This window comes from Kineococcus sp. NBC_00420 (assembly GCF_036021035.1).
Classification (GTDB): Bacteria; Actinomycetota; Actinomycetes; order Actinomycetales; family Kineococcaceae; genus Kineococcus.
The window spans coordinates 3,325,332-3,383,002 of record NZ_CP107930.1 but is presented as its reverse complement, the minus strand read 5'-3'; the positions used below and the strand labels follow the sequence as shown (position 1 = coordinate 3,383,002).

Genomic DNA, 57,671 nt, shown 5'->3' with positions numbered 1-57,671 from the left:
ACCCGGGTGCCCGACGCGGCGGACTCGACCGCCGCCTCGACCATGGCCAGGCTCAGGACGTTGTCGTGCACCTCACCGGAGAACGGCGTCCCGTCCTGCAGGAAGGCGGTGAACGCCGCGAGCGACCCGGCGATCTCCTTCCCGGGGTCGGTGAACGCCGCGGGCGAGCCGGGCGCGTCGAGGACGGGCACGTCGTCGCCGTTCCACGACGCCGTGCCGTTCGCGCCGGAGAGCCGCCAGGCCCCGTTCCACGAGGTCTCCTGGCCGGGCGCGCACCACGAGCCGGTGAACGTGTAGCGGGAGCCGTTCGACATCTCGAAGACGGCCGCGGCCGAGGCGTCCCCGGAGTACCAGGACCACGACGGGTTCCAGGACTCGCAGTAGACGGAGACGGGTTCGGCCCCCAACAGGTACCGCGCGAGGTCGAACTGGTGGATCGCCATGTCGACGAGCAGCGGCTGGGCCATCTCCTCGCGGAAGCCGCCGAAGTGCGGCGCCTTGAAGAACTCCGTCGACAGCGATCCCAGGTCGCCGAGCACGGCGGCCTGCGCGCGGAACTCCTCGACGTGGACGTTGTAGCGTCGCGACTGCGACACCAGGAACGGCACCCCGGAGACCTCCGAGGCCGCCGCGAGCGACAACCCCTGGGCGACGGTCGAGGCGACGGGCTTCTCCCCCAGCACCGGGAACCCCGCGAACAGCGCGGCCGTGGTGACGGGGTGGTGCGCCTGCGGCACCGTCACGTTGACGATCGCCTGCGCGCCGGTCCGCTGCGCCACCTCGACGGCGTCACGTCCCGTCGCGACGTCCGGGACCCCGGCCGCGGCGAGGGCGGCGGCCGCGGCGTCGAGGTCGAGGTCGACGACCCCGGCCAGTTCGACGGCCGGGTCGGCGAGGATCGTCGCCAGCCACGCCTTGCCCATGCCGCCGGCCCCGACGAGGACGACGCGGAGCGGGGCGGTCACTGCTGCTTCTCCGGGTCGAGGGCGCCCTGGTAGCCCTGGCCGTTGTAGAAGTCCTCGGTGTCGTAGCGCAGCAGCACCGGATCGGTCCGCTCGGGGCGAACCGTGACGGCCCACTCGACCGCGTTGGAGATCACCTTGCGGACCCCCTCGTGGAAGTACGTCGGGAAGTCCTGGTCACCGGGACGGAAGTAGAAGATCTTCCCGAACCCGCGCTTGAACGTGATGCCCGAGCGGAACACCTCGCCGCCGGTGAAGGAGGAGATGAAGACGATCTCGTCGGGGGCGGGGATGTCGAAGAACTCCCCGTACATCTCGTCCTCCTCGATGATCAACGGGTGCGGCACGCCCTGCGCGATCGGGTGCGTGGGGTCGATCGTCCACAGCAGTTCCCGGTCGTGCTCGGAACGCCACCGCAACGTGCACGAGGTCCCCATGAGCTTCTGGAAGATCTTCGACCAGTGCCCGGAGTGCAGGACGATGAGCCCCATCCCGGCCAGCACGTGCCGGTGGACCCGCTCCACGACCTCGTCGGAGACGTCGCCGTGCGCGGCGTGCCCCCACCAGGTGAGGACGTCGGTGTTCTGCAGGACCTCCTCGGTCAACCCGTGCTCGGGCTGGTCCAGGGTCGCCGTCCGGACGGTCACGCCGGAACCGAGGTTGGCCTCGATGCCCTCGGCGACGGCACCGTGCATCCCGGTCGGGTAGCGCTGCGCCACCGCGGGTTCCAGCTGTTCGTGGCGGTTCTCGCCCCACACGGTCACTCTGATGGTCATTCGGAACTCCTAGGACTTGACAGCCCCACCCGTGACCCCGGCGGCGACGTAGCGCTGGGCCAGGACGAGCAGGGCGATGGCGGGCAGGGAGGACAGGACCGCGGTCGCCATGATCGGCGACCAGTCGGACACGAAGCTCCCGACGTAGGTGTACAGGCCGAGGGTGATCGGGCGCACGTCGGCGGTCGTGGTGAGGGTCAGGGCGAAGAGGAAGTCGCCCCAGGCGAAGAGGAACGTGAACAACCCGGCCGTGATGAGCGCGTTGCGGCTCATGGGCAGCACGATGGAGAAGAACGCCCGGACCGGACCGGCGCCGTCCACGTAGGCGGCCTCGATGACCGAGGCCGGGATGGACCCCATGAACGCCCGCATGAGGATGATGGAGAACGGGATCCCGGCGGCGGAGTCGGCGAGGATCAGCCCGCCCGTCGTGTTGAGCAGGCCGAGGTCGGTGTAGGCGCTGTAGAGCGCGTTGGCGACGACGATGCCGGGCACCATCTGGGTGACGAGGATCCCGAAGAGGATGACCGTCGCCCAGCGGCCGAACTTGAAGTGGGCCATGGCGTAGGCCGCGGGAGTCGCGATGAGGAGGCTGAACACGACCGAGCCGAGGCTGATGACCAGGGAGGTGACGAGGTTGTGGCCCTGTTCGGAGATCGCCGTGGTGTAGCCCCGCAGCGAGAAGTCGAACGGCAGCCACGGGGTCGCGACGGCGTTCCCGGCCGGCTGCAGCGACACGTTCACCATCCAGTACAGCGGGAACAGCATGAACGCCAGGATGAGGATGCCGACGACCGTGTAGACCGGGCGACGGGGGGCCTTGCCCTCGGCCCGGACCTCCGTCGTACCGGCCCGGGTGGAGATGACCGCGCTCACTCGTCCACCGCCTTCCGGTTGAGCCGCAGGTAGACCACGGCGAAGATCAGGGAGATGACGATGAGGATGTTGCCCAGCGCCGCGCCCGCCCCGAAGTCGAACTGACGGAACGACATGTCGTAGGAGAGCGTGGAGATCGTCTGGGTGGAGTTCGCCGGGCCGCCGTTGGTGAGCCCGAGGATGACGTCGAGGACCTTCAGCGTGTAGACGACCCCCAGCACGAGGACGACGGTGACGACCGGGCGCAGCAACGGCCACGTGATGTGGCGGAACGCCCGCCACCCGGTGGCGCCGTCGAGGGCACCGGCCTCGTAGAGCTCCTCGGGGATCTCCTGCAGACCGCCGTAGAGGATGGTCATGTTGAAGGGGATGCCGAGCCAGATGTTCACCCCGATCACCGCGATCAGGGCGAGGGAGGTGGAGGTCAGCCAGTTCGGTGAGGCGTCCACGCCGGGCAGGGCGGAGAGGATCCGGTTGAGGGCGCCGTTGTCGGCGTCGAGGATCCAGCGCCACACCGCGGTGCCGGCGATCATCGGGATGAGCCACGGCAGCAGGATCAGCGAGCGCAGGATCCCCGACAGCGCGAACCGCTTGTGGAAGAACAACGCGATCGCGAGACCGAGGACGAACTGTCCGGCGATGGACCCGGCGGTGAAGAGCAGGGTGTTCACGACGGAGCGGGAGAAGATCGCGTCGCCGATGACGTTGCGGTAGTTCTCCAGCCCGACCCAGGGGGCCTCACCGGTGAAGAACGTCTTGGTCGTGTAGGCCTGGAAACCCATGACGACGTTCTTGACGACGGGGAAGCCGAAGAACAGGACGAGGTAGACGACCGCGGGGACGATGAACGCGATCTGGACGAGACGCGTCGTCAGCTTCTGCGACGGGCCCTTCCTCGGGGCCGCACCCGCCGACGGGGCGGTGGCCCCGCCGGCGGAACGACCTGGGGCCGAGACCTCAGCCATTCTGGGCCTGCGCCAGCGCGGCCTCGGGGGTCATGCCCCCGACGAGCGCGTTCTGCACCGCGGTGTAGATCTTCGTCGCGGCCTTCGGCCAGTCCGGGCCGAGCTCACCGGTGCGGGCGCGCAGGTCCGGGACCTGCGACGCGAACGCCTCGAGCTTGGCGTTCTTCGCGACGGCCTGGCTCGAGAGGCTCGGCTTGGTCGGGACGGTTCCGGTGCCGGACGAGATCGTGACCTCGTTCTCGTCGCTGTTGAGGCACTGGATGAGTTCTCCGGCCTTCTTCTGCTTGTCCTTGTCCCCGGTCTCCGGAGCCGCCCAGGCCTCGCCGCCGAACGGCGACACGACGGTCCCGCCGGCGGTGGGGGCCGGGATGGGCACGATGCCGTAGTCGAGGCCCGAGACCTTGTCCAGCGTCCCGAAGTTCCACGGGCCGTTGATCATCATGGCGGCGTTGCCGGCCGAGAACTGGTCGGCGACGTCGGCCTGGGTCCAGGTGACGGTGGACTGCGAGAGCGAGCCCTGGTCGAGGAGGTCCTTGACCAGCTGCAGGGCGGCCGCGGTCTGGGGGGTGTTGATGTCCTTCTCGTCGCCGCCGTTGGACCACATGAAGGGCAGGAACTGCCAGGTGCCCTCGTAGGTGTTGACGTTGGACATCGCGAACCCGTACTGGCTGCCGGCGGTCAGCGCCTTCGCGTCGGTCTTGAGCTCGTCCCAGGTGGTGGGGGGCGTGATGCCCGCGGCCTCGAGGATCTTCTTGTTGTAGAAGAGCGCGATGGTGTTCGTGACGGGCTGCAGGGCGTAGAGCTTGCCCTGGTAGGTCGAGGCCTTGATGACGCCGTCGGCGACCCCGGAGGAGTCGACCCCCAGGTCGTCCAGCGGGGCCAGCGCACCCGAGGCGGCGATCTGCTGCACGTCGGGGTTGTCGAGCATGAGCACGTCCGGCAGCGTCTTGGAGGAACTCTGCTGCAGCACCTTCTGGATGAGGGTCTCGCCGGGGACGGATTCCCGCTGGATCTTCATGCCGATCTTGGTGCCGCAGTCGGTGAGCGCCGTGCCCCACAACGTCTTGTTGGGGTCGGAGTTGTAGTAGTCCAGGACGCGCAGCGTGCCGGAGTCCGACTTCGTCGCACTCCCACCGCCGCCGCCGCAGGCCGCGAGCAGCAGCGGGAGGGCCGCCAGCGCAGCGATCGCGCGGGTGCGTCCCATGGATCCTCGTCGAGCCATGTCGTTCCTCTCCTCGTGCCCACGACAGCGTGGGCAGTAGTTCGTCGATGCGTATCGACGATGGGGGTGGATCGGCCGGGTGGTCGATCCACGGGGGAAGTCAGTTCGGGGGGCGCACGGACTGTCGTCGGGTCAGGTGGGCCGGGACCAGGCGGACCTCGCCGGGTGCCGCGGGATCGTCGAGCAACTGGAACAGCCACTCGACGGCGTGCCGGGAGACGTCCCGGGGTTGTTGGGAGACGGCGGTCACGGGCACGGCCTGCGCCTCCGCCTCCGCGTCGGTGCACAACGCCACGACGTCGACGTCCCGCCCCGGCCGCAGACCGCGGTCGAGCAGGGCACCGAGGGTTTCGGGGACACCGTCCGCGAGCAGCAACCCGGGGACGGACCCCGAGCCCAGCAGGTCGTCGAGCGCCGCGCGGATGGCGACCGAGTCGCGCGGGACCTCGACCCAGCGCAGCGGAACTCCCGCCGCGGCAGCGGTGGCCTCGGCCCGACGGCGGAACCGCGGGACGTAGTTCACCCCACGGGCCACGACCTCCGGACCCCAGCCGAGCACGACGATCTCGTGCACTCCAGCGCCGATGAGTTCACCGACCAGGAGTTCCGCACCGCCGGCGAAGTCGAAGTCGATGCAGTGCAACGTGCTGTGCTCGTCCAGGGCCTCGTCCGGGTAGCCGATGAACAGGCTCGGCTGGGCGATCCCGCGCGCGACCTCGGCCCGCTCGTCCTCGGCCTTGACCTCCATCACGACCATGGCGTCGGCCAGGGCGCGCCCGGCGACCCGACGCAGGCTCTCCTTGCCCTCGTCGGCCGTGACCAGCAGGACGTCGTAGTCGCGTCGCCGGGCCTGGGCGGCGATCTCGTCGATGAACGCCATGATCCCGCCGACCCCGAGGTTGGAGAGGACCGGGTGGACGATGGCGATGATGTTCGTGCGCTGGCTCGCCAGGGCGCGGGCACCGGCGTGCGGTTGGTACAGCAACTGCTCCATGGCGTCCTCGACCAGACGCCGGGTCTTCTCGGAGATCGGACGCTTTCCGCTCATCACGTAGGAGACGGTGCTCTGGGAGACGCCGGCGACCTTCGCCACGTCCTTGCTCGTCGGAACTCGGGCCACGCCACCCTCCCACCCCGTGAGACGAACGTCGACGTCCTCGTCGATGCGCTTCGTCGATGCGTATCGGAAGTTAGTCGACGCACCGCCGTTCCGGCAAGCACTTCCCCCTCACCGCAACCCGACGGTGACCAGGAAGCGGTGGCCGGAACACGCCCGGCCGGGCCGTACGGCCATCCGGGTCGAGGCGGACCCACCCGTCTCAAGCGACCGTGTGAGACCGTCGATGCACGGGGAGTCTCGCCCCGACCCAGGGAGTCCCCGTTGCCCCAGTTCCTCCGCACCGCCACCGTCGCCTCCGCGCTGCTCGCGCTGACCCTGGTGCCGGGCTCCGCCGCGCACGCCGTGGAGATCACGCCGGCCGACGGTCCCGGGGTCCAGGTCGACGCGCTGCGCTGGGTCGACGGGCGACCCCAGCTGGAGACCCGGACCGCCACCGACCGCGCCGCCGCCCAGCGACTGGCGGCGACGATGGAGGCCGACCCCGCGGTGTCCGCGGCCCAGGTGCGCACCACCTACGCGCTGGCGCCCACCGGCGCCACGCCCCTGACGGGCCGCACCCTGAAGGCGACCGACCCGTACCTGTCCTACGCCTACCACCTGGGCTCGATCCACGCCTACGACGCGTGGCCCACCACCCGGGGCACCGGGCTCACCGTCGCCGTGCTCGACTCCGGTGTCGACGCGACCCAGCCCGACATCGCCGGCCGGGTGATCGACGGCGGGAACTTCGCGGCCGGCACCGACATCGGCGAGCACGGCACCGAGGTCTCGACCGTCATCGCCGGCGCCTACCAGAACGCCTACGGCGCAGCGGGGGTCGCGCCCGACGTGAAGATCCTCGCGATCCGGGTCTGCGAACCCCAGGGCTGTGCGAGCGACGCCGTCGTCGAGGGCATCACCGCGGCCGTCGACCAGGGCGCCGACGTCCTCAACCTGTCGCTGGGCGGGGAGGACTACAACAGCACCACCGCGGCGGCCGTGGCCTACGCGATCGGCAAGGGTGTCGTCGTGGTCGCCTCCGCCGGGAACTCCGGCGACACCGGGAACCCGCTGGAGTACCCCGCCTCCTACCCCGGCGTCATCTCCGTCTCGGCGTCCACCAGCACCGGGGCCCCCGCCCCCTGGGCCCAGCACAACACCCTCGTCGACCTCAGCGCCCCCGGCGACAAGATCCCCGTCGGGAAACCCCTCAGTTCCGGCCGGTACGTGTACGCCTCCGCCTCCGGGACGTCCTTCTCGGCCCCGCAGGTCTCCGCCGCCGCGGCCCTGGTCCGCTCCGTCGCGCCCCGGGCCAGCGTCGCGCAGGTCGAGGACGTCCTGCGGACGACCGCCACCCCCGAGTCCTGGGACGCCGGCTACGGCACCGGGATGCTGGACGTCGGCGCGGCGGTCGCCGCGGCGAAGGCGAGCGTGACGGCCTCGGCGCCGACCGCGACCGTCACGATCCCGCGGCGCACCCGCACCCTGCGCTGACCACCAGGGCTGATCAGGAGGGGTGGGACAAGGGCGTCCCGTCCAGGCCCTCCAGCAGGTCCCGCAACGAGTCGAACACCGCGACCGCACCGGCAGTCGTCAGTTCCTCGGAGGAGAAACCCCCCGTCCGGACGGCGACCGCGGTCATCCCGGCGTTCCCCGCCGCCTCGAAGTCCCACGTCGAGTCCCCGAGCACGACCCCCGAGGAACCCCCGACCCGCTGCAGCGCAGCGTGGAAGAGGTCGGGGGCGGGTTTGGTGCTCTCGGCGTCCTGCGAGGTGGTCCAGCCGTCGACGAGGTCCCGGGCCCCCATCAGGTCGAGGTAGCCCTCCACCTGGTCCTGCTGCCCGGAGGAGGCGAGGACGACCTTCCAGCCCCGCCGCCGCAGCTCCACCAGGAGGTCGCGAGCGCCGTCGAAGGGCTGGACCTCGCCGGACATCGGCTCGTACTCCTCGGTCCAGGCGTCCCGCGCGGCGTCCCCGTGGGCGTCCTCGAACTCCTCGCCGGCCACGGCGGGGACGAGCTGGTCCCCGCCCATCCCGACGGCGCGGTGGATCCGCCAGACCGGCAACGTGAGGTCGAAGCGTCGGAACGCGCGGAACCACGCGAGGGCGTGCTGGTAGTTGGTGTCGACGAGCGTGCCGTCGACGTCGAGCAGGGCGGTGTCGGACAAGGGGTTCTCCTCAGGCGGCGAGCGGAACACTGAACAAGGGGCGGGGATCCTGCAGCAGGGCAGGGGGTTCGACGTCGCGGCGGGCGGCCCGGCCACCCCAGCGGACCTTCCGGCGGTGGCGCGCGAGGACGCCCTTGCGGGCGTCGAACTCGTACTCGCCGACGACCTCGCCGAGCAGCAGCGCCTGGTCGCCCTCGATGGGCAGGGCCACCTCGGTCCCGGGGTCGAGTTCGTGGACGAAGGTGTCGAGGACCCGCAGCGCCTTGCCCGGTCGTCTCCCGGGGGAGATCTCGCGGAGCAGGTCGCGCAGGGAGGCGCCCGACGCCGCCCCGCGCACGTCGACGTCGATGCCGGAGTCCACGCCGAGGCCCACGACGCCGTCGGTGAGGAACTCCCCCACGACCGCGGGCGCTCCGCGCACGATCCACACCAGCCGCCCGGCGGGGCGGACCGGCGGGGCCGGCGAGGGCGGGTCCGGCCACACGCAGGGCATCTCGGGTTCGTCGCCGAAGAGGGGCCGGTAGAACCCGGGATCCTTGCGCAGCAACGCGGAACGGTGGCTGCGGTGCAGGTCCTCGTCGCCCAGCCACGACGGCATCAGGTCGGCCAGCGCGGACTGCGGGCGACCCACGACCTCGGGGGCGAACTCCGCGATCTGCGCTCCGGTGGTGTCGGCGCGGCCGGTGACGGTCCACGCGTCGACGACCGCGAGGCCGTAGGCGACCAGGGCCGGGGTGCACCCCCGCCACATCCGCACCGCCGGGTGGTTCACCCAGCCGTGGTCGGGCAGTTCGAGGGCGCGCAGGACCTGCAGCGTCTCCACGCGCTGCTCGCCCAGCCGCGGACCGTCGAGGACGGCCGCGGACCGGGCGAAGTCGGGGTAGGGGAGGAACGTCTGCACGGGACCACCGTGACGCGCGGGGTGGCACCCCGCACGTCGGAGGATCAGTACCCGCGTTCGGGGTCGACCAGACCCAGCAGTTCCTCACCGGCGGCGAAACGACGGACGTTCTCGGTGACCCGTTCGGCCAGCGCGCCGACCCGCAGCACGCTCGGGTTGGTCGAGTGCGGGGTGACGATGCAGCGGGGTTCGGTCCACAGCGGGTGGCCGTCGGGCAGCGGTTCCGGGTCGGTCACGTCGAGGGCGGCCCCGGCGATGGTGCCGGCGGCGAGCGCCGCGACGAGGGCGTCGGTGTCGACGAGGGAACCACGGGCGATGTTCACCAGCCACCCCTGCGGGCCGAGCGCCGCGAGCTCCTCGGCCCCGACGAGGGCCTTCGTCTCGGAGGTCGCCGGAGCGGCGAGCACGACGTGGTCGGCGGCGGCGAAGACCTCGCCGACGCGGTCGGCGGGCAGCGTCTGCGCTGCGCCGTCCACGGGGAGACCGCGGCGGGTCACGGCGATGACCTCCGCACCGAGCCCGGCGAAGGCCGGGATCATCGCGGTGCCGATGCCGCCGGCGCCGATGATCGCGATGGTCGAGCCGCGCAGGCTGGACTGGACGCCGTCCAGGGTCTCCGGGTCCCACGTCGAGAGCCGGGCCGCGCGCCCGATCCCGCGGACCCCGGCGAGCAGCAGCGCGACGGCCCCCTCGGCGACGGAGTGCGAGTACGCCCCGGCGGCGGAGGTCCAGGTGCGCGAGGGGTCGATGACGCCCGCGGCGACCCAGCTCTCGATCCCGGCGGAGGGCAGCTGCACCCACGTCACGGAGTCGGGCAGTTCGGGCAGGTCCCCGTGCCCGCCGCTGACGACGACGGCCTCGGCGTCCGCCAGCGCGACGACCGTGCCCCCGCCACGCTCCACGGCCTCGACCAGCAGCGGGTTCTCCTGCGGTCCGACGAAGACGGCGGGGGTGGTGGGCATGGGGGCTACTCCTCGAACAGGGCCTCGGCGGTGGTCGCGTCAACCCTAGGCCCCCAGCCCTGCGCCGCTTCGGCGCTCCGGGTGCAGTCGCGTCCGGCGGCCTTCGCCGCGTACACGGCGGCGTCGGCCGCGACGAGGGCCTGCTGGGCGCCGGTGTCCGCGTCCAGCGTCGCGCAGCCGGCCGAGAACGTCGCGGCCCCGCCGAGTTCCCGCCAGGAGCCGCGCAGTCGTTCGACGACGTCGATCGCGACGTCGGTCCCGCTGCCGTGCAGCAGGAGGACGAACTCCTCGCCACCGAAGCGGGCGGCGTAGTCACCGCGCCGGAGCCCCGCGGTCAGCATCGCGCCGAACTCCCGCAGCACCTGGTCGCCGAACGTGTGACCCCGGGTGTCGTTGAGCTGCTTGAAGTGGTCGAGGTCGCAGACGACGACGCTGTCCCCGGGGACGAGCAGCGCCATCCGGTCCTCGAGGTCGCGCCGGTTGCCGATGGTGGTGAGGGGATCGGTGCGCGCGTCGCGTTCCAGCCGGTCCGAGGCCGCCCGCTGGCGGCGGCTCATCGAGGCGAGCAGTTCGGCCACGAGGACCCACACGCACGCCATGACCACCGTCCGCACGGCGACCTGGGCGCTGAGCTGCTCCGAGGTGAGCAGGTAGAGCGGGAGCGCGGCGGGCAGCAGCCAGTAGGCGCTCCGCGGCGGCAGGAAGAGGCCGGCGAAGACGAAGTCGAGGACGAAGAGCGGGACGTAGGCGCCGTCGACGCGTTCGGTGCTCACGCCGATCACGGCCAGACCCAGCATCTGCACCAGGGGGAAGAGGACGGGCCCGGAGCGGCCGAGCCGCCCCCACGGCACCGCGAGGCTGGCCACCAGCAGGGCCGCGTCGGCGGCCGCGACGGCCAGCACGACCGTCCAGTCCGCGGCCGTCGGCACGAGCAGCGGGGCGGTCAGCAGGACGAGCAGCCCGGTGACGGCGAGCACCGCGCGACCGGCGACGACGGCCGGGGCGCCGACCAGCCAGCGTCCGGGCAGGCGCTCGACGAGGCGACGCCACCACGGACGCGTGATCACCGTCCCGGACGGATCCCGCGCCACGACCCCACCTCCTGGAACGTTCGAGGCCCCAGCCTCCCACCACCTGCGGCCCCGGTGTCCGGGGGTGCCGGTGGGCGGGAACTCACTTCCGCAGGGTGCGACCCGTCCGGGTGCGGGCCTGCGGCAGGGCCTGGACGACGGCGTCGGGGTCGAGGAGGTCCGCCGCCTCGCGTTCGGTGACGGCGAGACGTTCCCGGGCCGCGGCGTCCGCGGACGCCGTCACCCGGCTGGGGTCGAGGAACACCTGGGTGATCGTGGGGACCCGCCGGCGCATCTCCTCCTCGGCGCGGGTGCAGAGCTCCTCGATGGCGCGCGAGGTGAGTTCCTCGCCGAACTGGACGCGGGCGGCGACCAGGACGCCGCTCGGCCCGAGCTGCATCGTGAGGACCTCCTGGATCCGCACGATCCCCGCTTCGGCGCCGAGGACCCGGACCACCGCGACGCGCACCGCCGGGTCGGCGGCCTCACCGATGAGGAGTTCCTTGGTGTCGCGTCCCAGCAGGAACGCCACGACCCCGAGCAGCGCACCGATGACGATCGAACTGATCGCGTCGTAGACGTTCGAGCCGGTGACCTGGTGCAGGATCGTCCCCGCGAGCGCCACCAGCACGCCGAGGACGGCGATGCTGTCCTCGCTGGCGACGGTCTTCACCGTCGGGTCCGGTGAGCGGACGACGTAGGTCAGGACCCGCCGCTGCGCGGTCGAGGCCTCGCGCGAGACCTGCCGCAGCGCCTTCAGCAGCGAACCCCCCTCGAGCACGATCGAGATGCCGAGGATCACGTAGATCACGATGAAGTGCTGCGTCGACATCGGTTCGGCTTCACCGGTGAGCGAGGAGATCCCCTCGTAGACCGAGAACACCGCTCCGGACAGGAAGATCCCGACGGCGGCGATGAGGGACCAGAAGAACCGTTCCTTGCCGTAGCCGAAGGGGTGGGTCCGGTCGGCGGGCCGGTCGGCCCGGCTGAGCGAGAGCAGCAGGAACGCCTCGTTCATCGTGTCCGCGATCGAGTGGGCGGCCTCGGCGAGCAGCGCGCTGGAGCCGGTGACCGCCCCACCGATGCCCTTCGCGATGCCGACGCCGACGTTTGCGAGCAGGGCGACCAGCACGGTCCCCTTGGTTTCTTCCGCCACGGCCGAAGCTTCCCCCGGGCAACGGCCGTCCGCGCGGTGGCGGGACGGCATCCCTCACGGAGTGTCACTAGCGCCCCACGGTGAGACAGCACTACGGTGCCGCAGGAGCAGCGACGAGGGAGGCACGTGCGCAGGCGAGGAGAACCGCGGACCCTGTCCCCGGAGGCGCGGCGGGTCGTGGCCGACCTGGAGCGCGACGGCGTCGCCAGCACCAGCGTCGAGGCCCTCCTCGGCAGCGCCGCCCTGCTCGAGGACGTCCTCTCACGCACCGACGACCTCATCGCGGACCAGTCCGCCGACATCGTGCGCCGCCGCCGCCTCGTCGCCGGTGGCGAACCCACCGGCTGGGCCGGGCCGCTGCACGACCCGCACGCCGTCGAACTCCTCGGCGCCCACCCGCCCGTGGACCCCGAGGACCCCTACACGCGCTTCCTGCGCCACGCCCAGGTCGCCGGGGTCGCCGGCGCCTACTGCCGCCGCGACGTGCGCGTCCTGGACATGAACGGCCTGCTCACCCTGGCCGCGGCACCGGTCCGGCCCACCGACTGGGCACGGACCGCCGCCGGCCCCTCGCTCGAGGTCGCCCTGCACCTGACGGGCGTGGACGAGGGCACCGGCCCGCTGCACTACGTGCGGGCCTCGCACCGCCGGCGCGGCGCCCGGCGGGTCCGTCACCTCGAACGCAGCGGGCACCGCCTCGAGGACCCCGACCTGCTGCGGGAGTTCGGCGGCGCCGCCCACGTCGTGCTGCACGGGGGCGCGGGCACGGTGGTCTTCTTCGACCCCCGCGGCCTGCACCGCACCGGGCGCCCCACCACCCGCGACCGCCTCGTCCTCCACGGACGGTTCGCCACCCGCAGCGCCGACCGCACCGTGCTGCTCCCCGCGGACGCGGGGCCGCGCAGCGCGCTCGCCGACTCCGCGCTGGCCTAGCGTCCGAGCAGCTTGTCGATCAGGCGGGCGAAGAAGCCCTTCGTGACCGGCTCGACGACGGGCGCGGCGACCGGTGCCGCGATCGGCGCGGGGGGGGCCTCGACGCGCACCGGGGGGACGACGCCCGCGCTGCGGGGGGCCTCCACGACCGGGGCGGGCTCCGCGACGACGGGCTTCGCGACGACGGGCTCGGGGGCCTCGACGACCTCCTCCTCGTGCACGCGGGCGGGGCTGCTCAGCGTGCCCTTGAGCTCCTGGTCGGGGGTGTAGCTCGCCTCACCGAGGATCGACGCGGCGAAGAGCAACGCGGAGGCCTGGACGGGCGCGACGGTCTGCGCGCCGCGGACGGCGGTGTCCGGGGTTTCGTCGATCGTGGACATGCAGGCGTCTCCCCTGGTGCGGCCGGTCACCCCGACGGTGACCGCTGATCCCCTCATCGACCCTCGCGCCGCGGCGCTGGAGCGGCGGGACCGGCTACCACCCGGATAGCCGCACTGGGATCCTCCCCCCATGGACACCTCGGCCCTCAGCCACTCCTTCACCATCGCCCTCCCCGCCTGGGTCGACGACGAACTCGCCGACGTCCCCGACGCCCTGGCGACCCGCGAGGACCGGATGGCCCTCGTCCACCGCCTCGCCGCCCGCAACTTCCGCGAGGGCAACGGCGGCCCCTTCGCCGCCGTGGTGGCCGACTCCACCACCGGGGAGATCGTCTCCGTGGGCGTCAACGTCGTCCTCTCCACCGGGATCTCCTCCGGGCACGCCGAGGTCACCGCCCTCGGCCTGGCCCAGGCCCGCACCGGGTCGTGGGACCTCGGCGCCGACGGTGCCCGTCGCGAGCTCGTCGTGAACTGGCGTCCCTGCGCCCAGTGCTACGGAGCGACCCTCTGGTCCGGGGTCCGCACCCTCGTCGTCGCCGGTTCCGGTCCGGAGCTGGAGGAGATCAGCGGTTTCGACGAGGGCCCCGTCCGCGACGACTGGGCCGAGCAGTTCGAGGCCCGCGGCATCGCCGTCGTCTCCGACGTGCTCCGCGAGGAGGCGCTGGCCGTCTACCGCGACTACGCCGCCCACGTCAGCGCCACCGGCGCGACCGTCTACAACGCCCGCAACGACTGAGGTGTGAACCAGCGCTGCACCCACCACTCGACACGCCGTCCGGAACACCCCTTCCCACGGCGTGTCGCGCGATGGGTGCAGCGCTGGTTGACGTGGGCCGGTTGTCCACAGGCGTTCCACGACCCCACGCGGTTTCGGCCAGTCTGACCGCGTGGAGGCGGAGACGGCGGTGCAGCAGTGTGGCGGCGCCGCACGGTGGGACCGCCTGCGCCACCACACCACGCATCGAGCCCTCCAGAAGGCCTGCGCTGCAGGAACTGTCCGACGATCGGCTCCTGGGCTCTACGCCCTCCCCGACGTACCCGTCGACGTCCTCGCCGCCGTGGCCGTCCGTGGCGTCCGCTCCTGCCACTCCGCGGCCGCCGCACTCGGTCTACCTCTCGTCGACCCGCCGAGCCGACCGCACGTCACCGCCGGTCGGGGCACGAAGCTCGTCTGGCGCGCAGCCCTGGTGCACCGCCGCGACGTCACCGACCTCGACGGCTGCACCGATGTCCTCACCACCGTCCTCGACTGCCTGCGCTGCCTGCCGCGTCGCACCGCCCTGGTCCCCCTCGACGCCGCCCTCGCCGCGGGCCGCGTCTCCTGGGAGGACCTGAACCTCGCCGCGAAGGGGATGAACCGCAACGACGACCGCCGGAAGCTGCTGGCCATGGCGGACGAGAAGTCCGGCTCCCCGCTGGAGTCGATCGGGCGCTACGACCTGCTGGAGGCCGGGTACTCCCTGCAGACCCAGGTGGTGCTCGACCCCGCAGGACGGGTCGACTTCCTCATCGACGACTGGCTGGTGGTCGAACTCGATGGTCGCCGCACCCACGACGACCCCGTGCAGTTCGCGGAGGACCGCCGCCGCGACGCCGAACTCACCCGCCGGGGCTTCGTCGTCCTGCGCTTCACCTGGACGGCCGTCGTCCGGCGCCGGGAGTGGTGGCTGCAGGTGGTCGCGGACGTCCACGCCCGGGGCCCGCGCTCATGAGGGCCACCCCGCGGCCGATGGAGGGGACGTGCGTGCACCCGAGTCCGAGGAGCTGCGCCCCGGAGACTTCGTGAAGGTGCGGGGCACGACGAACCCCGCCCACCACGGCGGCCGGGCCGTCGTCGTCGCGGTGCACCGCGCGCCCGGCCCGCCCTGGCACGTCGTCTCGCTCGACGTCCGCTACTCCGCCCGGGGCAGCGCGCTGCGCGTCGACCTCGGGGAGCGCGGGGAGCTCGCCCGCTGGGACACCCCGTGGCAGCCGGAGCACACGGTCGAGAACGAACCGCACGACTTCCTCTCCCCCGGCGCGGCCGACGCCTCCGCCCCCGTCTCCCGGCGCAAGCTCGTCGTCGGCGCGCTCGCCGTCCTGCTGCCCCTCACCGCGCTGGGCGTCTGGGAGCACGAACGCCCCGACACCGACCCCAACCCCGTCGTCGTCCAGCGGGCCTTCCAGGAGGGGGTCCGCGGGACGGGCACCGCGACCGCTTCGACGTCGCTCGCCGCCCCGACGCCGACCGCGACGACCCGCACCGCGGCGGCCGAGGTCGTCGTCGCCTGGGCGGCCGGCCCGGTGCCCGTGGTGGCCGGCGCCGAGGGCCCGAACCCGACCCCGCTGGCGGGGGTCCTGCCCGCCGAGGGGTGCCGCGACGCCTACGTGCGCGACCTGATGTCGTACCTGCCGATGGGCCAGCGCGTCGACGTCGCGGGCGCGGGCTGGTACCGCACCGACGACGGGATCGACGTCAACGCGGAACTCGTCCGCACCGGGGTCGCCGTCCCGGACGCCACGACGGCCGGTTCCAGCGCGACCGACGTCGCGAACCTGACGACCCTGCAGGACCTGGCGGCCGACGCCCCGCACGACTGCAGCTGACCGGAACGGGTGCCGCGGCGACGAGAGCACGACCAGCGAAGAGGGTCCGCTTCGCCTCCCACGCGAGGCGGACCCTTCGCACGACGGCGTCAGAAGCGGTCGAGCCCCCCGGCACGGAACTTCGGCTTGAGCACCCGGCTCTGCTCGCGTTCGTGCTTCGCGCGGAGGGCCCGGACCTGCTGGGCGGAGACCCGGAGCCGGCCGGCGAGCTCGGGGTCGAGGGACTCGACCTCGACGGCCAGGCTCGAGAGCTTCTCGGGGTCAGCGTGCGTCGAGCTGTTCTTCGCCTTCTTGAGTTCGGTTTCGGCGTCCTTGAGCAGTCCTGCGTCGGTCATGACGGCAACCTTGCCTCACCCACCGGACGAGCGAGTACCGGAGGAGCGACGTGGCGCCGCCCGCCAGGGTCCGATGCGTCCAGACCCCGGACGTCGACGTGCGGAGGATCACCGAGCTTCACCGCTTGCGGGCGGCTCGCAGACGCCGGCCACTCACCCCCGCCAGCGGGCCACCGCACACCACCTCGACGACCTCGAGGACCTGGGTGCGGGTGGTCAGGTCAGAGCGCAGGAAGGTCAGACCGGCGATCGACAAGAGCACCATCAGGGATCCGGAGACGACGACGACGCGAAGCCCGAACCGCTGCTGGCGGATCAACGGCTCTCCCGGGATCGGCACGTCGACCTGTCTACCGCGTGGCGGCGGATCGCGCAGGTGACCACCCCGGACGGCGCACGGTCATCCCGCTGTCGTCGAGAGCACCCGAGGTCGATGAGCACCGGCCGGCCGGCCGCGTCGACGAGGACGTGGTCCGGGCCGAGCTCGCCGTGGACGAGGCCGTGGGTGGACCCCTCACGAGGCTCGACGGCCGCGGCGCGCCGGCGCAGCGAGTCCTCGACCCGCTCGGCTGCTGGGGCCGGGCGCGGTTCACGGACAGCGGCGAGCACCGCCTCCAGGGAGCGACCGGGTCACCTCCGGCGACCTCCCCGGGCCGGCCCGGTTCCTGCGGAGCGCGTGACGCTCTCGAGCGCCGCCTCCACGAGTTCCCCGACGGCGGCGGGCGAGTAGTTCCGTTCGACGTGCGCCCGCGCCCGCGGCGCGAGTTCCGCCCGGAGTTCCAGACCCCGCAGCACCGCCGCCGCGAGGTCCGCGGGTCCGGTGGAGGCGGCGATCGTGCGGGGGTCCAGCGAACCCGCGACCTCCGGGTTCGCCCCGACGGGGGTCGCCACGACGGGGACCCCGCTGGCGAAGGCCTCGACGGTGACGATGCCGAAACCCTCCATCTCCAGGGTGGGCAGCACGAAGAGGTCCGCGGCCCGGTACAGCTCGGGCAGGTCCGCGTCGGCCACGAAACCGGGGAACACCACGTGGTCGGCGATCCCGAGTTCGCGAGCCCGACGACGGAGTTCCTCGGCGAGGTACCCGGTTCCGCCGACGACGAGCTGCACCCCGGGGTGTTCGGCCCGCAACGCCGGCACGGCGGCCAGCAGGTTCTCCAGCCCCATCCGCCGGACGAGGCGCCGCACGGTCAGCAGCACCGGTGAACCCGTCAACCCGAAACGAGCCCGGGCCGCGGCCGCGGAACCCGGCGCGAACCGGGGCAGATCGACGGCGAGCGGGACGACGTCGACGCGGGCCCGGACCCCCGGGTGCACCTGCTGCAGCAACCGCCGCACGTACCAGCTCGTCGCCAGCGTCCGGGCGGAACCCTCGATCGCGACGCGTTCGGCCCGGCGGGTGAGGTCGGCGACCGCTCCGGACGCGACCCGGGCGAAGGGGTACTTCCCGCCGGCCGCGTCGAGTCGCACCTCGAGCGAGGACGGCGCGTGGAAGCGGAGCACGGTGCGCTCGCCGAGTCCCGCACGGACGGCGGCCGCGGCATGGAACGTCGAGTGGACGTAGACCGCGTCGAAACCCTCGCGGGCGTCGAGCGAACGCAACCACCCCGGAACCTGCAGCGTCGTCGTCAGCGGGTGCGCGTAGTAGCCGCGGCTCCCCCGCGCGGGAGCCGGGTGGCGCAGCAGCCGGTAGTGCCCCCGGTCCTCGACGAGGGGCTGGGCCGGGTCGTGCCGGCGGACGAGGAGCGTGACCTCGTGGCCGCGGCGGGCGAGTTCGTCGACCTCGACCAGGACCGAGGACGCCACGCCACCACGGTGCTCGGGCGGAACTCCGTCGGTGATCACGAGCAGGTGCACAGGGGCAGCCTGCCAGACCCGCGGAACCTGCCGCCGCGAGCCGGGCGCGGGAACCTCAGGGAACGGGGAAGCGCGGCAGGAGACCGGCCCGCTCGAAGCCGATCAGTGCGGCACCGACCCTCCCGGCGTCGGTCCCCCACCGGGCCCTCGCGAGCGGCGGCGGCGCGCGCCAGACGAAGAGTTCCGCCAGCGCTGCGGCCAGCGGCTCCAGCAGCAACGGCCCGGCCCCGGAGACCCCACCACCCAGCACCACCTCCGCGGGGTCGAAGAGCATCGTCAGCCCGTGCAGGGCCAGCGCCAGGGCCTCGACGGCGTCGCGCCACACTGCGTCCGCGTCGGCGTCGCGGCCCAGCAACCCCACGACGTCGGCGGTGGTCACCGCGTCCCGCCCACCGCGGGCCAGGTAGCGCCGGACGACGGCCGCCCCGGCCGCGTAGGCCTCGAGGCAGCCGCGCTGACCGCACGGGCAAAGTTCCCCGCCGGCGTGGACGACGACGTGGCCGAACTCCCCGGCCGAACCCGAGGAGCCCTCGACGACGCGACCGCCGACGACGAGCGCCGCGGCGATCCCGGTCCCGATGGGCACGAACGCGAAACTCCCGCTCGCGCCGGAGGCGAGGTGCTCCGCCCGCCCCGCCGTGCGCGCGTCGTGCCCGACGGCGACGGGCAACCCGGTGAACTCCTCCAGCGTCGCCCGCAGCGGGTAGGAGTTCCAGCCGAGGTTCGAGGCGTAGACGATCGTGCCGCTCGACTCGTCGACCGTCCCGGGGGTCACGACCCCGACGGCCACGGGTTCCGCCCCGGCGGCCCGGGCGTCCTCGGCCAGCACCCCGAGCAGCGCGCGCAGGTTGTCCTCGGGGGCCTGCCCCGGCGAGACGGTGGGGCTGTGCCGCAAGGAGACCGTCGATCCGTGGAGGTCCACGACCGAACCCTTCAGACCGGTTCCGCCCACGTCGACCGCCAGCACGGTCGGACCGATGTCCACCCCGCAACCCTAGCCCACCACCCCCCACTCGGCCGCCCACTCACCCCCGACGGCGATCGTGCAGGGACTCCCGGCGAGCTCGCGGTGCGACGTCGGCGACCGCACGAGACGACGGGGGAATCGGAGGGAGGAGCTGCCTGGTTCGCCGACCTGGAACTCTCCGGCGGCATCGTGCTCGGGCAGGTGTTCGCCGTGCGGGGCACGAACGACGGGAAGCTGTCGACGTCACGTTCGTGGTCCACCGGTCCGGAACTCGCCGGCGGCGGCGCGCTCGTCGACCACGTCGTGCACGGGGCCGACCTGCTCGACGCGTGGCTGGGCGCGGAACCCGTCTCGGTGACGGCGGTGACCAACCGCGTCGGGAACGCAGCCGGTGGCCGCCCGCTGCAGCTCCCCCACGGCGCGGACCGCGACGCCGTGCGTTCGGGCGTCCAGCCGCAACCGGACACCGGGGTCGGGATGCGGACGACCCGGATCGTGCCGGCGGCTCAGGAGTCCGCGCGGAACGGGCGCACCGTCGCCTGCTGAGCCATCCGTTCCAGGTCCGCGAGGCGGGAACCGGGCCACCCGTGGACGAGTTCGCGCCAGGCCGGGGGAACGGCCCCGGCACCCCAGCGGGCCCCGAGCAGCCCGCCGGCGATCGCGGCCACGGTGTCGGTGTCGTTCCCGCCGCGCACCGCGTCCTCGAGGGCGAGGCGGAAGTGCGACGCGGGGTCGGCCGAGGGGACGGGGGTCGTCACGATCGCCGACCACGCCGCCTGCAGCGCCTGGACCACCCAGCCGTTCTGCGGGAAGTCGCGGGGTCGGGAGACCTCGGCGACGTCGATGCGCCCCGCCCACAGGTCGCGGCGGGATCCCGGCAGGAGGTCGAGTCCACCGCGGAGGTCGAACTCCCCCGCCAGGACCGCGTGCCGCACCGCCGCGCACCACAGGACGCAGGCGTCACCGGCCTCCGGGTCGGCGTGGGTCAGGTCGCTCACGGCCCGGGCGCTCACGGCCAGCTCCTCGGGGGAACCGCCGCCGTCGAGGTAGGCGAGGACGACCGGCGCGGTCCGCATCAGCGACCCGTTCCCGGCCGTGCGCCCCGTCTCCGCGTGCAGCGCAGCGGCGGCGGCGCGGCAGTCCGAAGCCGTGAACGGGGCCTGCAGCCGAGCCAGGACGGCGCGGGTCTGGGCCCCCACGTCCTGGGCGTCACGCGCCCACCCGACCCAGGCGGCCACGATCCCGTCGAGGGTCGCGTCGTCGGTGAGGGGGCGACCGGCCGCGACGGCCTGCAGGACCGGCACCGCCATCGAGGTGTCGTCGGTCCACTCCCCGGGGGCCCAGTCGAACACCCCGCCGCCCACCATCGCCACGGGCGTCCCGTCCGCGAGGGGCGGACCGAACTCGTACCCCGCGCCCAGCGCGTCCCCGCAGGCCGTTCCCGCGACGATCCCGGCGGCTCTCGACCCGTCCACGTCCACCTCGGCGTCCACGAGGTCATCCTCCCCCGCACGGACGAACGGTGCCGGGTGGGCCGGGCGGGTGACGTCCGGGGAAGGTTTCGGGGGTCGTCCCGCAGGAGCGTGCGGTGATCCACCGCTGCGTCGTGCCGTCCCGCTCCGGGTGCTCCTGCTCGCCGCCTGCGGGAGTTTCCGGCGGCGCCGGGGACGACGCACCTGCAGGCCTTCGACCACGTGGAGCTGCCGCCCTGCTCCCCCGACCTGGCGGGCCTGTCCGGACCGGTCCTGGTGCGGCACGTGACGACTCTGCACCTGCCCACCGGATCGGTGCTCGCCGCCGACGGCTGCACGGCCGCGGCCTTCCCCGAGGGCGGGCCGAGCCCGTTGTGCGTGATCCGCTCGAGCGACGGGGTCGAGGACGGGATCGTGTTCAGCACCGGGATCGGTGACGGCGGGTACCCGACCTGCGCCGGCCGCGACGCGGAGGGGAACGTGGTGGCGTTGCTCGACGACGGGGGCATGCCCTGGGCGACGGCGGGGGTTCCGGGGACCCCGCCGCCGGACTACGTGGAACCGGACTACGCGGGACCGGCCCGAGGGGAACGAGCGTCCTCGACCAGCTCGACCGCGGCGCCGACGGTCCGCGCGGCCTCGTCGGTGTCGACCCGGGCGAGGACCATGGCGCTGACGACGAGGGCGGCGCAGACCCGCGCCAGCCGGTCCTGGTCCTCGGCCGACAGCGACGGCGCGTGGGCGGCGACCCCGCGGGCCATGGCCGCGTGCAGTTCCCGGCGGTAGCCGAGCACCACGTCGGCGATCTCGGGCTCACGTCCGATCGGGGCCGTCGCGGCGTTGAGCAGCAGGCAGCCGCTCTGCAGGGCCGGGACGCGTCCGTCGGCGAAGACCGCGCGCAGGCCCTGGAGGTAGTCGAGCAGTGCACCGGGCTGCACGTCGGGCCCGGCGAGCGGTCGCAGCCGCGGCCGGATGACCTCGTCGAGGTAGCTCTGCACGGCGGCGTCGAACAGTCCGCGCTTGCTGCCGAACGCGTGGTAGAGGCTCGAACGGCGCAGTCCGGTGGCGATCTCGATCTCCGGGACCGAGACGTCCTCGAACCCCCGGTCCCAGAACAACGCGCGCACCGCGCGCACCACCTCGTCGGTGTCGAACGTCTGGACTCTTCCCACGTGGCGCCCCCTCTCGGGAGCAGTCTATAGTGGAATGACCGTTCCAAAGACTTGAGGAGTCCTCGTGCTGATCGCCGCCCTGACCGTGACCGGCATCGCGGCTCTCGTGCACGTGTACGTCTTCGTCCTGGAATCGCTGCTCTGGACCACACCGCGGGCGCGGGCGGTCTTCGGTCTCGACGAGCAGACGGCCCGCACGACGGCTCCGATGGCGTTCAACCAGGGTTTCTACAACCTGTTCCTCGCCGTTGAGATCGTCGCGGGGATCGTCGTGCACACCACCGGCCGGCACACCGTCGGCGCCGTCCTCGTGCTCGTGGGGACGCTGTCGATGGTGGGAGCGGGGATCGTCCTGCTCGCCTCCGACCGCTCCAAGGTCCGCCCCGCACTGATCCAGATCCTCCCCGCGCTCATCGGCAGCCTGCTGTTGATCGCATCCCTCACCACCGACTGAAGGAGTCAGTTCCTGTGACGTCCAGCACCCAGGTCCAGCTCGTGAACCGCCCCCAGGGGTGGCCGACCGCAGACGACTTCCGCACGGTCACGGTCGAACTCCCCGACCTCGGCCCCGGCCAGGTGCGGGTCCGCAACGAGTTCGTCTCGGTCGACCCCTACATGCGCGGCCGGATGAACGACGTCCGCAGCTACGTCCCGCCGTACGCCCTCGGCGAGACGATGACCGGCGGCGCCATCGGCCACGTCGAGGAGTCCACCAGCGACGACCTCCCCGTCGGTTCGCTGGTCGTCCACGGGTTCGGCTGGCGCGACGTCGCCCAGGGCGACGCGTCGGGCTTCCGCAGGGTCGACCCGATCCCCGGCGCCCCGAACTCCCTGCACCTCGGTGTCTTCGGCATGATCGGCATGACGGCGTACGCGGGCCTCACCGCGGTCGCCGGCCTGCGCGAGGGGGACACCGTCTTCGTCTCCGGTGCCGCGGGTGCCGTCGGGACGGCCGTCGGCCAGATCGCCCGCCTGCTCGGCGCGAAGACCGTCATCGGTTCGGCGGGCACGGCCGAGAAGGTCACCCTGCTGCAGGAGAAGTACGGCTACGACCGGGCCGTGAACTACAAGGAGGGCGCGATCCGCGAACTCCTCGCCGACGCCGCCCCCGACGGCATCGACGTGTTCTTCGACAACGTCGGCGGCGACCACCTCGAGGCTGCGCTCGACGCGTTCAACGACCACGGCCGGGCCGCGTTGTGCGGGTCGATCTCGCGGTACAACGCCACCGGGCCCGCCGCCGGGCCGGACAACCTCTCGAACCTCGTCACCCGCAAGCTGACCCTGCGCGGGTTCATCGTGGGTGAGCACCAGGACCTCGCCGGGGAGTTCGGCACCCGCATGGCCGGCTGGTTCGCCGAGGGGAAGATCGCCTACGACGAGACCGTCGTCGACGGGATCGAGAACTCCGTCGAGGCGTTCCTGTCGATGATGCGTGGCGCCAACACCGGGAAGATGCTCGTCCGCGTCTGATCGCCGTTCAACGCAGAAGAGCGCCGGTGACCGTGAGGTCACCGGCGCTCTTCAGTTCGTCATCACATCGGGGGCATGAGCACCGAGTCGACGAGGTACACGGTCGCGTTCGAGGTCTGCACGTTGCCGCAGATCACGTTCGTGGAACCGTCGATGGTCAGCTTGTCCGGCGTACCGGCGACCTTCACCTCGCCACCCTGCACGGTCTTGACCGTTCCGGCGTCGAGCAGCTGCTGCGGGTCCATCTTCCCGGCCACCACGTGGTAGGTCAGGACACTGGTCAGCGTCTTGGCGCCCTCGGGCGTCTTCAGGGACGCGACGGTGTCGGCGGGCAGCTTCGCGAACGCGGAGTCGACCGGGGCGAACACGGTGAACTCACCGCTGTTCAGGGTGTCGACGAGGTTCACGTCCGGGTTCAGCTTGCCGGAGACGGCGGCGACGAGCTGGGTCAGCAGCGGGTTGTTCGACGCAGCGGTCGTCACGTTGGCGGCAGCCATGCCGCCGACGGAACCGGCACCGCTGGGAACCTGGGCGGCGTAGTCGGCGCAGCCGGGGCCGATCGGGTCGGTCGAACCGGCCATCGCGGCGCTCGAGGTCATCGACTCGCTCGGGGACGCCATCGAGGAAGTGGTGCTGCTGCTGGTGCTGGAACTGGTGGTCGAGCCGGCGGTGTCGTCGGAACCGCCACAGGCCGAGAGGCCAAGACCCAGCGCCCCGGCCAGAGCCAGGACCGAGAAGGTGCGCTTGCGAGTCGTGGTCATCATCAGTGGAACTCTCCTCTGTGGTTCGTGTCCCACCGCGTCGCGGTGGGTTCTCGCTTCCACCCTGCATTCGTCGCCGCGGGCCCGGGGGTTTGGTGCAGTCCGCCACAGATCCTGGCGCACCGATCCTGACGGGATGTGGACGCAGAAGAGCGCCGGTGACCGTGAGGTCACCGGCGCTCTTCAGTTCGTCATCACATCGGGGGCATGAGCACCGAGTCGACGAGGTACACGGTCGCGTTCGAGGTCTGCACGTTGCCGCAGATCACGTTCGTGGAACCGTCGATGGTCAGCTTGTCCGGCGTACCGGCGACCTTCACCTCGCCACCCTGCACGGTCTTGACCGTTCCGGCGTCGAGCAGCTGCTGCGGGTCCATCTTCCCGGCCACCACGTGGTAGGTCAGGACACTGGTCAGCGTCTTGGCGCCCTCGGGCGTCTTCAGGGTCGCCACGGTGTCGGCGGGCAGCTTCGCGAACGCGGAGTCGACCGGGGCGAACACGGTGAACTCACCGCTGTTCAGGGTGTCGACGAGGTTCACGTCCGGGTTCAGCTTGCCGGAGACGGCGGCGACGAGCTGGGTCAGCAGCGGGTTGTTCGACGCAGCGGTCGTCACGTTGGCGGCAGCCATGCCGCCGACGGAACCGGCACCGCTGGGAACCTGGGCGGCGTAGTCGGCGCAGCCGGGGCCGATCGGGTCGGTCGAACCGGCCATCGCCGCGCTCGAGGTCATCGACTCGCTCGGGGACGCCATCGAGGAAGTGGTGCTGCTGCTGGTGCTGGAACTGGTGGTCGAGCCGGCGGTGTCGTCGGAACCGCCACAGGCCGAGAGGCCAAGACCCAGCGCCCCGGCCAGAGCCAGGACCGAGAAGGTGCGCTTGCGAGTCGTGGTCATCATCAGGTCGTAGCTCCTCAATGGTGTTTCACCGTCAGGACCGGCGGTGAATCGTTCGTACAACTTCTCTTCGGCGCCGACCCGCCAGGGGATTGGTGCCTCGTCCACGGTCGACCGGTCTGCCGACGACCGCACGCCCAGATCGCCGGTAGTGACAATCCGTTACCAGATCGTTGCTACGAGTGAAAAGGATGCGACGGAGTCAGACGACGGTGAAGAACTTGCTGGGCTGTCCCGACGAACCGTCCGGGATCGGCTGCACGACGTCCTCGGTCTGCACCTGCCCCGTGCCGTCCGTCGAGCGGACCCGCACCGTGTGACTGCCCTTCTCGGCGTTGTCGTAGGCGTAGGTCCACTGGACCCAGGTGTTCGCGTTCACCGACGGGACCAACGTGGCCTCGGCCCAGTCCCCGTTGTCGAGGGACACCTCGACCTTGCTGATCCCCCGCGTCTGCGCCCAGGCGACCCCGGCGATCGGCACCGTCTGACCCGAGGCGATCATGGCGAAGGAGGCGGGGACGTCGATGCGGGTGGCCGTCTTGATGGGCGCCTTCTGCGCCCAGCCGCGGTCCGTCCAGTAGGCGGTCTTCGCGTCGAACCGGGTGACCTCGATGTCGGTGATCCACTTGCAGGCCGAGACGAAGCCGTAGAGGCCGGGGACGATCATGCGGGCCGGGAACCCGTGGACGTCGGTCAGCGGCTCACCGTTCATGGCGACGGCGATCATCGAGTCGCGGCCGTCGGTGGCGTCCGCCACCGGGGTCGAGATGGTGAAACCGTCGACGGAGGTGGAGTACAGCATGTCCGCGTCGGCCTTGATCCCGGCCCGGTCCAGCAGCGTGGTCAGGGGTACGCCGAGCCAGCGGGCGTTGCCGACGAGGTTGCCGCCCACCTCGTTCGACACGCAGGTCATGGTCATCCACCGTTCGACGAGGTCCTCCTTCAGGAGGTCGTCGAAGGTCACCGTGACCTCGCGGTCGACCATGCCGTGGATGCGCAGCGTCCACGAGGAGATGTCGACCTGCGGCACCGAGAGGGCGGTGTCGACGCGGTAGAAGTCCTTCGCGCTCGTCACGTACGGCGTGATCCCGTCGATCGAGTCCAGCCCCGGAGGCAACGTGGGCGCCGCCGAGACGGGTTTGGGCAGCACGATGTCGGCGCGCGAGGCGGCCACGGACTTCGAGCGGTTCACCAGGACGCCACCACCGGCGGTGACGGCCGCCGCGCCGGCGACGGCACCGAACAGCACCGACCGGCGCGACAGCGGTCCCCGCGCGGACGGGGCGCGGCCGGTCAGGGCGCGGATCAGCAGCACGAGGGCGGCGGCCCCGGCCAACGTCCCGACGGCGGACGGCATCCAGCTCAGCGAGGTCGCGTCCGGACGGTGCACGCTGGCGCCGACGGCCGCGAGACCCAGGAGGACGACGAGGCCGAGGCCGACCCGCAACCAGCGCAGCGCGACGAGGCCGATGACGGCGAAGAGGATCACTAGGGTGGCGTAGAGACTGCCCAGCAGGACCGCCTTGTCGGACTGCCCGAACTGCCGGATCGCCCACTCCTTCAGCCACTCCGGCGTCCGGGCGATGAACTCCTGCCCCACCCCGTAGACGGGGTCGGCCGAACGGGTGACGAGCGTCGCGAGCAGCGCACCGACCCCCAGGGTGGTGGCGCCCGACAGGAGACCGGCCAGCACCGCCAGCAACCGTCGACCGTGTCGCCCCTGTCGTCCCGGAGCCTGCGGTCCTCGTTCGCGTTGCTTCAGCACGCCGTTCTCCCTTCCGTGCCGCAGCGAGCTGCCGGGGCACCACTCCTCTGTTCGGAGCGGGGAGTCCTCTGGATCCTCGCGTCACCCTGCGGGTGCGTCCTGCGGGTGCGTGTCGCGTCGGGCAGAGGCGTCGACGTGGACGCGACCGTCGAGCGGGGTGCCGCCTCGTCGGCGGACCACGGCGATGGTCAGGACGAGCACGACCCACCCGGGCCAGGCCAGGACGGTCGCCTCGGCACCCTGCTGGGCCGGGAGCAGGAACGCCGCGAGCAGCAGCGAGGTGGACGCGTTCATCGCCCCGTGGGCCAGGGCGCCGGCCCAGACCGTCCCGGTGCTCTCCCTGACCCGCGCGAGCAGGGTTCCGATCAGCACCGTGCTGAGCACCATCAGGGGGATGCTCACCGGGCTCGTCGTGCCGTAGTTGTAGCCCAGCAGCAGCAACGGGGCGTGCCACAGACCCCACAACGCGCCGTTCAGCAGGTTCGACCGCACCGGCCCCAGTGGACGCAGGGCGTGGAACAGGAAACCCCGCCAGCCGATCTCCTCCCCCACCGCGGTGACGCCGATGACCACGGTCGTCAGGGGGATCGCCAGCAGCGAGGACGACGCGTCAGGGTTCACCCGGAGGTCGACCAGCCCCGCCGCGGCGGCCACGAGCATCGACGCCGCGGCCAGCGCGATCCCGCCGCCGGCCGCGGCGAGCGCCCGCAGCGCGGTGCGCCGCCAGGACAGCGGACCGACGAGGCCCAGCACCTGCAGCGGGTTCGCGGGGCGCAGGACGCCGAACACCGTCACGAGGGCGGCCAGGGTGGGGGTCGTCATGACGACGGCCCCGATGACGAAGAAGTGCGGGTTCTGCAGACCACCGCCGAGGTGGAGCGGGAGGCTCGCCAGCCAGGCCCCGCCGAGGGCCAGGACGGCGAACAGACCCACCGCCCGCCAGGGGACCGTGCGCTCGACGGTCACCGGCGACGCACCCGGGCCACGACGAGGGCGGTGGCGCAGCCCAACGTCACGAGACCGCAGGCGATGCCCACGGCGAGCGGCAGGACGCCGGCGGACGCCAGCACGTTCAGCAGGACCGCGACGGTGAGCACGGCCCACAACAGGGGGACGGCGGGACCGCGGTGCAGGTTCGTCGGTTCGGACACGGGGAGCTCCTCGGGTGGGGGTCGTTCGGTACCCCTCGACCCTGCTGCGGCGCACGGGGGCCGGACGATCCCCCGCGCTACCCGGGCGAGGTGCAGCAGGCTGTACTCCTCACCCGTCCCTGGCCACAACAGCGGAGACCAGCGGACACCGGCGCCGTCGACCTCGTACCGTCGCGGCGTGCCCGTGGAACCCCCCGAGAACCCCAGCGCCCTGTCCGCGCTCCGCCGGGGCACCGCCACGACCAGGGCGGCGGTCACCCGTCTCGGGGGCGGCCTCGGAACCTCCTTCCTCGCGGGTCTCCTGCTGGTCTGGGTCGTCGTCGTCGGGGTCCTGTGCGTGGTCGGGATCGGTCTCCTCCTGGTCCCCGGCGCCCTGCGGACCCTGCGCCGCCTGGGCGATCGGGAGCGTGAACGGCTGCGGCGCAACCGTTCCACGATGCTGCCGGCCGGCCCCGTCCCGTCCGGGTCGCGTGCGGCGGTGCGGGACGCGGCGGTGCGGCGGGAACTGCTGTGGCTCCCCGTGCACGCCACCTGGGGCCTCCTGCTCGGTCTCGTCGGGGTCCTGCTGCCCGTCTACGCGCTGCGCGACCTGTCGTTCCCGTTGTGGTGGAGGGTGGTTCCCGCGGACGTGGACGCCTCCCCGTGGTGGTGGACGGTGGACGGCTGGCCCTCCGCCGCTGCGGTCGCCCTGCTGGGTCTCGGGTGGGCGGCGCTCACCGTGGGGACCTCCCCGCGGTTGGCGCGGTGGCAGGCCGCACCGGGGCTGACGTTGCTGGCTCCGCCGCCCGGCACCGACCTGTCCCTGCGGGTGGCGGAGCTGAGCGCGACCCGCGCCGCCGCCCTCGACGCCCACGTCGCGGAACTGCGCCGCATCGAGCGGTCGCTGCACGACGGGGCGCAGAACCGGATCGTCGGGGTCACGGTGCTGCTCGGTGCGGCCCGCCGTTCCCTGAACCGTCCCGGTGCCGACCCCGCCACGACCGACGAACTGCTGGAACGGGCCCAGAGCGCCGCCGAACAGGCGCTGGCGGAACTGCGCAGCGTCGTCCGGGGGATCCTGCCGCCGGTCCTGGAGGACCGGGGTCTCGCGGGGGCGGTCACCGGCCTCGCCGCGGCCTGCCCGGTGCCGTGCCACGTCGAGGTCGACGTCCCGGGCCGGTGCCCGGCCTCGGTCGAGGCGACGGCCTACTTCGTGGTGGCCGAGGCGCTGACGAACGTGGCCCGGCACAGCGGCGCCCGTTCCGCCACGCTCACCGTGCGACGCCGGGGGGCGGAACTGCTGGTGCGGGTCACCGACGACGGCCGGGGCGGGGCCGACGCGGCCGCGGGGTCGGGGTTGTCGGGGATGCTGCACCGCGTCCGCGCCCACGATGGCAGGCTGGAGCTGACCAGCCCACCCGGTGGTCCGACCGAGGTGGAGGTGTGGTTGCCGTGCGCATCGTGATCGGCGAGGACGACGCGCTGCTGCGCGAGGGGCTGGCCCTGTTGCTGCGGGCCGAGGGCCTGGACGTCGTCGCGACGGCGGCCGACGCCGAGGAACTCCTCGCCGCCGTCGAGGAACACCTGCCCGACGTCGCGATCGTCGACGTCCGGATGCCCCCCACCCACACCGACGAGGGGATCCGGGCCGCCGTCGAGGCCCGTCGCCGGCACCCGGACCTCGCGGTGCTGGTGCTGTCCGCCTACGTCGAGCAGGCGTTCGCGACGGAACTCCTCGCGGGGGGCGCACGCCGGCTCGGGTACCTGCTGAAGGAACGGGTCGGGCGCGTGGAGGAGTTCCTCGACGCCCTGCACCGGGTCGCCGAGGGCGGGACCGCGGTCGATCCGGAGGTCGTCGGGCAACTGCTCACCCGGACCCGCCCCGACGCCGGGCTGGACCGGTTGTCGGCGCGCGAACGCGAGGTGCTGGAACTCATGGCCGAGGGTCTGGGGAACTCCGCCATCGCGTCGCGGTTGTTCGTCACCGACGGCGCCGTGCACAAGCACATCCGCAGCATCTTCGCGAAGCTTGACCTCTCCCCCACCGACGAGGTGGACCGCCGGGTGGCCGCGGTCCTGCGGTTCCTGCGCACCGCGGAACAGAGGTAGTGCAGGCACCACCCCGACCGGGTCGCCTGCGGGACTGACCCGCGCGCCGGGTTCCGGTGGACTGCTCGGCATGACCACCACTGCCCTGCGGGTCCGCCCGCCCGGGGTCGTCTCCCGGCACCCCCTCGTCGCGTTCTTCACCCTCGCCTTCGGCCTCAGCTGGCTGGCGTGGATCCCGTACGTGCTGTCCGGCAACGGACTCGGGGTCCTGCCCTTCTCGTTCCCGGCCCTCCTGGGAACCTCGCAACTCCTGGGCGTCCTCCCCGGCGCCTACCTCGGCCCGGTGACCGCGGCCTTCGTGGTGACGGCTCTCGTGGAGGGACGCCCGGGTCTGCGTTCCTGGCGCGGCCGGCTGTTGCGCTTCGGCGTCGGCTGGCGGTGGTACCTCGGGGTCGGCGTCGTCGTGCCGGTCTCGATCCTCGCGGCGACGTTCGTGCTCCCGCAGGCGTGGGAGGCGGTGCGCCCGGTCGGCGTCCTGCTGCTGGTGAGCTACCTGCCGATGCTCGCGCTCCAGGTCGTCACGACCGCGCTCGCGGAGGAACCCGGGTGGCGCGACTTCGCCCTGCCCCGCCTGCAGACGCGTTTCGGCGCGGTCCCCGGAACGGTTCTCCTCGGCCTGCTCTGGGGCGCGTGGCACCTGCCGCTGTTCCTCACCGAGTGGGGCGGCTGGCCCGACTTCTCCTGGACGCACCCGGTGCTGTTCACCGCGTCCTGCGTGCCGCTGAGCCTCGTGATGACCTGGGTGTTCAACCGGAGCGGGCAGAGCGTCCCGCTGGTGATGCTGCTGCACGCGGGGATCAACAGCACCTACACCCTGTTGTGGCCCGCGATCTTCCCCGCCCTCGACGGGGACCAGGACACGCTGGTGGTGCAGTTGTTCGCCACCACCGTCGCGACGCTGGTGCTGATCGTCGCCACCCGGGGCCGGCTGGGGGCACCCACCCGGCCCTGAGCGCGACGACGCCGGTCAGTCCTGCGCGACGTAGGACCCGAACCTCGTCGCCGCCGCCGCGGGCACCGAGGGTTCGCCACCGAACACGACGCCGGTGGTGAGGGGTTTCGCGGCGTCCAGCGCGGTGAGCGCGGCCGCGGCCGAGGTCGACAGGTCGGGGCCGCTGGTGAGCAGCAACGGCCCACCGAGCAGACCCATCGCCGCGGAACCCACGAGCGCGTCGGGCCAGTTGTCACCCGTCGCGACCCCCGCGGCCTTGGTCGCGGTACCCGTCGTGAACTTGCGGGCGACGAGGTTCGCGGTGTCGAACCGGTCGACCCCGACGATGGCCCGCGCGGAACTCCCACCCGAGGCGGGGAGGGTCTTCGCCGCCTGGGCCGCGACCCCGCCGACGGGGACGACCCGCGCACCCGTCGCGTCGTGCGCGGCGAGGTAGGCGGCGGTGGCGGCGGGCATGACGGGGCCGTCGGTGAGCAGGACGATCCCGCCGGTGCGGGCGGCCAGCGCCGACACCGCGAGGCCGTCGGGGAAGTTCACCCCGCTGGCGAGGTAGATCGGCGCGGTGTCGGTCCCCGGAGCCCGGGCCGTGACCTCGTCGGCGATGCGGGCGGCCGTCTCGAACCGGTCGTCACCCGAGAGCCGCACGACACTGAAGTTCGGCGACAACGCCGCGAGGGAGGCCGCGACCCCGGTGGAGACGGTTCCGCTGCCGCCGAGGACGTAGATCGTCCCGCCGGGCGCGAGGACGCGCGAGATCTCGGTCCCCACCGCCGGGGTGAGCTTGTCGGACTCGGTGAGCAGCAGCGGCGCCGACGTCGCCGAGGCCAGGCGGGCCCCGGCGAGCGCGTCCGCGTACTTGTACCCGGCCGAGACCACGACGGCACCCGCGGAACCCGTCGTCGGGAACAACGCCTTCGAGGAGTTCACGGCCGTCTCGAGGCGGTCCTTGCCGGAGAGCCGGCTGACCGGGACGTCCAGGACGGGTTTCTTCACGGTCGCGTACGGCGTCACCGCGGTGGACGCCGCCGACGCGGTCCCCGTGCCGAAGGAGTTCGTCGCGGCGACGGTGAACGTGTACTTCGACCCGTTGGTCAGTCCGGTGAGGACCTGGGTCGTGGCCTGGGTGGCGGAGAACGCGACGGGGGTCTGCGCGACGCCGTCCTTGTACGGGGTGACCTTGTACCCGCTCACCGCGGGGGTCGTCGTGGTCGTGGACGCCGCGGCGGCGGCCCAGGTGACGACCGCACGGCCGTCGCCCGCGACGGCCGTCGGCACGGCCGGGGCGGCGGGGAGGGCGCCGACGGTCAGGGTGATGACCTGGTCGTCGTGGCCCGCGCTGTTGGCCGCGCGAACCGTGAACGTGGAGGTCCCTGCGGCCGTGGGGGTTCCGGAGAGGACACCGGTCCCCGCGCCCAGGGCGAGCCAGGTCGGCGGGGTCTGGTCGACGAAGGACCACGTCGGCGTCGGTGATCCGGAGGCGGTGACGCGGAAGGTGAACGGCGTGGCGACCGCGGCGGTCGTCGGGGCGGCGGAGGTGACCTTCGGCAGGCCCACGGGCGCCTTGGAGTGCAGCTGCGCGAGGCTCGTGGCGTCGGCGGCCCACAGGTCCCCGCCGAGGTTCGTGGTGACGGCGACGGGGGTGCCGAACCCCGTCGCGAGGGGGTCGATCGCGACGGGTGACACCACGCCGGAGGCCATCTTCTCGAGACCGGCGACCGAGTCGGTCAGGAAGAACGTGCCGGCGAGGTCGACCGCGAGCGAGGTCACCGTCGCGGTACCGGTCGACCCGACGATCGAGAGGGTTCCGTTCGCGGTGGTCGGGACGACCTTCACCAGGGCGTGGTTCCCGGCGTCGGCGATGAAGACGGACCCGTTGGCGTCCACGGCGACCGCCGAGGGACCGGAGAGCGTGGAGTTCAGCGCCGGACCGGCCGTCGCCGTGCCGGGCGATCCCGTCCCGGCGAAGACGGCGATGGCCCCGACCGAGGTGACCTTTTCGACCTGGTTGTTGCCGGAGTCGGCGATGTACAGGTTTCCCGCGGCGTCGACGGCCAGGCCCTTCGGGTTCTTGAGCTTGGAGTCCTTGGCCGACGCGACGTTCGTCGGCGCCCCCTCGACACCCTCCTTCCCGGCGAACACCGGCAACGGGGCAGGTGGCGTGGTCGGCGTGGTCGGCGTGGTCGGCGTGGTCGGCAGGACCACCTTCGCGTCGACCTTGACGACGACGTCGTTGCCCTCGTCGGCGACGTAGAGGGTCTTCCCGTCGGGCGACAGCGCGAGGCCCGACGGGGTGTCGAGCTTGCCGCCGGAGGGAAGTCCAACGGCCCCGTCCACACCGGCCACGACCTCCGGCGTCATTGCGCCGGGCGTGATCCGGCGCACGACGTGGTGCCCCGCGTCGGCGACGAAGACGACGCCGTTCGCGTCGACCACCACCGACCGGGGCCCGGACAGACCCGGGGTCGGGATCCCCACGACCGCGTAGTCGAAGGCGGGTGCGGCCTGCGCGCTCGCCCCACCGGCCACGGCCGCCGCGGGCAACGACATCGCGAGCAGCCAGGTGGCGGTCCGGCGCAGTCGACGCGGGACGGGGGTGCGCGTGGAGGCAGGGGTCACACCGGTCCATCGGCAGCGGCCGGGCGGACGTGAAGCGCAGGGCCCAGGACCGCACCGGCGAAACTTCTAGATACTTCAACCCTCACAAATTCGCGCGGTCCCGGAACTCAGCATCGACGGTGCCGACGCCGAAGGTCCAACCAGAGGGCAGCAACGCGGTCGTCCAACCCTGGTCGACCGATCCGTTCGAAGGGGATTGCGGTGTCGCGAGGACTCGAGCACGAGAGCGGTACGGGGAAGCCCGGCCGGCGTTCGTGGTTCGCCGACCGGTCCGTCGGCACGAAGATCACTGCGGTGGTCGTGCTGGGCACGGTCGTCTCCGGGACGGTGCTGGGGGTCGGGCTGACGGGACTGCACAGCGTCAGCGACCGCGCGAGCGCCACCTACGAGCGGTCGACGGTTCCCAACGCCGAGCTGGCCGGTGTCCGCGCCGCGAGCCTGCAGACCCAGCGCGACCTCGCGAACCTGGCGCTCGCCTCGGACGACGTCGCCTACGCCGACCTGAAGACCCGCATCGGCGAGGACGACACGCAGCTCGACGCCCGCGTCAAGAGCTTCGAGGGACGTTCCCTCACCACCGCGCAGCGGCAGGCGCTGAAGCGCTTCGACGTCTGGTGGAGCGCGTACCGCAACACCCGCGACGACTTCCTGCTGCCCTTCGCCGAGTCCGGTGACCGGGAGAGCTTCCAGACGCTCTACCTGGGGAACCTGTCCGTGCTGGCCGCGAACGCGTCGTCGGAACTCTCGACCCTGGAGTCGCTCGGCGCGAAGACCGGTGAGGCGTCGTCGGCCGCGGCGCAGGACACGTACCGCCGGGCGCGGCTCGCGATGATCCTCACGATGGTGGTCGGGCTCGTGCTCACCGCCGTGCTCGCCCGGATCATCGTCCGCCGCATCGTCGGGCCGCTGCGCAAGGTCAGCGAGGTCCTGGAGCGGGTCGCCAACGGCGACCTCACCGCCACCGCGGAGATCGACCAGCGGGACGAGGTCGGCACCATGGCGAGCGCCCTCACCTCCGCGACGAGCAGCATGCGCCGCACCGTCGCCGCCCTCAGCGCGGAGGCCTCGGCCCTCGCGTCGTCCGCCGACCGCCTCACGGCGACCAGCCAGGGGATCGCCGACGGCGTCGGCAGCGTCTCGCAGCGGGCCGCCGAGGTCGCCGGTACCGCGGGTGCGGTCAGTGCCCACATCGCCGGTGCCGCAGCGGGTACCGAGGAGATGGGGGTCTCGATCCGGGAGATCTCCTCGAACGCCTCGAACGCCTCCGCGGTGGCCGAACGGGCCGTGGAACTCGCCGAGACCACCCGGGCGACGATGGACGCGCTGGGAACCTCCTCCGGTGAGATCGGCACGGTCGTCAAGACGATCACCGCGATCGCGGAACAGACGAACCTGCTCGCCCTGAACGCGACGATCGAGGCCGCCCGCGCCGGGGAACTCGGCAAGGGTTTCGCCGTCGTCGCCGGCGAGGTCAAGGAACTCGCCCAGCAGACCGCCCGGGCGACGGAGGACATCTCCCACCGCGTCGAGGCGATCCAGTCCGACGTCACCTCCGCGATGGGCGCGATCGGCTCGATCGGTTCGGTGATCGCGGAGATCAGCGACTACCAGGCGACCATCGCGGCCGCCGTCGAGGAACAGGCCGCGACCACCCAGGAACTCAGCCGCAGCGTCGCCGACGCCGCCCACGGCGCGGAGGACATCGCGGGGAACATCGGTTCCGTCGCCGGTGCCGCGACGACCGCCGGGAACGGGGCGCTGGAGTCCGACCGCGCCGTCCGCGAACTCGCCGAGATGGCCACCCGCATGTCCACCGCCGTCAGCCGCTTCCAGTTCTGACGCGCCCCGAGATCAGGAGAAGCCCATGGTCAAGGTTCTCGGCCGGCGCCGCACGCGCACCCTCACCGCCCTCGTCCTCCTCGCGGCCACCGGCACGCTGACGGCCTGTTCGGACGGTCCGGCGACGGCCTCGACCGCCGGCTCCGCCTCGACGGCGTCCCCTCACATCGCGTTCCTCGCGGAGAAGACCTCGCTGCGCTACGAGGCGTCCGACGTCCCGAACTTCCAGATCGACGTCGCGAAGTCGTGCCCCGGCTGCACGGTCGACGTCTACTTCGCCTCGACCCAGGACGAGCAGAACCAGCAGGCGTCGAAGGCGCTGAGCGACGGCGCGACCGTCCTCGTCGTCGCACCCAAGGACTCCGCGGGTGCGGCGACCATCGCCCAGCAGGCGACGTCCGGCGGGGCCAAGGTGATCTCCTACGACAGCCTCATCAAGGGGTCGGCGATCGACGCGTTCGTCACCTTCGACAGCGGCAAGGTCGGGGCGATCGGCGCCCAGGCCGTCCTCGACGCCAAGCCCGCCCCGGGGGCGGTCGTCGTCGAGCTCGACGGCGACGCCGGCAACAGCAACGCGGCCTGGGTGGCCTCGGGGGCGAAGTCGGTGCTCGACGGCAAGATCACCACGGGGTTCCAGGCCTGGGTCCCGGAGTGGTCCGCGGACAACGCCGAGATCGCGATGAAGCAGGCCATCCAGCAGCTGCACGGCACGCCGATCGCGGGCGTCGTCGGCGCCAACGACAGCATCGCCAAGGGAGCCGCGAAGGCCCTGCGCGAGGCCGGCTGGACGGGAACCCTGCCACCCATCAGCGGCCAGGACGCCGACGTCGCGGCCATGCAGCGCCTCCTCACCGGCGAGCAGGCCGTCACGGCCTACAAGCCGATGCCGCAGCTCGCCGCGGCCGCGGCCGACATGGCCCTGGCGTTGGGACGCGGGGAGGCCGTCACCACCACGACGACCACCGACAACGGCGCCGGCGCGGTGCCGACGACGCTGCTGCAGCCCACCGCCGTCACCGCGTCGAACCTGGCCACCACCGTCATCGCGGACAAGTTCACGACGGTCGAGGCGCTCTGCGCCGGGTCGGCGAGCCAGGCGTGCGTGACCGCGGGACTGCGGTCCTGAGACGGAACTCCGTGGACGTGCGACGTCCGGCGGCTCACCGGTCACCCGGGAGCCGCCGGACGTCGCGCGTGGGGGCCTAGGCGTCCTCGAAGGTCGCGTCGTCCTCGAGCAGCTCCACCGCGGCGTGCGCCCGGTTGAAGAAGTCGACGGACACCAGCACGGCCGCCTCAGCTCCCTGCCGGGTGATCACGACGGGCTTCTGCACGATGCCGTCGATCGCCGCGGTCAGCTCGACGTCGGAGACGTCGGCGTGCGGGTAGATCGCGGCGGCGGGGTCTTCGAGCGCGTCCCGGCGGAAGTCGTCCGCCCGCTCTCGAGCCTCTGAGTAAGCGCTTCCTTCCAGTGAACGCTTCTCCTGGTCAGCCTGGAGCTCCAGATCCATGCAGCCACGATAGTCGGGTCCCGCCCGCCGTGACCTGTCAGCTGCTCACCGGCTCCGCCGGACGGAGCACGGACCCGCCGGCGGCCACCGCCGGGTGAGGTCAAGTCGGAACCGGTGCCTTCCGATGATCGATCGGTGAGCACATCGTCCGGGACCGTGCCCGAGGTCGCGACCCCCCGGCTCATGGCGTTCACCACGGGCGCCTTCTACGTCGCCGGCGGCTCCGCGGTCGTCCTCACCACGACGAGCACCTGGCCGCACCCCGGTACCCGGGGCGGAGCCATCCTCGGCCTGGCCACGATCGCGGTGGTCGTCGGGACGATGCTCCTGACCCGTGGACTCCGGCTACCCCGTTGGGCCTTCCACGTCGTGGTGGGGCAGGCGGCCCTCATGCTCGCCTCCGGGGTGGTCCTCAGCTCCGACGACACCACCGCGCTCGGCGTCGCCGGGGTCTTCGTGTTCTGCGCGATCGACAACCTGTACTTCTTCTCCCGCAACCACGCCGTGGCCCACACGGCCCTGCTGCTCGTCGCGGTCGCCGGCAGCCTGCTCTGGCGCGGGATCGACCCGGGCGTCGTGGCGGCCATGGTGCTCGTCCAGGTGGCGGTCGTCACCGTCATCGGGCGCCTGGTCCAGCGGGCCTCGCACGGCACCCGCGACAGCCTCACCGAACTCCTCAACCGCCGGGGTCTCGACGAGCGCTTCGAAGAGGCGGTGGCGAAGGCCCACCGCAACGGCACCTCCCTGGCGCTCGCCGTCGTCGACGTCGACCACTTCAAGGAGGTCAACGACTCCGGTGGGCACGCCGCCGGCGACGCCCTGCTGGTCTCCCTCGCCGAGGTCCTCACGCAGAGCCTCGCGGACCACGGTCCCCCGGGAGCCGTGCTCGCGCGGCACGGCGGGGACGAGTTCGCGCTGGTCCTCCCCGGGTGCGACCAGGAGGCCGCGGCGGCGGTGGCCGAGTCGCTGCGACGCGCCGCGCTCCCCGCCGGGCTCTCGGTCGGCGTCGCCCAGCGACGGGCCCACGAGGACGCCGGCAGCCTGATGCGCCGTGCCGACGCGGCCCTCTACGACGCCAAGGCGGCGGGACGGGGCCGCGTGGCCGTGCCCGCCAGCGGCGACGACGGTCTCGTGGAGGACCTCCGGGCCGCCCTCCTGTCCGGTGGGTTGTCCGTCGCCCTGCAACCCGTCGTCGTCCCCGGGACGGGCGAGGTGGTCGGGGTCGAAGCCCTGGCCCGGTGGAACCACCCGACCCGCGGTCCGGTCCCACCGACGCAGTTCATCCCGCTCGCCGAGGCGAACGGGCTGGTGAAGGAGCTGGACCTGGCGGTGACGGCCCTCGCCTGTGCGGACGCCGTCCGGATGCGGGAGGCCCTCGGCCGGGACCTGCTGCTGACGGTGAACGCCTCCGGGCAGCACCTGGTGGACCCGGACTTCGTCGCGGAACTGCTGCGGATCCTCGCCGAGACGGGCTGGTCCGCGCACGACCTCGTCGTCGAGGTGACCGAGAGCACGGTCGAGGCCGCGTCCGTGGCGACCCGGGAGACCCTGGAGGAACTCCGCGCCATCGGCGTGCGGACCGCCATCGACGACTTCGGCACGGGCTACTCCGCGTTCAGCCAGCTCGACGCCCTGCCGGCGGACTTCCTCAAGCTCGACCGGGACTTCACCTCCCAGATCACCGTCAGTCCCCGACGCCGGGCCGTGCTCGGCGGGCTGATGCGCATGTCGCACGAACTGGGTCTGCTGGTCATCGCCGAGGGTGTGGAGACCGCGGAGCAGGAGGCGGAAATCGTCGCGCTGGGCTGCCCGCTGGCCCAGGGGTACCTGTTCCACCGGCCCCTCCCGGTCGGGGAACTGCTGCAGATCCTGCTCCGGGACGCGCCCCCCGTTCCCGCCCACCACGTGCTGACGCCCATCCGTGACATCTGAACACGGAGAGTATTGTTTTCCGCTCTGACGCATGAACTTCCACCGGAGAGCAATCCGTTCGGCCCAGTGCCCCGAAGGACGGGTGACCGGCGCACGAGGCCGGCCGACACGACGGTCCGGTGCTGTCACGACGAGACACCGTGACCGAGCTCGCGCGACCCACCCGATTCACCGGAGGAACCGTGTTCGGAAACAAGCTCGTCAAGACCATGATCGACCGCAGTGCCGAGACCGGCGCCGACCGACGCAACTTCCTGCGCACCGCAGGTCTGGCCGGCCTGGGCGTCGCCGGCGCGGCTGCGGTGGGCACCGGAGGCGCCTCGTCCGCCTTCGCCGACAGCAACCCGCCCAGCTCCGCCCAGCCCAACGGTCAGACGGCCAACGGTGAACTCATCTCCGACGCCACCATCCTGAACTTCGCCCTGAACCTGGAGTACCTCGAGGCGGAGTTCTACTCCTACGCCGCGTTCGGCCACGGCCTCTCGAACAGCGACATCGACGGCAACTACAACATCGGTGCCGTCACCGGTGGCTCGAAGGTTCCCTTCAAGTCGTCCTCCGTCCGCAAGATCGCGGAAGACATCGCCCACGACGAGGTCGCCCACGTCAAGTTCCTGCGTTCGGCGCTGGGTACCGTCAAGGTCGCCCGTCCCACCATCGACCTCGTCGGCTCCTTCACCGCCGCCGCCCAGGCCGCCGGGCTGATCAAGGCCGGTCAGTCCTTCAACCCGTTCGCCGACGAGGCCAGCTTCCTGCTCGGCGCGTTCCTCTTCGAGGACGTCGGGGTCACCGCCTACAAGGGTGCCGCCCCGCTCATCACGAACAAGACCTACCTGGACGCCGCCGCCGGCATCCTCGCCTTCGAGGCGTACCACGCGGCCACCATCCGCACCACGCTCGTGGCGCGCGGACAGGGCGCTGCCGCCGACGCGATCTCCAACGCCCGCGACTCCCTCGACGGGCCGACCGACCTCGACCAGGGCGTCAACGGCTCCAAGGGCTCGATCATCGTCGCCCCGGGCGACGTCAACGGTGTGGCCTACTCCCGCACCTTCGGCCAGGTGCTGAACGTGGTCTTCCTCAACCCCGGCAAGACCGACCGTGGTGGGTTCTTCCCCGACGGTGTCCACGGTGACATCCGCGCCTCCGACGCGCACTGACACCAGTTCCGCCGTTCGGCCCGGTACCCGTGGGTGCCGGGCCGTTCGACGTCCCGCTCTACTGCGGGTCGGCACGTCCGTAGATGGTGCGCAACCACACCGTCAGCAGCACCTCGACGGCGTCCCCGGGTTCCAGCGCGGGCTGCTGGGCAGTGAACGAGGAGTGCAGGACCCGCTCGTTCATCCAGTTCAGGGCGATGGCGAGGTCGCGGGCGGGTGGACCCGCCGGCGCGGCACCGCGGGCGCGTTCGGCGTCGATCTCCGCCGCGGTCTCCGCCACGAAGCGTTCCATCACACCGTTCCAGACGTCGCGGACCGCGCCGCTGGTGGCCCGGGCCTCCGCGGCGGCGAGGGTGACCGCGCGGTGGGTGCGGAACGGGTCCTGGATCGCGTGGATGATCTGGCGCCAGCGGTCGGCGGTGCCCGCCGCGGGAACGCGCAGCGCCTCGTCCCGACGGGCCCGGGCCTCGGCGACGACCCCGTCGAGCAGCGCGAGCAGCACCGCCTCCTTGGAGGGGAAGTAGAAGTAGAACGTCGGCCGGGACAACCCGGCCCCCCGCGCGAGGTCGTCGACGGAGACGGTGGCGTAGGGACGTTCGCCGAACAGCCGTTCCGCCGTGTCGAGGATCGCGGTCTCCCGGTCCTCGCTGCGCGGACGGGGGGCGCGACGTCCCCGCGCGACGGCGGTCGGTGGTGTGCTCACGCGCTCGACCCTAACCCGCGACGACCGCTCCCGGACGTCGTCGTCGACACCCTGTTGACAGAGTCGACAGGGTGTTGAAAGGTAGTCGCCGTGGACAACGGCGAACCGCTCGAACACCTCGACGTCCTCGTCGTGGGGGCCGGCCTCTCCGGGATCGGCGCGGCCTGCCGGCTGCGGCAGAAGCTGCCCCACCACACGTTCGCCGTCCTCGAGTCCCGCGGCGCGATCGGCGGGACCTGGGACCTGTTCCGCTACCCCGGCGTCCGGTCGGACTCCGACATGTACACCCTGGGGTACTCCTTCCGTCCCTGGCGCGGCGGCAAGGCCATCGCGCAGGGCGCCGACATCCGCGAGTACGTGACCGAGACCGCGCGGGAGTTCCACGTCGAGGAACGCGTCCGCTTCCACCACCGCGTGCTGGCCGCCGACTTCTCCCGCGCGACCGCGCGCTGGACCGTCGTCGTGGAGCGGCCCCGCGCCGGCGGAGGTTCCGAGACGGTGCGCCTGACGTGCAGCTTCCTGCTCAGCTGCACCGGCTACTACCGCTACGACGAGGGGTACACCCCCGAGTTCCCGGGAGCCGGTGAGTTCGGCGGACGGATCGTCCACCCGCAGCACTGGCCGACCGACCTGGACACGACGGGCCGGCGCGTCGTCGTCATCGGCAGCGGCGCCACGGCCGTCACCCTGGTCCCGAACCTCGCCCGGGACGCCGAGCACGTGACCATGCTGCAGCGTTCCCCGAGCTGGGTCCTGGCCCTGTCCTCCCGCGACCACCTCGCGGACCGGTTGCGCGGTCGGGTTCCGGAGGGTCTGGCCTACGCCCTCGTGCGGACGAAGCACATCGCCCTGGCCACCGCGACGTACCAGTTCACCCGACGGTGGCCGCGCCGGGCCCGCGAGGTGCTGCGCGAACGCGTCGCGGCCCGCCTCCCCGAGGGTTTCGACGTGGAGCGCCACTTCACCCCCGACTACGACCCGTGGGACCAGCGCGTCTGCTTCGTCCCCGACGGGGACCTGTTCCGGGCGCTGCGGTCGGGACGGGCGTCGGTGGTGACCGACGGGATCGAGACTTTCACCCCCACGGGGATCCGCCTGACCTCCGGTGCGGAACTCTCCGCCGACGTCGTCGTGACCGCCACCGGCCTCAACCTGCTGTTCCTCGGCGGGATGGCGCTGTCGGTCGACGGCGAACCCGTCGACCCGGCCGACCGCGTCACCTACAAGGGGATGATGCTGTCGGGGGTGCCGAACCTGGCCTTCGCCCTGGGCTACACGAACGCGTCGTGGACCCTGAAGATCGACCTCGTCACCGAGCACGTCTGCCGGTTGCTGGACCTGATGCAGCGGCGTTCGCACCGCGTCGTCGTCCCCCGGGAACCGGCTGCGGGGCAGCGGGAACCGCTCATCGACCTCGATTCCGGCTACGTGCGCCGGGCCGCCGGTCTCCTCCCCTCCCAGGGTGGGGCGACGCCGTGGCGGCTGCACCAGAACTACCCGCTCGACGTCGTCGGGCTGCGCCACCGCCGCGTCGACGACCCCGCCCTGGAGTTCTCGTGAGCACGTCGGGCCTCGAACCCGCGCGTCACGTCACCCTGGCCCACGGGATCCGCGCGCGCTACCGCGTGCAGGGCAGCGGTGCGCCCGTCCTGCTGCTGCACGGGATCGGGTGCAGCCTGGAGGACTTCGACGAGCAGGTGGCACTGCTCAGCCCGCGGTACCGCTGCTGGGCCGTGGACCTCGCGGGTTTCGGCGGCAGCGACCCGTTGCCCGTCCCGGGGTCGGTGCCGCGGTTGGCGGCGTTCGTCGCCGCGTTCTGCGACGCGGTCGGTCTGCGGGAACCCCTCCACGTCGTCGGGAACTCCCTCGGCGGGGCCGTCGCCCTGCAGTTCGCGGCGGACGCTCCGGAACGGGTCCGCAGCCTCGTCCTGGCCGACCCCGCGGGTTTCGGCCGCCGCGTCACCGCGGCCCTGCGGGTCATCACGGTGCCGTGGCTCGGTCCACGGCTGCTGGCGCCCCGTCCCGGCGCCTCCCGCCGCACCCTGCGCGGCGTCTTCCACGACGCGGCGCTCGTCACCGCCGACCGGGTGGAACGTGCCGACGCACTGAGCCGACGCCCGCACGGGGTGCGGGTCATGCACGAGACCGCCCGGTCCCTCGGGACGGTCCTCGGGGTGCGGTCCCGCTGGCGCCGGGACCTGCTGCGCGCGGCCGCCCGCCACCCCGTCCCGACGCTCGTCGTCTGGGGCGGCGAGGACCGGGTCCTGCCGGTGGAACAGCTCGACGCCGCCCGCACCGCACTCCCCCACGCCCGGACCCACGTGTTCCCCGGCACCGGGCACATGCCGCAGATCGAACGGGCCGAGGAGTTCGCGGCGCTGCTCGCGGAGTTCTGGCCGGAACCGAACCCCCTCGGAGGACGACGATGAACGAACTGCCCACCACCATGCGCGCCCAGCGACTGCACGTCCCGACCCGCACGATGTCGGTCGAGGACGTCCCCGTCCCCCACCCGGGTCCGGGCCAGGTGCTGATCGAGGTCGCGTTCTGTGGCATCTGCCACTCCGACCTCGCCCTGCTCGACGGCTCGTTCACCGATCCTCGCGGGCCCGAGACCATCACCCAGGGCCACGAGGCCTCGGGCACCGTCGCCGCCCTCGGCGAGGGCGTCACCGGGTGGGAGGTCGGTGACCGCGTGGTGCCGGCCGCCGGGCGGCCGTGTCGCCGGTGCGACCGCTGCCGCCGGGGAGACCTCGTGAACTGCGACCGGCTGCTGCTGATGGCGTTCGCCTACGACGGCGCCTGGGCGCAGTACACCCTCGCCGAGGCGGGCGGCCTGACCCGCGTTCCCGACGGGGTGTCCCTCGACCAGGCCGCGCTGCTCGCCGACGCGGTCTCCACGCCGTTCGGCGCCGTCGTGCACACCGCGGACGTCCGTCCCGGGGAAGCCGTCGGCGTCTGGGGCGTCGGTGGGGTGGGGACCCACCTGGTGCAGCTCGCACGACTCGTCGGTGCGGTGCCCGTCGTCGCCGTCGACCTCGACCCCGAGGTGCGCGAACGCTCCCTGACCGTCGGCGCCGACGTCGCCCTGGACCCGAACGACCCGGACCTGCGCGAGCGCATCGCCGAGGCCACCGGCGGCCACCTGCTGGACGTCGCCTTCGACGCCGTGGGCCTCGCCTCCACCTTCGAGCAGGGGCTGGCGATGCTGGCGCCGCGCGGGCGGGTCGTGGGGGTGGGGCTCAGCGGGCAGCCCCTGTCGCTGGGCACGTCGATGGAGTTCAACCTGTCCCGCAAGAAGGCCCTGGGGCACCTGGGTTACCGGAACTCCGACATCGGGACGCTCGTCCGGTTGCTGGCCGGGGGGCGCCTCGACCTCTCGCGCTCGGTCAGCGCCGTCGTCCCCCTGGAGGACGTCGCCGACGGGGTCCGTCGGCTGCACGAACGGCAGGGGAACCCGGTTCGGATCCTGGTGCAACCCTGACCCCGGACCGTGGCGTTGCGCCGTCCGCGTGACCCGACGGGTTTCGGCGACGCAGTGCGTGCGAGATGACGGGACGCTGGTTCCATGCGCCTCGGAACCAGCATCTTCCTCATCGCCCTCGGAGCGGTCCTCAGCTTCGCCGTGACGTTCTCCGTCTCGGGCCTCGACCTTTCCACGGTCGGGGTCATCCTCATGGTCGTCGGCGTCCTCGGCGTCGTCCTCGAGTTCGCCCTGTTCCGGCCCCGCACCCTGCGCTCGACCAGCGTGACCAGCACCGACCCGGCCGCGGGCGTCACGACGTACCGGACGACCCGCGACCTCTGAACCGTTGTCTCAGCGGGGTTGCGGTGCGTGGTCGCGGGGGACGACCTCGGACTCCACAGGCGGCGGGGGCGGGGTCCCGTCCCCGAACGGGCGACCGCCCAGCGCCTCACGACCGTGGGGTTCCCACCACCCCGACAGGTCGGGGCCGGCGGGCACGACGCCGGTCGGGTTGATGTCGCGGTGGACGCGGTAGTAGTGGGCCTTGATGTGGGTCACGTCGGTCGTGTCCCCGAAACCGGGCGTCTGGTACAGGTCGCGGAAGTAGGCCGAGAGCACCGGCATCTCGGACAGCTTCGAGCGGTTGCACTTGAAGTGCCCGTGGTAGACGGGATCGAAGCGCGCCAGCGTCGTGAACAACCGGACGTCGGCCTCGGTGATGGTGTCGCCGACCAGGTAGCGCTGGGTCTCCAGACGCTCGGACAGCGCGTCCAACCGTGTGAAGAGCCGGTCGTAGGCACGGTCGTAGGCGTCCTGGGTGCCCGCGAAACCCGCCCGGTACACGCCGTTGTTGACGTCGCGGAACACGTCCTTGTTCACCGCGTCGATCTCGTCGCGCAGGTGTTCCGGGTACAACTGCGGGGCGCCCTCGCGGTGGAACTCGCTCCACTCCAGCGACAGGTCGATCGTCATCTGCGGGAAGTCGTTGGTGACGACCTGCCCCGTGGTGACATCGACGATCGCGGGGACGGTGATCCCCCGGTCGTAGCTGGGGATGCGGGCGAAGAACGCCTCCTGGAGGCGCTCGATGCCCAGCACCGGGTCGCGCCCGCCGGGGTCGAGGTCGAACGTCCAGCTGCGCTCGTCGTGCGTCGGTCCCGCGATGCCCATCGACAGGGCGCCTTCGAGGCCCAGCAGGCGCCGGACGATGATCGCCCGGTTCGCCCACGGGCAGGCCCGGCTCACGATCAGGCGGTAGCGGCCCGCCTCGACCGGGTAGCCGTCACGACCGTCCGCGGTGATGCGGGTCTCGATGTAGCGCTGGTCGCGGCGGAAGTCGCCGGTGGGGTTCACGTAACCCGTGTTGCCGTCGTCGGTGCTGGTCGAGCTCACGTCGGTCCTCCGCTGGTCAGGTAGTACAAGATTCAACCAGATCCACGGCCGTCCCGCACCTCGGGCCCCCGGACACGGAGTGTCGTCCTCGCGCCGTACAGGCCGCACACTGCAGAGGGGACGCAGGGATGCGCCCGCCTGACCCGTCGACAGAGAGAAGAACGTGAAGATCGTCTACTACAGCTTCGGAGGGCGCTACTCCGACAACCCGCGAGCCCTGCACCAGCGCGCACTGACCCGGGACGAGCTCGACGTCGAGCACGTCTGGCTGGCCCACGCCCGCCACGCGGACTCGTTCCCCACCGGCACCCGCACCGTCCCCGTGGGCACCCCCGAGGCCGTGGCCGCGCTGGAGTCCGCCGACGTCGTGTTCGCCGACAACCACCTCCCGCGGTGGCGCAAGGGCCCGGGAACCACCTACGTGCAGACCTGGCACGGGACGCCGCTCAAGCGCATCCACCGCGACGCGCACTTCCAGACCGACGACACGGCCCTGATGGACCTGCTCGACGAGGACGTGACCCGCTGGGACGTCCTCGTCGGTCCGAGCGAGGCCGGCGCCGTCGCGCTGCGCGCCGCGTTCGGCCACACGGGTGCCGTGCCGGTCACCGGCTACCCGCGCAACGACGCGCTGCTCGCCCCGGACGCGGCCGCCCGCCGCGCCGCCGTGCGCGCCGAGCTGGGCCTGCCCGAGGGACGCACCGCCGTCCTCTACGCGCCCACCTGGCGCGACGACGACCGTCTCGAGGGCGCCGAGGCCTACCGCCTCCCCCTGGACCCCGACCGCTTCGCGGAGCGCCTGGGCGCCGACCAGACGCTGCTGCTGCGCCTGCACCACCTCGTGCCGGAGGCGCTGCGCGGCGGGGAGGTGCCCGGGGTGGTGGACGTCTCCACCCACCCCGACATCAACGACCTCTACCTGGCCGCCGACGTGCTGGTGACGGACTACTCCTCCGCCATGTTCGACTTCGCCCTGACCGGCAAGCCGATCCTGGTCTTCGCCTACGACCTGGAGCACTACCGCGACGTGCTGCGGGGGTTCTACTTCGACCTGACCGGGATCGCTCCCGGTCCGGTCCTGCGGTCCTCGGAGGAGGTCCTCGACGCGCTCGCGGACCTCGACGCCGTGAGCACCGCCTCGAAGGAGCGCTACGAGGCGTTCCAGGAGATGTTCAGCCACGCGGAGGACGGCCACGCCGCCGACCGCGTCCTCGATCTCGTGTACCGACGCAAGGAGGTGGGTGCGTGAGCCGCTCCCAGAACGTGCAGGCCGTCGTCCTCGCCGCGGGTCTCGGGACCCGCCTGGGCCGTCCCCTGCCGAAGTCGCAGACCGTGCTCCGCGACGGACGCACGATCATGCAGCAGCAGCTGGACAACGTCCGGACCGCGCTCGGTGACGGTGCGCGCGTCGCCGTCGTCGTCGGGTTCAAGGCCAACGTGATCATGGAGGCGCACCCGGAACTGCGCTTCGCCTACAACGAGCTCTTCGACTCCACCAACACCTCGAAGAGCCTGCTCCGCGCGCTGGAGACCTCCCACCCGGGCGGCGTCCTGTGGATGAACGGCGACGTCGTGTTCGACCCGCGCGTCCTGCGCCACGTGCAGCCGTGGCTGGACCGCGACGAGACCTTCGTCTGCGTCAACACGGAAGCCGTGGGCGAGGAGGAGGTCAAGTACACCGTCGACCCCGAGGGTTTCGTGCGGGAACTGTCCAAGACCGTCACCGGCGGGCTCGGCGAAGCGGTCGGCATCAACTACGTCAGCGCCGCCGACAAGGCCGTCCTCGTCGAGGAACTCCGCGCCTGCGCCGACACCGACTACTTCGAGCGGGGGCTGGAGACGGCCATCGCCCGCCGGGGCCTGCACGTCGTCCCCGTCGACGTGTCGCGCTACGACATCGTCGAGGTCGACTTCGAGGACGACCTGCGCCGCGCGGACCGCATCGAGGCCGAACACCTGTGGCTGGAGCCGTTCGTCGGCTGAGGCTGCGGTAGCGGGGACCGGTCGGGGTGAGCCCCCGGCCGGGCCCCGGTCCGGACTCACGTCCCGTCGCCCTCCCGCGGTTCCAGCCGCACGAAGTGCGCAGCGCGCCCACCGCCGGGCCCGCGGGCGACCGTGTCCCCGGCCGCCGCGGCCGCGTCGGACTGGGTGGAACCGACCTTGGCCACGATCTCCTCCGTCGCGCGGGCGGTCTGCTGGGCGAGTTCCTTGACCTCGCCGGCGACGACGGCGAACCCCTTGCCCATCTCCCCGGCACGGGCGGCCTCGATCGTCGCGTTGAGGGCCAGCAGGTTCGTCTGCTCCGCGATGGAGGTGATGAGCTTCACGACCTCCCCGATCTCGCGGGAGGAGGCGGAGAGACGGTCCAGGGTGTCCCCGGCCGCACCCGCCGCCGCGACGGCACCGGCCGCGGTCATGGACGCCTCAGCGGTGGAGGTCGCGATCTCGCGGATGGCGGCCGACATCTCGTCCCCGGCCGCGGCGACCGTGCCGATGTTGGCCGAGATCTCCTCGGTGGCGGCGGAGACGACCTGGGCCTGCGCGGCGGCCTTCTCGGCGCCGGAGGAGAGCTGGGTGGCGACGGTCGTGAGTTCCTCGCTGGACCCGGCGAGGGTGCCGGCGTTCGCCGAGATGCGGCGCACGGTGTCGGTGAGACGGTCCATGGTGGCGTCGAGGGCGACGGCGAGGCGGGCCACCTCGTCCTGCCCGGTCAGGGCGACGCGCTGGTCGAGACGACCGGCGGCGAGACCCTGCACGACCGCGAGGGTGCGGGCCAGGGGGCGGGTGATGGAACGCGCCACCAGGGGCGCGGTGACCGCGGCCAGCGCGAGGGCCAGGACCGTCGCCGCGAGCAGGACGACCTTGAGCCGCGTCTCGCGGGTGGCCGCCGCCGCCTGGGCGTCCTCGGTGCGGGCGTCGACGCTCCCGGCCAGCGCCTCCGTGCTCTTGAGCAGCGCCTTCCACGACGCGTCGAGGGGCCCGTTGAGGGTGGCCCAAGCGGTCGCCATCGACTCCGGGGTGCCCTGGGCCACCTGGCTCACGAAGGTGTCCTGGACCGCGAAGAAGTCCTTCCACTCCGTCCGGGCCTGGTCCAGCACCGTGCGCTCCGACGCCGTCAACGCCTCCTCGTCGAAACCGTCGAGCAGGGCGGTCCCCGCCTCGCGGTCGGTCTTGAGACCCGTGACGTTGGCGCCCGCCGGGTCGACGGCCGCAGCGGGGCTCTCGGCCTCCGCCTGCGCGTACAGCCAGCCCTGCCAGCCGCTGACGTCGGCGTCGTAGTAGCGCAGCTACTGCACCTGGCGGGAGACCGCGTCGAGGCGCTGCAGGTCGTCGGTGGTGTTCCCCTGCTGGTCCAGCGCCCAGGTGCCCAGACCCCCGGCGACCGCCACGCACGCGGCGACGGCCCCGAAGCCCAGAGCGAGGCGTCGGCCGACCGAGGCCGAGAGGGGGTTTCCGGTGCGGGCGGTGCCGGGCTGGGCGGGACGGGCGGTGGTACCGGGGAGACTCACCGTCCTCCATCGGCCGGCGGAGGCCGCGATCCAGCTCGTCGGAACCGTCAGCTGTTCGCGCACTCGAGCGACGCCACCCGCCGCAGGTCGTCATCCGACAACGTCACCGGGCGACCTCCCGGAGGAGAGTCTCGACCCGACGGAGGGCTGCCGCCCGCCGCTGTGCCGTCGCCAACTGCCGGGCCACCGTCCAGTCGAGGCGAGGGGCGAGCGCCGAGACGGCCTCCCGTTCCGCCGAGAACTCCGGGGCGTGCAACGGGCCGTGGCCCAGGTCGAGAACGGTCTGCTCGACCGTGCCGACGAGCAGCGGCCCGATCTCGGTGGGAACGGCTTCCGCGTCGAGGAGGTCGGTGCGGCGCATCAGGAAGCGAACCGTTCGCCCACCCTCGACGACCACGGCACGGTGCTGGCGGGGCACCGCGACGAAGGCTTCGCCGAGCGCGCGTGGGACGGCACCGTGCAGGCGGGCCGCGCTCATCCCGACGACCACGGCCTGGTCCGCGCCGAAGACCGCCGCGCCGATCCCGCCGGCGAGCACTTCGAGATCCGGTGTCCACCCGCTCGCCTCACGCCCCGACGGCGGTACCGCGTAGACGCCGCCGGTGAGGCGCAGCAGCAGTCCGGCGTCGGTGAGGCGCTTCAGCTGGGGCCGGGGCGCGCTGTAGACGGCGGCAGCGTCCCGCGTGGTCAGGACACGCGGCGAGCGGCGGGAGATGGCGATCGGCAAGCCCACCGCGCGGTTGCGCTCTGATCCGGTGGTTCTCGGCACACGCAAAACGTACCTCGAGAGAATACGATCTGCATGATCGTGGGGGCAGTACTCACAGCGGCGCCGTCATACGACTCCTGCGCCGACACCACGCCGAACGGTCAGGCCACCGAGTTCCTGTCGCGGAAGAGATCCAACACCAGACGCACCGCGAGACCTTACGTGCAACAATCTGGTCAGCAACGCCGCGAAGAACCACGAAAACCAGCACGAGGAGGAGCCGTGGCACGCACACGCACCCCTCTGCCCGTCGCCAGGGCGCTCACGACCGTCGGCACCCAGCTCGCGACGTGGCGTCGCTTGCGCAACCTCACCGTCGAGCAGGTCGCAGACCGGGCCGGTCTCTCCCGCGGAACGGTCAGCGCTCTCGAGAACGGCCGCGGAGCCAGCCTGGAGAACACCTTGCGCGTCGCACGCGCTGTCGGCGTGCTCGACCTGATCGTCGGGGCCGCCGATCCCTACGAGACGGACCTCGGACGCGCCCGCGCCGACGAGCGGCTCCCGCAGCGGGTCCGCACGCCACGCACCCCGCCGGTCACCGATGCCTGACGGCGACGCCGCGACCAGCCCCGTGCCGCGGACGGTGGACGTCCACGTAGCCGTCGACAGTGCCGATCTGCGGGCCGGCCGCCTCCACGGACACGCCGGGCGCGGAGCCGAGTCCGCGACGTTCACCTACGCCGACACCTACCTCGCAGATCCCCGCGCCTACGCACTGGAACCCGCCCTCCCCTTGACGGCCGGCCCGCAGCAGACACCAGCCGGTCTGGCGATGTTCCGGTCCTTCGGCGACACGTCTCCCGATCGGTGGGGCCGCCGACTCGTCGAGCGCGCCGAACGCCGACGCGCGGCAGCCGACGGCTCCGCCTCCAGACGACTCACGGAACTGACCCTCCTCCTGGGAGTCCGTGACGACCTGCGTCAAGGAGCGCTGCGGTTCGCAGACCCCACGACGGGACGGTTCCTCGCCGAGGAGTCGACCGGCGTCCCCGCCCTGACCGACCTCGGAGACCTGCTCGCGCTGGCCGACGGGATCGAGGACGAGGAGACGACACTGAGCGACCTCCGCGTGCTGTTGCGGGCCGGTAGTTCCCTGGGTGGCGCGCGCCCGAAGACCCACGTCAGAACACTGGACGGTCGCATCGCGATCGCCAAGTTCCCCAGCGCCAACAGCGACACCCACGACGTGATGGCCTGGGAGAAGACCACTCTGGACCTGGCTGGATCCGCGGGAATCGACGTGCCGGGGAGTCAGCTGCTGAACATCACCGGACGTTCCGTCCTCGTCGTGGATCGTTTCGACAGGAACGACCACGGCCGGGTGGGTTACGCGAGCGCCATGACGCTGCTCGAGACCCGCGATGGTGAGCGCGGAACCTACCTCGACATCGGCGCCGCCATCGAGGAGAACTCACCCCACGCGACCCGGGACCTGCACCAGCTCTGGCGTCGCGCGGCCTTCGGGGTCCTCGTCTCCAACACCGACGACCACCTGCGAAACCACGGTTTCCTGCACCGCTCCGCGGGATCGTGGTCCCTCTCCCCCGCCTTCGACCTCAACCCCGACCCTGCACCTGGGCCGAAGCAACTCGCCACCGCACTGGCCGACGTCTCCGACCCCAGGGCCCGCGTGGACGTCCTCCTCCAGATCGCCGGGGAGTTCCGCCTGGCCCCGGAGCAGGCGAGGGGCGTGCTGTCCGAGGTGCTGGCCGCCACCGGTCGCTGGCGGACGGTGGGGCGCTCCCACGGGTTGCGGGAGGCAGAAGTGCGCCGCATGGCGCCGGCGTTCGAGCACGATGAGGTGGAGGCAGCGCGGGCTACGGTCGCCTCGACGTGACGTCGTCACGCACATCCCCCACACCCGCGTTCGCGTCAGCCGGCATGAGCTGGGCTCAGCGAAGCGGTCGGCATCAACCACGTCAGCGACGCCGACAAGGCCCTCCTCGCCGAGGAACTCCACGCCTGCGCCGACACCGACCACTTCGAGCAGGGGCTGGCACCGTTCAGCCCCTGAGGTGATCCGACTCCGGCGACCGGCCACGAGGACGTGGTCGGTCGCCGGAGCCGTTCTCCTGCGGTGGCGGCGGGGTGGGTGGCCCCGGCCGTGGTCTGGTCCTCGTCGTCCGGGGTGTGCTCAGCGCGCGGTGGCGGGGACGACGACAGTGACCGCCGCCGACGCCTTCCCCGTCCCGGCGGCCGACGTCGCGGTCACCGTGAACAGGTACTGGTGCTTGGCCTCGACGGGGTAGTTCGCCGACGTCGCGGTGACCGAGACGCTGCGCTGCACCACCCCGTCGCGCTGGACGGCGACGGTGTAGCCGGTGATGGGCGCCCCACCGTCGACGGGCGCCTTCCACGCCAGGGCGACGTTCTGCCCGGTGCGGACGGCGGTGACGCCGGCGACCTGGCCGGGAACGGTCCGCGGGACGAGGGCGGCGCTGGTGGTCTCGGTGCCGAACCCGTACTGGTTGCGCGCCTTCACCCCCACCGTGTAGCTGCGGCCGTTGACCAGCCCGTCGACGGTGACCTTGCCGACGTTGGCGGCCATCGTGCCGGTCTGCAGCACGGTCCCACCGGAGGAGATCGTCACCTGGTACCCGGTGACGGGAACACCGGCGACGGCCGGGGGCGGGGTGAAGCTCACCCAGAGCGAACGGTCGCCGGTACCGCTGCCGGTCAGGGTCACGGCACCCGGCGCGACCGGCGCGGGGGCGACGGTGAACGCCTTGGGTGCGGAGGCCGCCGACGTCCCGGCACCGTTCGACGCGGTCACCGTGTACGTGTAGGAACCGGCCGGCAGGGCAGGAGTCCGGGTGCTCGTGGTCGTGCTCGTCCCCGTCCACACCACCGTCGTCCCCGACGTGACGTTGACCCGGTACCCCGTCACGGCGGGACCACCGACGGGAGCCGTCCACGTCAGGGCGGCGGAACCGCCGTCGAGGGTGGCGGTGAGCCCCGTCGGGGCGGCGGGGGCAGCGGCGGTGGGGGCAGGCGTGGGGGTGGTGGCGCCGAAGGCCACCGACACGGTGGCGTTCTCCCCCACCGCGGAACCGACGGTGAAACGCAGCCGCCCGGAAGCGGTGGTGAACGTGGCGCCCACGGGGATCACCTGGTTCCAGTCGCGGGTCGACCCGGTGGGGGTGGGGTCGAGGACGACGGAGGCGTTGTAGGGGGAGGTGGTGTCCTTGCGCAGCACGCGAACCCCCGCGGCGGGAGCGTAGGGGCTGGCGAAGACCCGGGCGTCGGTCCCGACGTTCGCGCGGTACTCCAGGTAGTAGACGTCGGAGCCGTCGACGACCTTGACCCCCTTGACCGCCGGGGTCGCGGTGGATCCCACGGCCTGCAGGGTCACGTTCCCGGCCGCGGTCACGGTCTGCACCTGCCCGGGGAAGAGGGCCGGCTGCTGGTCGCGGTGGACGACGTCGAGCGCCCCGGTGCCGATGGCGTCCTGGGCGTCGGACCACCCCATGACGTCGAAGACGTCCCCGTAGGGGACGTACGTGCCCCCGGTGGTGCCCGGGTCAGGGGCGCTCGCCGTGCCGTAGCGGGCGTTGGCGTGGTCGAAGCCCATGTTGTGACCGAGTTCGTGGGCGATGACCGACTGGGAGATGTCGGCGACGTAGGCGGCACCGCTGCTGGAGGCGTCGGCCCCGATGGTCCCCTTGCCGTAGGCGCACCCGTTCGCCGCGGACCCGGCCGAGCGGGGGAACACGGTGAGGACGTGCTCGGCCGGGGCCCCCGTGTAGCCGGTGGCGTTCGCCGCCGCGGACCAGATCGACGTGAAGTCCCCGCACCCGTAGGGGGAACTCGTCCAGTCGGCGACGGTGTCGACGACGAAGCTCACCTGCCCGTTCGTCACCGACGACCAGTAGGTGGAGGCCTTGCCGATCGCGGCCCGCACGTCGGCCACCGAGTAGTCACCGGGACTCGTGCCCTTCGGCGCGACGAGGGCCACCTTGAGGTGCTGGACCCGGCTGCCGCCGGTGGGGGCCGCCAGGGTGCGGGCGGCGGAGCCGAGCACCTCCTCGACCTGCACCGCAGCGGGGTTCGCGATCGACGCGGAGACCCGCAGGGTGACCTTGGCGCCGTTCGTCAGCCGGCTCGCCACGTCGCCGGTCAGGGGGACGAAACCGGTAGCGGTCCTGAGGAGCGTTCCCGCAGCACCGGAGTCCTCCTCGTCCAGGCGCAGCACGGTCCCGGTGACGTCCGCGGTCCGGCCCGGAGCCACGACCCGCTGCGACGCCGTGCCCGTCGCGGGCACGCCGGCCTCGGCCCCCACGCCCGCGGTGGGTCGAGCCACCGCCGGTCGGGCCGCGGTGTGACGCGTCGTGGGGTGACCCGACTGCGCGAACGCCGGCGTGGCGGACACCACCGCCACCCCGGCCAGCACGCACGTCATGGCCATCGTCCGTCGGAAACGCACAGCGCCTCACCCTCGTCGGGGCTGCGGTGGCGGCCCGGTACGAGAGGTTTCGGCGGTGCGGGGGGTGACCGTGATCGGCCGGGCGGGCGACGCGGTCGGGGTGAGGGGGCGTGCCGGGTCGGAGCCGGTTCGAGGGCCCGACGAGCCCGATGCCCACGGCCGTTCGGGACCGAGGAACCGGCTCCCATGTCAGACCGAGTGGTGAGGTCCGCCGGTGGGGACGTAGAAGAACCCGGCCCCGCGGCGGACCTCGCGACCTGGCGCCAAGACCCCTTCGGCCTCCAGGTCCTTCAACACCCGTTGCAGGTTGGTCGGGTGAGCACCCACGATTCCGGCCAGCTCGCTGGAACTGATGCGACCACGGTGCTCGGCCCACGCCCTCGCGATGGCCGAGCGGCTCGGTTGCCTGCGTCTCGGAGCGCCCACACGTTCGTCGCACGCGGCGAGCAGGTCGAGGGCAGCGGTGGTGATCGTCCAGGCGGGAGGTTCGTTCGCGGGGGATCCCTCGACCTCGGTGACGAGGGGGACGTCAGCCACCTGGACGTCGCCCAACTGGTGCAGGACGTCGGCCGCCTCGGCACCGGACCGCTGGATGAGGGGGGCCGCGATGCGCGCGTCGATCCACCAGTGGTCGATGAGGTGCCGGATGACGAGGAGGGCGTTGAGGTCGTCCGCGGTCCGGGCCGGTTCCAGGTCGTGGAGGAACGCCATCCACCCCTCGTCCAAGCGGGTACCCACGAGGACGGCGCGGACCAGGGGTCCGGCGACCTCCTCGATGGAGGGTGCGGGATACCCCAGACGAACCATGTCACCGACCATCCGGTCGACACCGATGCCTTCGAGTTCCGCGACGCGCAAGCGCGCCAGCAGGTCCGCCAACGCCCGGTTCCGCGGTTGCGAGGAGTGGGTGATGATGTTGCTGGTGGTGATTCCGCCGATGAAACCTCCGGGTGAGGTGACCACCAGTCGGGAACCGATGTGCTCGACGTGGACGGGGTCGGCACTGGACCAGTCCCGGTGGGCGACACCGTTGACGAGGGCTTCGCGGGCCGCACGCGGCGGGAGCGAACGGACCTGCCGGCTGACGAGCCCCCGGGGCAGGTGTCGGACCGGGTTCGACGCCTCGATGGCACGGTCGACCTCGTACAGCTCTTCGAGCAGCCCCCGCCCTGCGTCCCGGATGCGCTGCACGCTGTCCCCACCGGTGACCTCACGTCGGACGTAGTCGATGGCGGGGGCGCCGCGGCCGACGAAGGCGATGACGCCGGCGTTGGTGAGGGTTCCCGACGGTGTGACCACGTTCAGCCGTCGTAGCAGGTCACCGACGGGTGCGGCTGCGAGGTCGAGGTTCCTGTCCTCGCCGGCCGCGGTGAGGAAGTCGCGGGCCCGCTGCAGCGCTGTGCTCCGTGCGGCGTCGACGGCGACCCCGGAATCCTGAGCCGACCAGTCCCAACCGGCGTGACGGCGACGTCGCTCCTCCCAGCTGGTCGCGTCCACCTCGACGCAGCTGTCCGCGACGCGGTGGTGGTACTTGTGGTCGAACATGACCGGGTGGACTGCTTCCGGACTGCGGACGAGCAGCAGGCGCACGCCCCGGCACGTGACGGGTGTGACGTCCACGGTGAGGAGCCGGTCGGTCAGGTCGTAGATCCTGCGTCGCAGGAGCTGAGCATCGAGCTCCGTGCCGATCAACGTTCCGTCGTCCGCGACACCGACGATGAGCACGCCCCCTCCTGGGGTGTTCGCCACGCAGGCCGCCTCGCCGGCCAGCACGCGAGCCGCCCGGTCGTTCTCGGTGCTCCCGGGAAGGATGGTGCGCCCGGCGCGTCTCCCCGCTTCCTCCTTGAGGTCGACGTGCAGCGATTCCAGGCCGCCGACAGGGCCGGTCGCGGACTCCAGGACCTCCAGGACGTGCCGCACCTCGTCACCGATCGGGTCTGGACCGAAGGAAAGTGTCACCGTGCTGCCCCTGACGCCGGTCGGCATACTTTTTTGCGCGAAAAAGTATGATCCCAGCTCCTGCTGCGTCCACGCAACACTTTCGAGGCCCCCTCGGTGCACAAGGGCTCTTCGTGCCGGACGGGCCCGACGTCAGTGGACCGGGGAACTCTCCGCCTCGTGCGGGGCTAGGACGTCCGCCCGCTGGACACGCCGGCGGGCGGCGACGACCGCCGCGAGCAGCACCACCCCCACCGCGGCGGGGAGGCTGCGGTAGACGAAGAACGCGTGGATCTGGGAGTGGTTGCTCAGCACGCAGTACCAGGCGGGCACGACGAGGGCGGGCAGCGCCACGGCGGCGAACACCGACAGACCGGCGACGCCGTGGCGGGCGACCGTCAGCACGAGGAGGACGAGCACCACGACGGCCGCCGCGACGGCCACCGGCACAGCCGTCACCGAGTGCTCCGTCCAGTAGTTCCAGTTCGCGGCGACCCCGGCCCCGAAGGCGTGGGACACGTCGCCCCCGTCGAGGCGGAACTGGCTGACCTCCTGCACCCGGGAGAACACCGACAGCCCCTGCCCGAGGGCCCCGATGAACCAGCGGAACACCCAGGTGAAGCCGAAGGCCACGGGCCACGCGGCGCCGACGGCGAGGACCGTGCGCCACGTCTCCCGCGCGTCGCGCGTCCGCACCTGGGTGACGGCGGCGGCGACCCCCGCGCACAGCGCCCAGCTCATCGGCGGGACGGTGAGCAGGTCCACGTAGCAGAACAGCGCGGCGGAGAACCCCGCCCCGAGGACCGCCGCACGCCACCCGCGGGACGCCGCGACCGCGGTGATCGCGACCCCGGCCGCGACGCTCGCAAGCGCGATGCCGTGGGTGAAGGCGCGGTCGGGCATCGCGAGCGCGTTCGTCGTCGCGGCGATCGGCAGGAGCAGCGCGAAACCCGCTGCCGTCCCGGCCCTCCGGGCAACGGCCAGGAACGCCGCGAGGACGGCGGCGGCGAACACCCCGGTGACGATGAGCCGCAGTCCGGGGACGTCGGTGAGCGCGAGCACCGGGCGGGTGAGGATCGAGTACCCGCTCCAGTAGCGGAAGTAGGTGGCCGGCGTCTGGAAGTCGTCACCGGCGGCGAGCTGCTGGATCTCACCCTTGCCGTCGTCGCAGGAGGACAACCGCGGCCCACCGGTGGTGAGGTCCCACAGGCTGCGAGGGTCGTTCGGGGTCGTGACCCCGTACCCGAGTTCCGCGCACTCGGTGAACCGGTCGGCGGTTCCCCCGACCCCGTCGGGACCGTAGGGATCGCCGTAGTCGCCCGTCTGGATGGCCTGGGCGAGGTGGTCGATGATCGGCTGGTTCGGCACGGCCTGCGCACCCACCAGCAGGACGAAGAACACGACCTGCAGGGCGACGAGCCCCGCGAAGGCCTTCGCCGCGAACCGGACGACGCCGCTCACCGCTGGGCCACGTT

57 protein-coding genes and 2 pseudogenes (2 of these 59 cut by a window edge) are annotated in these 57,671 nt (G+C 72.4%); 24 read left to right on the top strand and 35 right to left on the bottom strand.

The genetic code is table 11. From position 1 onward, the window contains the following. The 6 genes from OG218_RS16640 to OG218_RS16615 form a co-directional block, all read right to left on the bottom strand. On the bottom strand, nt 1-965 hold the 5' portion of the coding sequence (locus OG218_RS16640) for a Gfo/Idh/MocA family protein (protein WP_328294352.1). Its footprint begins 118 nt before the window's first position; 965 of the gene's 1,083 nt are visible here — the first part of the coding sequence; it begins with the start codon at nt 963-965; the stop codon falls past the left edge of the window. Next, nucleotides 962-1,738, bottom strand: a complete 777-nt coding sequence (locus tag OG218_RS16635; RefSeq protein WP_328294351.1) for a ThuA domain-containing protein — start codon at nt 1,736-1,738, stop codon at nt 962-964. The genes OG218_RS16640 and OG218_RS16635 overlap by 4 nt, the downstream gene beginning before the upstream one ends. A gap of 9 nt (nt 1,739-1,747) precedes the next feature. After that, complete coding sequence (locus OG218_RS16630) at nt 1,748-2,614, bottom strand: carbohydrate ABC transporter permease (protein WP_328294350.1); 867 nt, start codon at nt 2,612-2,614, stop codon at nt 1,748-1,750. Next, complete coding sequence (locus OG218_RS16625; protein WP_328294349.1) at nt 2,611-3,579, bottom strand: carbohydrate ABC transporter permease; 969 nt, start codon at nt 3,577-3,579, stop codon at nt 2,611-2,613. The genes OG218_RS16630 and OG218_RS16625 overlap by 4 nt, the downstream gene beginning before the upstream one ends. Next, a complete protein-coding gene (locus OG218_RS16620) occupies nt 3,572-4,783 on the bottom strand; it encodes a sugar ABC transporter substrate-binding protein (protein ID WP_328294348.1) in 1,212 nt (403 codons plus the stop codon). Before OG218_RS16620 ends, OG218_RS16625 begins: the two co-directional genes overlap by 8 nt. A 118-nt stretch (nt 4,784-4,901) precedes the next feature. Further along, a complete protein-coding gene (locus tag OG218_RS16615) occupies nt 4,902-5,921 on the bottom strand; it encodes a LacI family DNA-binding transcriptional regulator (protein WP_328294347.1) in 1,020 nt (339 codons plus the stop codon). A 261-nt stretch (nt 5,922-6,182) separates the two neighbouring features. On the opposite strand from OG218_RS16615, the gene OG218_RS16610 reads away from it, so the two are divergent. After that, nucleotides 6,183-7,394: a S8 family serine peptidase gene (locus tag OG218_RS16610; RefSeq protein ID WP_328294346.1), complete on the top strand. Its 1,212-nt coding sequence runs from the start codon at nt 6,183-6,185 to the stop codon at nt 7,392-7,394. 13 nt (nt 7,395-7,407) lie between these two features. Here OG218_RS16610 and OG218_RS16605 read toward each other — a convergent pair whose 3' ends face one another. From OG218_RS16605 to OG218_RS16585, 5 genes are all read right to left on the bottom strand, one after another. Further along, nucleotides 7,408-8,067 (bottom strand): HAD family hydrolase, encoded by a 660-nt coding sequence (locus OG218_RS16605; protein ID WP_328294345.1) that lies wholly within the window; start codon nt 8,065-8,067, stop codon nt 7,408-7,410. A 10-nt stretch (nt 8,068-8,077) separates the two neighbouring features. Then, nucleotides 8,078-8,968: an MSMEG_6728 family protein gene (locus tag OG218_RS16600; RefSeq protein ID WP_328294344.1), complete on the bottom strand. Its 891-nt coding sequence runs from the start codon at nt 8,966-8,968 to the stop codon at nt 8,078-8,080. A 44-nt stretch (nt 8,969-9,012) separates the two neighbouring features. Continuing rightward, nucleotides 9,013-9,930: a D-isomer specific 2-hydroxyacid dehydrogenase family protein gene (locus OG218_RS16595; RefSeq protein WP_328294343.1), complete on the bottom strand. Its 918-nt coding sequence runs from the start codon at nt 9,928-9,930 to the stop codon at nt 9,013-9,015. 5 nt (nt 9,931-9,935) lie between these two features. After that, a complete protein-coding gene (locus OG218_RS16590; protein ID WP_328294342.1) occupies nt 9,936-11,021 on the bottom strand; it encodes a GGDEF domain-containing protein in 1,086 nt (361 codons plus the stop codon). 82 nt (nt 11,022-11,103) lie between these two features. Continuing rightward, nucleotides 11,104-12,156 carry a cation diffusion facilitator family transporter gene (locus OG218_RS16585; RefSeq protein WP_328294341.1) on the bottom strand — a complete coding sequence of 351 codons (1,053 nt, stop codon included), beginning with the start codon at nt 12,154-12,156 and terminating at the stop codon, nt 11,104-11,106. Between the two features lie 126 nt (nt 12,157-12,282). Here OG218_RS16585 and OG218_RS16580 point away from each other — a divergent pair, with 126 nt between their 5' ends. Beyond that, complete coding sequence (locus tag OG218_RS16580) at nt 12,283-13,089, top strand: hypothetical protein (protein ID WP_328294340.1); 807 nt, start codon at nt 12,283-12,285, stop codon at nt 13,087-13,089. On the opposite strand, the gene OG218_RS16575 is transcribed toward OG218_RS16580, so the two are convergent. Beyond that, entirely contained in the window at nt 13,086-13,469 is a 384-nt protein-coding gene (locus tag OG218_RS16575; RefSeq protein WP_328294339.1) for a hypothetical protein, read from the bottom strand. The two genes, OG218_RS16580 and OG218_RS16575, sit on opposite strands and share 4 nt — an antisense overlap. A gap of 130 nt (nt 13,470-13,599) precedes the next feature. Here OG218_RS16575 and OG218_RS16570 point away from each other — a divergent pair, with 130 nt between their 5' ends. The 3 genes from OG218_RS16570 to OG218_RS16560 all read left to right on the top strand — a co-directional run bounded on the left by OG218_RS16570 (nt 13,600) and on the right by OG218_RS16560 (nt 16,055). Further along, nucleotides 13,600-14,205: a nucleoside deaminase gene (locus OG218_RS16570; RefSeq protein ID WP_328294338.1), complete on the top strand. Its 606-nt coding sequence runs from the start codon at nt 13,600-13,602 to the stop codon at nt 14,203-14,205. Nucleotides 14,206-14,356: 151 nt separating this feature from the next. Next, a complete protein-coding gene (locus OG218_RS16565) occupies nt 14,357-15,181 on the top strand; it encodes a DUF559 domain-containing protein (protein WP_328294337.1) in 825 nt (274 codons plus the stop codon). 28 nt (nt 15,182-15,209) lie between these two features. Further along, the gene (locus OG218_RS16560; protein WP_328294336.1) at nt 15,210-16,055 is read left to right on the top strand and encodes a hypothetical protein; all 846 of its coding nucleotides are present in this window, start codon (nt 15,210-15,212) and stop codon (nt 16,053-16,055) included. 89 nt (nt 16,056-16,144) lie between these two features. Here OG218_RS16560 and OG218_RS16555 read toward each other — a convergent pair whose 3' ends face one another. From OG218_RS16555 to OG218_RS16540, 5 genes and pseudogenes are all read right to left on the bottom strand, one after another. After that, nucleotides 16,145-16,390: a hypothetical protein gene (locus tag OG218_RS16555; RefSeq protein ID WP_328294335.1), complete on the bottom strand. Its 246-nt coding sequence runs from the start codon at nt 16,388-16,390 to the stop codon at nt 16,145-16,147. A 118-nt stretch (nt 16,391-16,508) separates the two neighbouring features. Then, entirely contained in the window at nt 16,509-16,730 is a 222-nt protein-coding gene (locus tag OG218_RS16550; protein ID WP_328294334.1) for a hypothetical protein, read from the bottom strand. Between the two features lie 86 nt (nt 16,731-16,816). Beyond that, nucleotides 16,817-16,993: pseudogene (locus OG218_RS26680) on the bottom strand (aminoglycoside phosphotransferase family protein); the annotation flags it as partial. 27 nt (nt 16,994-17,020) lie between these two features. Further along, the gene (locus OG218_RS16545; RefSeq protein WP_328294333.1) at nt 17,021-18,247 is read right to left on the bottom strand and encodes a glycosyltransferase family 4 protein; all 1,227 of its coding nucleotides are present in this window, start codon (nt 18,245-18,247) and stop codon (nt 17,021-17,023) included. A gap of 55 nt (nt 18,248-18,302) precedes the next feature. Further along, nucleotides 18,303-19,232, bottom strand: a complete 930-nt coding sequence (locus OG218_RS16540) for an ROK family protein (protein ID WP_328294332.1) — start codon at nt 19,230-19,232, stop codon at nt 18,303-18,305. A gap of 84 nt (nt 19,233-19,316) precedes the next feature. Here OG218_RS16540 and OG218_RS16535 point away from each other — a divergent pair, with 84 nt between their 5' ends. Beyond that, nucleotides 19,317-19,760 carry a Gfo/Idh/MocA family protein gene (locus tag OG218_RS16535; protein ID WP_328294331.1) on the top strand — a complete coding sequence of 148 codons (444 nt, stop codon included), beginning with the start codon at nt 19,317-19,319 and terminating at the stop codon, nt 19,758-19,760. Here OG218_RS16535 and OG218_RS16530 read toward each other — a convergent pair. Then, entirely contained in the window at nt 19,721-20,707 is a 987-nt protein-coding gene (locus OG218_RS16530) for an ADP-ribosylglycohydrolase family protein (protein ID WP_328294330.1), read from the bottom strand. The genes OG218_RS16535 and OG218_RS16530 overlap by 40 nt on opposite strands. 201 nt (nt 20,708-20,908) lie before the next feature. Between OG218_RS16530 and OG218_RS26675 the strand changes: the two are divergent. Then, a pseudogene (locus OG218_RS26675) lies at nt 20,909-21,166 on the top strand (hypothetical protein); the annotation flags it as partial. A gap of 86 nt (nt 21,167-21,252) precedes the next feature. Here OG218_RS26675 and OG218_RS16525 read toward each other — a convergent pair. Beyond that, nucleotides 21,253-21,858: a TetR/AcrR family transcriptional regulator gene (locus tag OG218_RS16525; protein WP_328294329.1), complete on the bottom strand. Its 606-nt coding sequence runs from the start codon at nt 21,856-21,858 to the stop codon at nt 21,253-21,255. Nucleotides 21,859-21,922: 64 nt separating this feature from the next. Here OG218_RS16525 and OG218_RS16520 point away from each other — a divergent pair, with 64 nt between their 5' ends. Then, nucleotides 21,923-22,312 carry a DUF1304 domain-containing protein gene (locus OG218_RS16520; RefSeq protein WP_328294328.1) on the top strand — a complete coding sequence of 130 codons (390 nt, stop codon included), beginning with the start codon at nt 21,923-21,925 and terminating at the stop codon, nt 22,310-22,312. Between the two features lie 14 nt (nt 22,313-22,326). Further along, nucleotides 22,327-23,331 carry an NADP-dependent oxidoreductase gene (locus OG218_RS16515; RefSeq protein ID WP_328294327.1) on the top strand — a complete coding sequence of 335 codons (1,005 nt, stop codon included), beginning with the start codon at nt 22,327-22,329 and terminating at the stop codon, nt 23,329-23,331. Nucleotides 23,332-23,393: 62 nt separating this feature from the next. Here the strand turns inward: OG218_RS16515 and OG218_RS16510 are convergent, their stop codons facing one another. The 5 genes from OG218_RS16510 to OG218_RS16490 form a co-directional block, all read right to left on the bottom strand. Further along, nucleotides 23,394-24,092: a fasciclin domain-containing protein gene (locus OG218_RS16510; protein ID WP_380162260.1), complete on the bottom strand. Its 699-nt coding sequence runs from the start codon at nt 24,090-24,092 to the stop codon at nt 23,394-23,396. Between the two features lie 194 nt (nt 24,093-24,286). Next, nucleotides 24,287-24,985: a fasciclin domain-containing protein gene (locus OG218_RS16505; protein WP_380162262.1), complete on the bottom strand. Its 699-nt coding sequence runs from the start codon at nt 24,983-24,985 to the stop codon at nt 24,287-24,289. A gap of 202 nt (nt 24,986-25,187) precedes the next feature. Then, a complete protein-coding gene (locus OG218_RS16500; protein ID WP_328294324.1) occupies nt 25,188-26,750 on the bottom strand; it encodes a molybdopterin-dependent oxidoreductase in 1,563 nt (520 codons plus the stop codon). An 81-nt stretch (nt 26,751-26,831) separates the two neighbouring features. Further along, nucleotides 26,832-27,716: a CPBP family intramembrane glutamic endopeptidase gene (locus tag OG218_RS16495; protein ID WP_328294323.1), complete on the bottom strand. Its 885-nt coding sequence runs from the start codon at nt 27,714-27,716 to the stop codon at nt 26,832-26,834. Beyond that, complete coding sequence (locus tag OG218_RS16490; protein WP_328294322.1) at nt 27,713-27,901, bottom strand: hypothetical protein; 189 nt, start codon at nt 27,899-27,901, stop codon at nt 27,713-27,715. The genes OG218_RS16495 and OG218_RS16490 overlap by 4 nt, the downstream gene beginning before the upstream one ends. A 178-nt stretch (nt 27,902-28,079) precedes the next feature. Between OG218_RS16490 and OG218_RS16485 the strand changes: the two genes are divergently transcribed. From OG218_RS16485 to OG218_RS16475, 3 genes are all read left to right on the top strand, one after another. Then, nucleotides 28,080-29,345: a sensor histidine kinase gene (locus OG218_RS16485; RefSeq protein WP_328294321.1), complete on the top strand. Its 1,266-nt coding sequence runs from the start codon at nt 28,080-28,082 to the stop codon at nt 29,343-29,345. After that, nucleotides 29,333-29,989 carry a response regulator transcription factor gene (locus tag OG218_RS16480; protein ID WP_328294320.1) on the top strand — a complete coding sequence of 219 codons (657 nt, stop codon included), beginning with the start codon at nt 29,333-29,335 and terminating at the stop codon, nt 29,987-29,989. Before OG218_RS16485 ends, OG218_RS16480 begins: the two co-directional genes overlap by 13 nt. Nucleotides 29,990-30,059: 70 nt before the next feature. Beyond that, entirely contained in the window at nt 30,060-30,941 is an 882-nt protein-coding gene (locus OG218_RS16475; RefSeq protein ID WP_328294319.1) for a CPBP family intramembrane glutamic endopeptidase, read from the top strand. Nucleotides 30,942-30,956: 15 nt separating this feature from the next. Here the strand turns inward: OG218_RS16475 and OG218_RS16470 are convergent, their stop codons facing one another. Beyond that, nucleotides 30,957-33,557, bottom strand: coding sequence for a cell wall-binding repeat-containing protein (locus tag OG218_RS16470; protein ID WP_328294318.1), 2,601 nt, complete (start codon nt 33,555-33,557; stop codon nt 30,957-30,959). 201 nt (nt 33,558-33,758) lie between these two features. On the opposite strand from OG218_RS16470, the gene OG218_RS16465 reads away from it, so the two are divergent. Further along, complete coding sequence (locus OG218_RS16465) at nt 33,759-35,396, top strand: methyl-accepting chemotaxis protein (RefSeq protein WP_328294317.1); 1,638 nt, start codon at nt 33,759-33,761, stop codon at nt 35,394-35,396. 25 nt (nt 35,397-35,421) lie between these two features. Continuing rightward, nucleotides 35,422-36,522, top strand: a complete 1,101-nt coding sequence (locus OG218_RS16460) for a substrate-binding domain-containing protein (RefSeq protein ID WP_328294316.1) — start codon at nt 35,422-35,424, stop codon at nt 36,520-36,522. A gap of 76 nt (nt 36,523-36,598) precedes the next feature. On the opposite strand, the gene OG218_RS16455 is transcribed toward OG218_RS16460, so the two are convergent. Continuing rightward, on the bottom strand, nt 36,599-36,904 hold the full coding sequence (locus OG218_RS16455) for a hypothetical protein (RefSeq protein ID WP_328294315.1): 306 nt from the start codon (nt 36,902-36,904) through the stop codon (nt 36,599-36,601). 135 nt (nt 36,905-37,039) lie between these two features. On the opposite strand from OG218_RS16455, the gene OG218_RS16450 reads away from it, so the two are divergent. Together OG218_RS16450 and OG218_RS16445 are read left to right on the top strand one after the other, a co-directional pair. Beyond that, nucleotides 37,040-38,836, top strand: a complete 1,797-nt coding sequence (locus tag OG218_RS16450; protein ID WP_328294314.1) for a putative bifunctional diguanylate cyclase/phosphodiesterase — start codon at nt 37,040-37,042, stop codon at nt 38,834-38,836. Between the two features lie 182 nt (nt 38,837-39,018). Next, complete coding sequence (locus OG218_RS16445; RefSeq protein WP_328294313.1) at nt 39,019-39,996, top strand: ferritin-like domain-containing protein; 978 nt, start codon at nt 39,019-39,021, stop codon at nt 39,994-39,996. Between the two features lie 58 nt (nt 39,997-40,054). Here the strand turns inward: OG218_RS16445 and OG218_RS16440 are convergent, their stop codons facing one another. Beyond that, on the bottom strand, nt 40,055-40,699 hold the full coding sequence (locus tag OG218_RS16440) for a TetR/AcrR family transcriptional regulator (protein WP_328294312.1): 645 nt from the start codon (nt 40,697-40,699) through the stop codon (nt 40,055-40,057). A 90-nt stretch (nt 40,700-40,789) separates the two neighbouring features. Between OG218_RS16440 and OG218_RS16435 the strand changes: the two genes are divergently transcribed. The 4 genes from OG218_RS16435 to OG218_RS16420 all read left to right on the top strand — a co-directional run bounded on the left by OG218_RS16435 (nt 40,790) and on the right by OG218_RS16420 (nt 44,507). Further along, nucleotides 40,790-42,259, top strand: a complete 1,470-nt coding sequence (locus tag OG218_RS16435; protein WP_328294311.1) for a flavin-containing monooxygenase — start codon at nt 40,790-40,792, stop codon at nt 42,257-42,259. Beyond that, complete coding sequence (locus tag OG218_RS16430) at nt 42,256-43,128, top strand: alpha/beta fold hydrolase (protein WP_328294310.1); 873 nt, start codon at nt 42,256-42,258, stop codon at nt 43,126-43,128. Before OG218_RS16435 ends, OG218_RS16430 begins: the two co-directional genes overlap by 4 nt. A 5-nt stretch (nt 43,129-43,133) precedes the next feature. Then, the gene (locus OG218_RS16425; protein ID WP_442906517.1) at nt 43,134-44,183 is read left to right on the top strand and encodes a zinc-binding dehydrogenase; all 1,050 of its coding nucleotides are present in this window, start codon (nt 43,134-43,136) and stop codon (nt 44,181-44,183) included. An 84-nt stretch (nt 44,184-44,267) separates the two neighbouring features. Beyond that, a complete protein-coding gene (locus OG218_RS16420) occupies nt 44,268-44,507 on the top strand; it encodes a DUF6458 family protein (protein WP_328294308.1) in 240 nt (79 codons plus the stop codon). A gap of 9 nt (nt 44,508-44,516) precedes the next feature. On the opposite strand, the gene OG218_RS16415 is transcribed toward OG218_RS16420, so the two are convergent. Beyond that, nucleotides 44,517-45,557, bottom strand: coding sequence for a glutathione S-transferase family protein (locus tag OG218_RS16415; RefSeq protein ID WP_328294307.1), 1,041 nt, complete (start codon nt 45,555-45,557; stop codon nt 44,517-44,519). A 163-nt stretch (nt 45,558-45,720) separates the two neighbouring features. Between OG218_RS16415 and OG218_RS16410 the strand changes: the two genes are divergently transcribed. Together OG218_RS16410 and OG218_RS16405 are read left to right on the top strand one after the other, a co-directional pair. Further along, nucleotides 45,721-46,806: a CDP-glycerol glycerophosphotransferase family protein gene (locus tag OG218_RS16410; protein WP_328294306.1), complete on the top strand. Its 1,086-nt coding sequence runs from the start codon at nt 45,721-45,723 to the stop codon at nt 46,804-46,806. Further along, on the top strand, nt 46,803-47,540 hold the full coding sequence (locus tag OG218_RS16405; RefSeq protein WP_328294305.1) for a phosphocholine cytidylyltransferase family protein: 738 nt from the start codon (nt 46,803-46,805) through the stop codon (nt 47,538-47,540). Before OG218_RS16410 ends, OG218_RS16405 begins: the two co-directional genes overlap by 4 nt. 56 nt (nt 47,541-47,596) lie before the next feature. Here OG218_RS16405 and OG218_RS16400 read toward each other — a convergent pair whose 3' ends face one another. The 3 genes from OG218_RS16400 to OG218_RS16390 form a co-directional block, all read right to left on the bottom strand. Then, complete coding sequence (locus OG218_RS16400) at nt 47,597-48,676, bottom strand: methyl-accepting chemotaxis protein (protein WP_328294304.1); 1,080 nt, start codon at nt 48,674-48,676, stop codon at nt 47,597-47,599. Nucleotides 48,677-48,844: 168 nt separating this feature from the next. Further along, entirely contained in the window at nt 48,845-49,066 is a 222-nt protein-coding gene (locus tag OG218_RS16395) for a hypothetical protein (protein WP_328294303.1), read from the bottom strand. Nucleotides 49,067-49,169: 103 nt separating this feature from the next. Further along, nucleotides 49,170-49,835, bottom strand: coding sequence for a type IV toxin-antitoxin system AbiEi family antitoxin domain-containing protein (locus OG218_RS16390; RefSeq protein ID WP_328294302.1), 666 nt, complete (start codon nt 49,833-49,835; stop codon nt 49,170-49,172). Between the two features lie 222 nt (nt 49,836-50,057). Here OG218_RS16390 and OG218_RS16385 point away from each other — a divergent pair, with 222 nt between their 5' ends. Together OG218_RS16385 and OG218_RS16380 are read left to right on the top strand one after the other, a co-directional pair. Continuing rightward, the gene (locus OG218_RS16385) at nt 50,058-50,384 is read left to right on the top strand and encodes a helix-turn-helix domain-containing protein (protein WP_328294301.1); all 327 of its coding nucleotides are present in this window, start codon (nt 50,058-50,060) and stop codon (nt 50,382-50,384) included. Continuing rightward, the gene (locus OG218_RS16380) at nt 50,377-51,672 is read left to right on the top strand and encodes a type II toxin-antitoxin system HipA family toxin (protein ID WP_328294300.1); all 1,296 of its coding nucleotides are present in this window, start codon (nt 50,377-50,379) and stop codon (nt 51,670-51,672) included. Before OG218_RS16385 ends, OG218_RS16380 begins: the two co-directional genes overlap by 8 nt. A gap of 297 nt (nt 51,673-51,969) precedes the next feature. Here the strand turns inward: OG218_RS16380 and OG218_RS16375 are convergent, their stop codons facing one another. The 4 genes from OG218_RS16375 to OG218_RS16360 all read right to left on the bottom strand — a co-directional run. Beyond that, nucleotides 51,970-54,258: a M57 family metalloprotease gene (locus OG218_RS16375; RefSeq protein WP_328294299.1), complete on the bottom strand. Its 2,289-nt coding sequence runs from the start codon at nt 54,256-54,258 to the stop codon at nt 51,970-51,972. A 189-nt stretch (nt 54,259-54,447) separates the two neighbouring features. Then, nucleotides 54,448-56,217: an ATP-binding protein gene (locus tag OG218_RS16370; protein WP_328294298.1), complete on the bottom strand. Its 1,770-nt coding sequence runs from the start codon at nt 56,215-56,217 to the stop codon at nt 54,448-54,450. A gap of 132 nt (nt 56,218-56,349) precedes the next feature. Next, nucleotides 56,350-57,657 carry a hypothetical protein gene (locus OG218_RS16365; RefSeq protein WP_328294297.1) on the bottom strand — a complete coding sequence of 436 codons (1,308 nt, stop codon included), beginning with the start codon at nt 57,655-57,657 and terminating at the stop codon, nt 56,350-56,352. Then, nucleotides 57,654-57,671: the final stretch of a glycosyltransferase gene (locus OG218_RS16360; RefSeq protein ID WP_328294296.1), read on the bottom strand. Its footprint extends 990 nt past the window's final position; the window shows 18 of its 1,008 coding nt (coding positions 991-1,008); the start codon falls outside the window, past its right edge; the stop codon is at nt 57,654-57,656. Before OG218_RS16360 ends, OG218_RS16365 begins: the two co-directional genes overlap by 4 nt.

Bases quoted from the DNA above. Each gene is read 5' to 3' on its own strand.
- OG218_RS16635 (WP_328294351.1), bottom strand. From the start codon at position 1,738: ATGACCATCAGAGTGACCGTGTGGGGCGAGAACCGCCACGAACAGCTG.
- OG218_RS16625 (WP_328294349.1), bottom strand. From the start codon at position 3,579: ATGGCTGAGGTCTCGGCCCCAGGTCGTTCCGCCGGCGGGGCCACCGCC.
- OG218_RS16620 (WP_328294348.1), bottom strand. From the start codon at position 4,783: ATGGGACGCACCCGCGCGATCGCTGCGCTGGCGGCCCTCCCGCTGCTG.
- OG218_RS16595 (WP_328294343.1), bottom strand. From the start codon at position 9,930: ATGCCCACCACCCCCGCCGTCTTCGTCGGACCGCAGGAGAACCCGCTG.
- OG218_RS16575 (WP_328294339.1), bottom strand. From the start codon at position 13,469: ATGTCCACGATCGACGAAACCCCGGACACCGCCGTCCGCGGCGCGCAG.
- OG218_RS16570 (WP_328294338.1), top strand. From the start codon at position 13,600: ATGGACACCTCGGCCCTCAGCCACTCCTTCACCATCGCCCTCCCCGCC.
- OG218_RS16555 (WP_328294335.1), bottom strand. From the start codon at position 16,390: ATGACCGACGCAGGACTGCTCAAGGACGCCGAAACCGAACTCAAGAAG.
- OG218_RS16510 (WP_380162260.1), bottom strand. From the start codon at position 24,092: ATGACCACGACTCGCAAGCGCACCTTCTCGGTCCTGGCTCTGGCCGGG.
- OG218_RS16505 (WP_380162262.1), bottom strand. From the start codon at position 24,985: ATGACCACGACTCGCAAGCGCACCTTCTCGGTCCTGGCTCTGGCCGGG.
- OG218_RS16475 (WP_328294319.1), top strand. From the start codon at position 30,060: ATGACCACCACTGCCCTGCGGGTCCGCCCGCCCGGGGTCGTCTCCCGG.
- OG218_RS16460 (WP_328294316.1), top strand. From the start codon at position 35,422: ATGGTCAAGGTTCTCGGCCGGCGCCGCACGCGCACCCTCACCGCCCTC.
- OG218_RS16455 (WP_328294315.1), bottom strand. From the start codon at position 36,904: ATGGATCTGGAGCTCCAGGCTGACCAGGAGAAGCGTTCACTGGAAGGA.
- OG218_RS16420 (WP_328294308.1), top strand. From the start codon at position 44,268: ATGCGCCTCGGAACCAGCATCTTCCTCATCGCCCTCGGAGCGGTCCTC.
- OG218_RS16380 (WP_328294300.1), top strand. From the start codon at position 50,377: ATGCCTGACGGCGACGCCGCGACCAGCCCCGTGCCGCGGACGGTGGAC.